General features: G+C 32.6%; 48 protein-coding genes and 5 tRNA genes (2 of these 53 only partly in view). 43 read left to right on the top strand and 10 right to left on the bottom strand.

Annotation, left to right across the window (positions count from 1 at the left end; genetic code table 11):
• Positions 1–756, bottom strand: the 5' portion of a protein-coding gene (gene kdsA, locus PQO00_RS04990) for a 3-deoxy-8-phosphooctulonate synthase (RefSeq protein WP_274183722.1). 63 nt of this gene lie to the left of the window's left edge; only the first 756 of its 819 coding nucleotides appear in the window; it begins with the start codon at positions 754–756; the stop codon falls past the left edge of the window.
• 275 nt (positions 757–1031) lie between these two features.
• On the opposite strand from kdsA, the gene typA reads away from it, so the two are divergent.
• The 7 genes from typA to PQO00_RS04955 all read left to right on the top strand — a co-directional run bounded on the left by typA (position 1032) and on the right by PQO00_RS04955 (position 8757).
• On the top strand, positions 1032–2831 hold the full coding sequence (gene typA, locus PQO00_RS04985; protein WP_274183721.1) for a translational GTPase TypA: 1800 nt from the start codon (positions 1032–1034) through the stop codon (positions 2829–2831).
• A gap of 1 nt (position 2832) precedes the next feature.
• Complete coding sequence (locus tag PQO00_RS04980) at positions 2833–3069, top strand: uroporphyrinogen decarboxylase (protein WP_274183720.1); 237 nt, start codon at positions 2833–2835, stop codon at positions 3067–3069.
• Between the two features lie 337 nt (positions 3070–3406).
• The gene (locus PQO00_RS04975) at positions 3407–4711 is read left to right on the top strand and encodes an O-antigen translocase (protein WP_274183719.1); all 1305 of its coding nucleotides are present in this window, start codon (positions 3407–3409) and stop codon (positions 4709–4711) included.
• Between the two features lie 59 nt (positions 4712–4770).
• Positions 4771–5748 (top strand): GNAT family N-acetyltransferase, encoded by a 978-nt coding sequence (locus PQO00_RS04970; RefSeq protein WP_274183718.1) that lies wholly within the window; start codon positions 4771–4773, stop codon positions 5746–5748.
• Positions 5745–6845, top strand: coding sequence for a DegT/DnrJ/EryC1/StrS aminotransferase family protein (locus PQO00_RS04965; protein WP_274183717.1), 1101 nt, complete (start codon positions 5745–5747; stop codon positions 6843–6845). The genes PQO00_RS04970 and PQO00_RS04965 overlap by 4 nt, the downstream gene beginning before the upstream one ends.
• Before the next feature lie 35 nt (positions 6846–6880).
• A complete protein-coding gene (locus PQO00_RS04960; protein WP_274183716.1) occupies positions 6881–8170 on the top strand; it encodes an O-antigen translocase in 1290 nt (429 codons plus the stop codon).
• Between the two features lie 95 nt (positions 8171–8265).
• Positions 8266–8757: an acyltransferase gene (locus PQO00_RS04955; protein WP_274183715.1), complete on the top strand. Its 492-nt coding sequence runs from the start codon at positions 8266–8268 to the stop codon at positions 8755–8757.
• A 5-nt stretch (positions 8758–8762) separates the two neighbouring features.
• On the opposite strand, the gene PQO00_RS04950 is transcribed toward PQO00_RS04955, so the two are convergent.
• Entirely contained in the window at positions 8763–9908 is a 1146-nt protein-coding gene (locus PQO00_RS04950; RefSeq protein ID WP_274183714.1) for a glycosyltransferase, read from the bottom strand.
• Between the two features lie 37 nt (positions 9909–9945).
• Here PQO00_RS04950 and PQO00_RS04945 point away from each other — a divergent pair, with 37 nt between their 5' ends.
• Positions 9946–10785: a glycosyltransferase family A protein gene (locus tag PQO00_RS04945; RefSeq protein WP_274183713.1), complete on the top strand. Its 840-nt coding sequence runs from the start codon at positions 9946–9948 to the stop codon at positions 10783–10785.
• A gap of 9 nt (positions 10786–10794) precedes the next feature.
• Positions 10795–11208, top strand: coding sequence for an FdtA/QdtA family cupin domain-containing protein (locus PQO00_RS04940; protein ID WP_274183712.1), 414 nt, complete (start codon positions 10795–10797; stop codon positions 11206–11208).
• Here the strand turns inward: PQO00_RS04940 and PQO00_RS04935 are convergent.
• The 3 genes from PQO00_RS04935 to PQO00_RS04925 all read right to left on the bottom strand — a co-directional run bounded on the left by PQO00_RS04935 (position 11194) and on the right by PQO00_RS04925 (position 14227).
• Positions 11194–12129, bottom strand: coding sequence for a glycosyltransferase family 2 protein (locus tag PQO00_RS04935; protein ID WP_274183711.1), 936 nt, complete (start codon positions 12127–12129; stop codon positions 11194–11196). The genes PQO00_RS04940 and PQO00_RS04935 overlap by 15 nt on opposite strands.
• 50 nt (positions 12130–12179) lie before the next feature.
• Positions 12180–13499, bottom strand: coding sequence for a hypothetical protein (locus tag PQO00_RS04930; RefSeq protein WP_274183710.1), 1320 nt, complete (start codon positions 13497–13499; stop codon positions 12180–12182).
• 578 nt (positions 13500–14077) lie between these two features.
• Positions 14078–14227 (bottom strand): hypothetical protein, encoded by a 150-nt coding sequence (locus tag PQO00_RS04925; RefSeq protein WP_274183709.1) that lies wholly within the window; start codon positions 14225–14227, stop codon positions 14078–14080.
• A 308-nt stretch (positions 14228–14535) separates the two neighbouring features.
• On the opposite strand from PQO00_RS04925, the gene PQO00_RS04920 reads away from it, so the two are divergent.
• Entirely contained in the window at positions 14536–15480 is a 945-nt protein-coding gene (locus tag PQO00_RS04920) for a hypothetical protein (RefSeq protein WP_274183708.1), read from the top strand.
• 37 nt (positions 15481–15517) lie between these two features.
• Here PQO00_RS04920 and PQO00_RS04915 read toward each other — a convergent pair whose 3' ends face one another.
• A complete protein-coding gene (locus tag PQO00_RS04915) occupies positions 15518–16201 on the bottom strand; it encodes a cell division ATP-binding protein FtsE (protein WP_274183707.1) in 684 nt (227 codons plus the stop codon).
• A 144-nt stretch (positions 16202–16345) separates the two neighbouring features.
• Here PQO00_RS04915 and PQO00_RS04910 point away from each other — a divergent pair, with 144 nt between their 5' ends.
• From PQO00_RS04910 to PQO00_RS04895, 4 genes are all read left to right on the top strand, one after another.
• Entirely contained in the window at positions 16346–17599 is a 1254-nt protein-coding gene (locus PQO00_RS04910) for a hypothetical protein (protein WP_274183706.1), read from the top strand.
• Complete coding sequence (locus PQO00_RS04905) at positions 17589–18707, top strand: glycosyltransferase family 2 protein (RefSeq protein ID WP_274183705.1); 1119 nt, start codon at positions 17589–17591, stop codon at positions 18705–18707. The genes PQO00_RS04910 and PQO00_RS04905 overlap by 11 nt, the downstream gene beginning before the upstream one ends.
• A 267-nt stretch (positions 18708–18974) precedes the next feature.
• The gene (locus PQO00_RS04900) at positions 18975–21998 is read left to right on the top strand and encodes a tetratricopeptide repeat protein (RefSeq protein ID WP_274183704.1); all 3024 of its coding nucleotides are present in this window, start codon (positions 18975–18977) and stop codon (positions 21996–21998) included.
• A gap of 109 nt (positions 21999–22107) precedes the next feature.
• Positions 22108–23841, top strand: a complete 1734-nt coding sequence (locus PQO00_RS04895; RefSeq protein WP_274183703.1) for a TonB-dependent receptor — start codon at positions 22108–22110, stop codon at positions 23839–23841.
• A gap of 564 nt (positions 23842–24405) precedes the next feature.
• Here PQO00_RS04895 and PQO00_RS04885 read toward each other — a convergent pair.
• Positions 24406–25122, bottom strand: a complete 717-nt coding sequence (locus PQO00_RS04885; protein WP_274183702.1) for a bifunctional 2-polyprenyl-6-hydroxyphenol methylase/3-demethylubiquinol 3-O-methyltransferase UbiG — start codon at positions 25120–25122, stop codon at positions 24406–24408.
• Positions 25123–25419: 297 nt separating this feature from the next.
• On the opposite strand from PQO00_RS04885, the gene PQO00_RS04880 reads away from it, so the two are divergent.
• Entirely contained in the window at positions 25420–25911 is a 492-nt protein-coding gene (locus PQO00_RS04880) for a YkgJ family cysteine cluster protein (protein WP_274183701.1), read from the top strand.
• A gap of 185 nt (positions 25912–26096) precedes the next feature.
• Positions 26097–26933 carry a sterol desaturase family protein gene (locus PQO00_RS04875; RefSeq protein ID WP_274183791.1) on the top strand — a complete coding sequence of 279 codons (837 nt, stop codon included), beginning with the start codon at positions 26097–26099 and terminating at the stop codon, positions 26931–26933.
• Between the two features lie 32 nt (positions 26934–26965).
• Here PQO00_RS04875 and PQO00_RS04870 read toward each other — a convergent pair whose 3' ends face one another.
• Positions 26966–28264, bottom strand: a complete 1299-nt coding sequence (locus tag PQO00_RS04870; RefSeq protein ID WP_274183700.1) for a DUF1343 domain-containing protein — start codon at positions 28262–28264, stop codon at positions 26966–26968.
• Positions 28265–28272: 8 nt separating this feature from the next.
• On the opposite strand from PQO00_RS04870, the gene PQO00_RS04865 reads away from it, so the two are divergent.
• The 4 genes from PQO00_RS04865 (at position 28273) to PQO00_RS04850 (ending at position 34103) form a co-directional block, all read left to right on the top strand.
• Positions 28273–29508, top strand: a complete 1236-nt coding sequence (locus PQO00_RS04865; protein WP_274183699.1) for an ABC transporter permease — start codon at positions 28273–28275, stop codon at positions 29506–29508.
• A gap of 123 nt (positions 29509–29631) precedes the next feature.
• A complete protein-coding gene (locus PQO00_RS04860; RefSeq protein ID WP_274183698.1) occupies positions 29632–30990 on the top strand; it encodes a pyridoxal-phosphate dependent enzyme in 1359 nt (452 codons plus the stop codon).
• Between the two features lie 249 nt (positions 30991–31239).
• Positions 31240–32370: an FIST signal transduction protein gene (locus PQO00_RS04855; protein ID WP_274183697.1), complete on the top strand. Its 1131-nt coding sequence runs from the start codon at positions 31240–31242 to the stop codon at positions 32368–32370.
• Positions 32364–34103, top strand: a complete 1740-nt coding sequence (locus PQO00_RS04850; protein WP_274183696.1) for a PAS domain-containing sensor histidine kinase — start codon at positions 32364–32366, stop codon at positions 34101–34103. The genes PQO00_RS04855 and PQO00_RS04850 overlap by 7 nt, the downstream gene beginning before the upstream one ends.
• A gap of 125 nt (positions 34104–34228) precedes the next feature.
• Here the strand turns inward: PQO00_RS04850 and PQO00_RS04845 are convergent, their stop codons facing one another.
• Together PQO00_RS04845 and PQO00_RS04840 are read right to left on the bottom strand one after the other, a co-directional pair.
• Complete coding sequence (locus tag PQO00_RS04845) at positions 34229–34684, bottom strand: DoxX family protein (RefSeq protein WP_274183695.1); 456 nt, start codon at positions 34682–34684, stop codon at positions 34229–34231.
• 451 nt (positions 34685–35135) lie between these two features.
• Positions 35136–35642, bottom strand: a complete 507-nt coding sequence (locus PQO00_RS04840) for a Crp/Fnr family transcriptional regulator (protein ID WP_274183790.1) — start codon at positions 35640–35642, stop codon at positions 35136–35138.
• A 200-nt stretch (positions 35643–35842) separates the two neighbouring features.
• Here PQO00_RS04840 and PQO00_RS04835 point away from each other — a divergent pair, with 200 nt between their 5' ends.
• The 23 genes from PQO00_RS04835 to rpoC form a co-directional block, all read left to right on the top strand.
• The gene (locus PQO00_RS04835) at positions 35843–37114 is read left to right on the top strand and encodes a DUF2851 family protein (RefSeq protein WP_274183694.1); all 1272 of its coding nucleotides are present in this window, start codon (positions 35843–35845) and stop codon (positions 37112–37114) included.
• A 277-nt stretch (positions 37115–37391) separates the two neighbouring features.
• Positions 37392–37619 carry a PspC domain-containing protein gene (locus PQO00_RS04830; RefSeq protein WP_274183693.1) on the top strand — a complete coding sequence of 76 codons (228 nt, stop codon included), beginning with the start codon at positions 37392–37394 and terminating at the stop codon, positions 37617–37619.
• Positions 37616–38635, top strand: a complete 1020-nt coding sequence (locus tag PQO00_RS04825) for a TrkA family potassium uptake protein (RefSeq protein WP_274183692.1) — start codon at positions 37616–37618, stop codon at positions 38633–38635. The genes PQO00_RS04830 and PQO00_RS04825 overlap by 4 nt, the downstream gene beginning before the upstream one ends.
• A gap of 108 nt (positions 38636–38743) precedes the next feature.
• Positions 38744–40438: a sodium:alanine symporter family protein gene (locus PQO00_RS04820; protein WP_274183691.1), complete on the top strand. Its 1695-nt coding sequence runs from the start codon at positions 38744–38746 to the stop codon at positions 40436–40438.
• A 20-nt stretch (positions 40439–40458) separates the two neighbouring features.
• Entirely contained in the window at positions 40459–41367 is a 909-nt protein-coding gene (locus tag PQO00_RS04815; RefSeq protein ID WP_274183690.1) for a ComEA family DNA-binding protein, read from the top strand.
• A 370-nt stretch (positions 41368–41737) separates the two neighbouring features.
• Positions 41738–42907, top strand: a complete 1170-nt coding sequence (locus PQO00_RS04810) for an acyl-CoA dehydrogenase family protein (protein ID WP_274183689.1) — start codon at positions 41738–41740, stop codon at positions 42905–42907.
• Between the two features lie 170 nt (positions 42908–43077).
• The gene (gene rpsU / locus PQO00_RS04805) at positions 43078–43272 is read left to right on the top strand and encodes a 30S ribosomal protein S21 (RefSeq protein WP_274183688.1); all 195 of its coding nucleotides are present in this window, start codon (positions 43078–43080) and stop codon (positions 43270–43272) included.
• A gap of 122 nt (positions 43273–43394) precedes the next feature.
• The gene (locus PQO00_RS04800) at positions 43395–44285 is read left to right on the top strand and encodes a tyrosine-type recombinase/integrase (RefSeq protein WP_274183687.1); all 891 of its coding nucleotides are present in this window, start codon (positions 43395–43397) and stop codon (positions 44283–44285) included.
• A 34-nt stretch (positions 44286–44319) separates the two neighbouring features.
• Entirely contained in the window at positions 44320–44622 is a 303-nt protein-coding gene (gene raiA / locus PQO00_RS04795; protein ID WP_135877079.1) for a ribosome-associated translation inhibitor RaiA, read from the top strand.
• 101 nt (positions 44623–44723) lie between these two features.
• A tRNA-Thr gene (locus PQO00_RS04790) sits at positions 44724–44797 on the top strand.
• Between the two features lie 226 nt (positions 44798–45023).
• A tRNA-Tyr gene (locus tag PQO00_RS04785) sits at positions 45024–45105 on the top strand.
• Positions 45106–45330: 225 nt separating this feature from the next.
• A tRNA-Gly gene (locus tag PQO00_RS04780) sits at positions 45331–45403 on the top strand.
• A gap of 90 nt (positions 45404–45493) precedes the next feature.
• A tRNA-Thr gene (locus PQO00_RS04775) sits at positions 45494–45565 on the top strand.
• A 70-nt stretch (positions 45566–45635) separates the two neighbouring features.
• Positions 45636–46823: an elongation factor Tu gene (gene tuf, locus PQO00_RS04770; protein ID WP_274183686.1), complete on the top strand. Its 1188-nt coding sequence runs from the start codon at positions 45636–45638 to the stop codon at positions 46821–46823.
• Between the two features lie 66 nt (positions 46824–46889).
• A tRNA-Trp gene (locus PQO00_RS04765) sits at positions 46890–46962 on the top strand.
• A 255-nt stretch (positions 46963–47217) separates the two neighbouring features.
• A complete protein-coding gene (secE, locus tag PQO00_RS04760; RefSeq protein ID WP_274183685.1) occupies positions 47218–47412 on the top strand; it encodes a preprotein translocase subunit SecE in 195 nt (64 codons plus the stop codon).
• A gap of 17 nt (positions 47413–47429) precedes the next feature.
• Positions 47430–47984: a transcription termination/antitermination protein NusG gene (gene nusG / locus PQO00_RS04755; RefSeq protein WP_274183684.1), complete on the top strand. Its 555-nt coding sequence runs from the start codon at positions 47430–47432 to the stop codon at positions 47982–47984.
• A 74-nt stretch (positions 47985–48058) separates the two neighbouring features.
• Positions 48059–48496: a 50S ribosomal protein L11 gene (rplK, locus tag PQO00_RS04750; RefSeq protein ID WP_274183683.1), complete on the top strand. Its 438-nt coding sequence runs from the start codon at positions 48059–48061 to the stop codon at positions 48494–48496.
• 21 nt (positions 48497–48517) lie between these two features.
• On the top strand, positions 48518–49207 hold the full coding sequence (rplA, locus tag PQO00_RS04745; RefSeq protein WP_274183682.1) for a 50S ribosomal protein L1: 690 nt from the start codon (positions 48518–48520) through the stop codon (positions 49205–49207).
• Positions 49208–49226: 19 nt separating this feature from the next.
• On the top strand, positions 49227–49748 hold the full coding sequence (gene rplJ, locus PQO00_RS04740) for a 50S ribosomal protein L10 (RefSeq protein WP_274183681.1): 522 nt from the start codon (positions 49227–49229) through the stop codon (positions 49746–49748).
• A 64-nt stretch (positions 49749–49812) separates the two neighbouring features.
• On the top strand, positions 49813–50190 hold the full coding sequence (gene rplL / locus PQO00_RS04735) for a 50S ribosomal protein L7/L12 (RefSeq protein WP_274183680.1): 378 nt from the start codon (positions 49813–49815) through the stop codon (positions 50188–50190).
• Between the two features lie 131 nt (positions 50191–50321).
• Positions 50322–54134 carry a DNA-directed RNA polymerase subunit beta gene (gene rpoB, locus PQO00_RS04730; RefSeq protein ID WP_274183679.1) on the top strand — a complete coding sequence of 1271 codons (3813 nt, stop codon included), beginning with the start codon at positions 50322–50324 and terminating at the stop codon, positions 54132–54134.
• A 76-nt stretch (positions 54135–54210) separates the two neighbouring features.
• A protein-coding gene (rpoC, locus tag PQO00_RS04725) for a DNA-directed RNA polymerase subunit beta' (RefSeq protein ID WP_274183678.1) crosses the window boundary here: on the top strand, positions 54211–57671 show its 5' portion. The gene runs 841 nt beyond the window's last position; 3461 of the gene's 4302 nt are visible here — the first part of the coding sequence; it begins with the start codon at positions 54211–54213; the stop codon falls past the right edge of the window.

The following is a 57671-nucleotide window of genomic DNA, read 5'->3' as shown; positions in this document are numbered from 1 at the left end:
TAAGTGTAACATGTTGGCGCCATCACTTTTTGCATTTGCAGGATCGAAATGGGTTTCAATAAATAAACCATCTACATTATTAACTATGCCAGCTCTGGCAATAGTTTCAATCATGTCTGGTCTACCACCTGTTACACCAGCATTTTGGTTAGGTTGTTGTAAAGAATGTGTAACATCTAAAACAGTTGGAGCATATTGACGCATAGTAGGAATACCGCGAAAATCAACGATCATATCTTGATAACCAAACATAGTGCCTCGGTCTGTTATCCACACTTTATCGCTACCTGCATCCTTAACTTTTTGTACGGCATGTTTCATAGCCTCCGGGCTCATAAATTGTCCCTTTTTTAAGTTGACAACTTTACCGGTTTTAGCGGCAGCCACTACCAAATCTGTTTGGCGTACTAAAAAGGCTGGGATTTGTAATACATCAACATATTGGGCTGCAAAGGCAGCGTCTGAAACTTCATGTATATCGGTAACGGTAGGGACATTAAATGTCTCGGAAACTTTCCGAAGTATTTTAAGCGCTTTTTCATCGCCTATCCCTGTAAAACTATCAATTCTGCTTCGGTTGGCTTTTTTAAAGCTACCTTTAAAAACATAGGGGATTTCTAGCTTATTAGTAATTGTAATTACTTTTTCGGCAATACGAAGTGCCATATCTTCGCCTTCGATAGCACATGGACCACAAAGCAAGAAAAAATTGTTTGAATTAGTATGTTTTATTTTAGGGATATCTAGAAGCGTCATATGCCTTTGTTTCAAAAAAAAATATGATGCAAAGATACTATTAATGCCGAATTAATGTGTACATCTTTTAAATTGAGGTAAAAATATTTTTAAGTGTATATATTAGAAATTGAGACAGTGCTTTTTCTTGTTTTTAACAAATTAAAAATAAGAAAGATACAGTGAATCATACTGTATTTTTGTATTTTACAAAGAAGGAACATCCAAAAAAAAATTATTAGATAATTTATCCGTTATTTATAATTACATTTGCACGCTTAAAATAAGGCACCATTATGGCTAATATTAAAAACATTGCAATTATTGCTCACGTAGATCATGGTAAAACGACCTTGGTTGATAAGATTATGTATCATTGTCAGTTGTTTCGCGAGAACGAAAACACAGGTGATTTAATTCTTGATAATAATGATTTGGAGCGTGAAAGAGGTATTACAATTACTTCTAAAAACGTTTCCGTAATTTATAAAGACACAAAGATTAATATTATTGATACACCTGGTCACGCCGATTTTGGAGGTGAAGTAGAGCGTGTATTAAATATGGCAGATGGTGTTTTACTATTAGTCGATGCTTTTGAGGGGCCCATGCCACAAACACGTTTTGTATTACAAAAAGCGATTGACCTAGGTTTAAAACCTTGTGTAGTTGTAAATAAAGTTGATAAAGAAAACTGTACGCCCGATGAGGTACATGAAAAAGTTTTTGACCTGATGTTTGAGTTGGGAGCAGAAGAGTGGCAGTTGGATTTTCCTACAGTTTATGGCTCTGCAAAGAACAATTGGATGAGCGATGATTGGCAAAATGAAACGGAAAATATAGAGCCATTATTGGATATGGTTATAAACCACATTCCTGAACCTAAAATTGAAGAAGGCACTACTCAAATGTTAATTACATCTTTAGATTTTTCTTCTTTCACAGGAAGAATTGCTATAGGACGTTTAACCCGTGGTGAATTAAAAGTTGGACAAAATATATCTTTGGTCAAGCGCGATGGAAGTATTGTTAAATCTAAAATAAAAGAACTACATACTTTTGAAGGTCTAGGACGTAAGAAGGTAGAAGAAGTACAAGCGGGAGATATTTGTGCTATTGTTGGATTAGAAGGTTTTGAGATTGGTGATACGGTTGCGGACTGGGAAGCACCTGAGGGCTTAAAAACCATTGCTATTGACGAGCCTACCATGAGTATGTTATTTACTATTAACGATTCGCCTTTCTTTGGTAAAGATGGGAAATATGTTACTTCTCGTCATATAAAAGATCGTTTAACAAAAGAGTTGGAAAAGAATTTGGCATTACGTGTTGAAGAAACTGATAGTGCAGATAAATTTATGGTATTTGGTCGTGGTGTATTGCACTTATCCGTTTTAATAGAAACGATGCGCCGCGAAGGTTACGAATTGCAAATTGGCCAACCACAAGTCATTATAAAAGAGATTGATGGTGTAAAATGCGAACCCGTAGAAGAGATGACTATTGATTTGCCAGAAGAGGTTTCTGGAAAAGCTATTGAAATGGTTACCTTAAGAAAAGGTGAAATGCTTAGCATGGAAGCAAAAGGAGATCGCATGGTCTGTGAATTTATAGTGCCTTCCAGAGGTATCATAGGTTTACGAAATCAATTATTAACTGCTACCGCAGGTGAAGCCATTATGGCACACCGTTTTAAAGAATACCAACCGTTAAAAGGAGGTATCCCTGAGCGTCAAAACGGTTCTTTGGTATCTATGGAAAAAGGACAAGCTATTCCTTATTCTATTGATAAACTACAAGATAGAGGTAAGTTTTTTATAGACCCGGGTGAAGATATTTATGAAGGGCAGGTTATTGGAGAAAATTCTCGTGGCGATGATATGACGGTAAACGTAACAAAAACCAAAAAGCTTAGTAATGTACGTTCATCTGGAGCAGATGATAAAGCTAAAATTGTACCCGCGATTAAGTTTTCGCTAGAAGAGGCCTTAGAATATATTCAAAAAGATGAATACGTTGAGGTGACACCAAATCATTTAAGGTTGCGTAAAGTCTATTTAACAGAAGTAGAGCGTAAACGAAATAAAATGGTGTAAGATGGCATTCTTTGGAATTTCTGGTGTAGAATGGATGGGATATGCTGCTATGGCGACTGTTTTAATTTCATTCTTAATGAAATCTGTTAATCAATTACGAATAGTAAACTCCTTGGGATGTTTACTATTTGTGTTTTATGGCATACTGTTAGATCCTACTTCCATGCCAATTATAATAACGAATATAGCTATATTTTGTATTAATTTATATTATTTATTGACGAAGAAAAAAACATAGCTTTATAGCTACATACTATTTCTTACATTTTCAAGCAACTAATACCAATTATGAATTAAAATACGCAATTCAAACACATTCATTAATTCGTTTTATCACTTTACTCCTCATTTCCATAGCTTAGGCTATGCAAATAACACGCAGCAGGCAAAAACAAATAAGCAATGTCGTTTTCTGTAGCTCATTTTAATTCATAATTGGTATAAGACAGAAAAGCTAAATGATTTCGTATATTTGATTCTTTCTATAAACATATAAGAATAATGTGTTTTTTAGCGTTTATAGCTCATGTACTCAATTTAAAGCAATTTTTATTTAGTAAAAAAACCTTAATTAATTGAAAAAATTAATTGATTATATAAATAGTAAGGTCTTAGTTAGGATTACTTCGTTACAAACAGCTTCAGTATTAACACGAATAATAGCAGGTATATTAACATCAAAGGCTATCGCTGTTTTTATTGGTCCTGTGGGTTTGGCGTTAATTGGAAATTTACAGAATTTTGTTAGTTCTTTCCAAACGGTTGCTATACTTGGTTTTTATAATGGCGCTGTAAAATATGTTTCAGAATTCAAAGACGATGTCATAGCCCTTAGTAAAGTCATATCAACCATATTTTACGCTGCTTTTGTATCTACTATTTTAGTGTCGTTTTTCTGTTATTTTAATGCAGAGTTAATAAATGACCTCATTTTTCCTATTTATAATGATTATACGTATGTTATTCAAATATTTGCTATAGTACTCCCTTTTTATGCTTTAAATATGTTTTCATTTTCTATAATGAATGGTTTTTCTAAGTATAAAATACTAATTGTCATTAATATAATCGGGCAAATACTAAGTGTTTCTATTGCTTTACTTTTAATTTACCAAAAAAAGCTCGATGGAGCTTTAGTGTCGGTAGTTATTGCTGAGGCTCTCATCTTTTTAATTACCTTAGTGGGTATTATTAATAGGCGTAGTTTAGCACCGCTTATAAGAGTCGATAGGATAAATTATAGGTTTTTTAAAGATATGGGTTCTTACTCGTTAATGGCTCTTTTTACCGCTGTTTTCATGCCTTTGGTTACTATTGCCATTAGATCGTACATTAGGGACAATGTTGGTTATAAAGATGCTGGTTTTTGGGAAGCTATGATAAGGATATCTAAGTATTGTTTAATGCTCGTTAGTTCTCTTATAGCCTTGTATATTTTACCTCGATTTTCAGAGATTAATGATGCCAAGGAATTTAAAAAGGAGGTTTTTAGTTTTTATAAAACCGTCGTACCTATTTTAGCTGTTGGTTTGTTTATTGTATATTTATTGAGATCCATCATAGTGCCTATCGTTTTTTCCAGCGAGTTTGAACCTGTTAAAGACTTGTTTTTATGGCAGCTTTTAGGTGATTTTATTAAGATTTTATCTATTGTTATTGCCTACCAGTTTTTAGCAAAAAAAATGTTTTGGCACTATATTTTAACAGAAGCTTTTTTAATAATAACTTTGTATACCACTAGTATTTATTTTATCGACTTATTTGATGGTGTAAAAGGAGCAGTGGTTGCCCATTTTGTGAGTTATGTTATGTACTACGGTATTATTTTGCTCATATTTGGGAGTTCGCTTTTTGGAGTGGATACGGAGAAGAACGTATAGATGTACAATTGTTTTTTATAACTTTTCAAATAAATTTATCAATTAAAAGCATAGCCTAAATGGGAAATTATAAGGTAGTTAAATATTCTTCTTTGTACTATGAGGAATGGAATGCTTTTGTGTTGAACGCAAAAAATGCCACTTTTTTATTTCATAGGGATTTTATGGAATACCATCAAGATAGATTTGAGGATTTTTCGTTAATGGTTTTTAAAAATGATCATCTAATAGCAGTTTTACCAGCTAATAAATTAGACAATCGATTATTTTCACATCAAGGTCTAACTTATGGGGGATTTGTAGTTGGGAAAAAGTTGAAATTTCAAGATTTTATAAAAAGTTTTAAGGTACTTCTGGAAACTTTGGATGATTATGGTTTTTTGACTCTGGAAATAAAAGTAATACCTTATATCTATACTGAGTTACCAAGTGATGATATAAATTGTTTAATGTTTATATTGGAAGCAAAATTAATTCAAACCAATATATTATCGGTTGTTGATTTAGGAAAACAAATTAAATTTACTAAAAGTAGAATTGAAGGTTGTAATAGAGGAAAAAAAAATAATTTAGAAATTAGAGAAGTAGATAGCTTAAAAGAGTTTTGGGATGATATTCTTATTCCGAACTTAAAATCAAAATATAAAACGGATCCAGTTCATAGTTTAACAGAAATCACTTTGCTTAAGAATAGGTTTCCAGAAAATATAAGACAATTTAATGTGTATCATGATGATGATATAGTTGCTGGTGTAACTATTTTTGAAACGAAGAAAGTTGCACATGCTCAGTATATATCAGCTAATAGTTATAAAAATACATTGGGAAGCTTAGATTTTTTGCATGAGTATTTAATCAAAAAGAAATTTAAAAATAAAGCATATTTTGACTTTGGTACTTCTAATGAAAATCAGGGAAGAAATATTAATAAAGGATTGTTGTTTTGGAAAGAAGGTTTTGGAGCTAAAGTCATAACACAAAATTTTTACAGAATTAACGTTAATGGTTATAATAAGTTAAATCATATCATGTTATGATAAAGTTTTTGGATTTAAGGTCAATTAATAAGAGGTTTGATGAAGTGTTTAGAAAAAAGTTTAACGATTTTTTGAATTCTGGCAAATATATTTTAGATGAACAGGTTTTAGCTTTTGAAAAGGAATATGCTGCTTATTGTGGAGTGAAATACTGTATTGGTGTTGGTAATGGGTTAGATGCAATTAAATTAATATTAAAGGCATATAAAATGCTTGGTGTTCTTAATGATGGTGACGAAATTATTGTTCCAGCTAATACATATATTGCTTCTGTTTTGGCAGTTAGCAATTTGGGCTTTAGACCAGTTTTGGTAGAACCTGATATGACTACATATAATATTAATTCAGAGGAAGTTGTTAAGGCCATTACTTCTAAAACAAAGGCAATTTTGGGAGTTCATTTATATGGGCGGTTATATAATATTGAACAATTGGAAAAAATATCTAAAAAATATAACTTACTGTTAGTAGAAGATGCTGCTCAAGCACATGGAGCCACTTTTTCTGATGGACGAAAATCCGGGAATGTTTCAGATGCTGCAGCATTTAGTTTTTATCCGACTAAAAACTTAGGTGCCTTGGGTGATGCGGGAGCGATAACTACCAATAATAAAGTATTGGCAGATGTTGTTTTTAAATTAAGAAATTACGGAAGAGTATCTACTTATAAAAATGACTTGAAGGGGTATAATTGCCGATTAGATGAATTGCAAGCCACTTTTTTAAGAATAAAATTGAAGTATTTAGATTCTGACAACAATAAAAGAAGGACTATAGCTCAATGCTATTTTGATAATATTGATTCAAGTAATGTTATATTGCCATTTCTTGAAGATATAAATCAACATGTTTTTCATCTTTTTGTTATTAGAAGTAAAAAAAGAGACCAACTTAAAGATTATTTACATAAAAAAGGGGTTGAAACTTTTATTCATTATCCAATCCCTATACATAAACAACCAGCTTATAAAGAATATAAAGATTGTAGGTTTTCTGTTACAGAACAGATTCATAAAGAAATATTGAGTTTACCTAATAACCCAATACTGACCCAAGAAGAAGTTAAAAGCATTATAAGCATTATAAATCAGTACTAAAATTTAGAGTATCGCAAGTTCAGGTTGATCAGATTTTGAAAGATTTAAAAAGTATATTGCAAAGTAATCTTCTTTTAAAGATAACATCTTTAAATGTTATTGTAATATCTATAAGATTAACAGTTTCTTTAGTTATTCAAAGAGTATTGTCAACAACTGTTGGTGAAATAGGAATTGCTCAAATTGGACAACTCAGAAATTTAATCCAAATCCTAATGAGCACCGCTTCGTTAGGTATATTTAACGGTGTTATAAAATATGTTTCTGAATTTCGAGACGATAACCAACGCCTTAAAGATTTATTTAAGACAACTTTTACATTCGTTTTTATAGGGTCTATTGTAACATCTTTAACCGTTTTTTTTTATGCTTCTTGGATCACTATCGAGTTGTTTGGAAGTTTGGAATTTGTAAATATTATAAAGCTTCTGGCTTTATTACCTTTGGTTATAGGGATTAATAGGGCTTTTCAAGGTATATTAAATGGACTTTCAGATTATAAAAAATATGCAAAAATTGATTTATTAAGTTATATTTTGTCTGCTACAATACTTTTAGTTTGCCTTTATTTTTATAAACTAGAAGGTGTTCTATTTTCAATTGTAATAACACCAATAATTCAATTAGTTATTATTCTCTATATTTTTGGATCAACTCTCAAGAAACTAATAAAAGTTAAAGACTTAGCATTTAAAATTCCTTTTGCAAAAGAATTATTGGCATTTGCTTTAATGTCTTTTGTATCAACAGCATTGCTAAATTATATTGAATTGGATATTAGAACAATGATAACTAAAAAAATACATATAAATGAAGCAGGTTATTGGACGGCTATGAGTTTTATTTCTAAAAATTATATGACATTTTCTTCTGGTCTGTTTTCGCTATATGTTGTGCCTAAATTCGCTAGAATATACAGTAAGCATGCTTTTATATATGAAGTTTTTTATATTTATAAAACCTTGCTTCCTCTTTTTGGAATAGGAATGTTGGTGGTTTATACTTTAAGAGAACAAATAATTGCAATTATTTATCCTAATTTTGCAGGGCTAGAACCATTATTTAAATGGCAATTATTAGGGGACTTTATTAGTTTGGCAACTTTAGTAGTTGCTCATCAGTTCTTAGCAAAAAAAATGGTTAAGAGTTTTATAATAACAGAATTAATATCATTAGGATTATTTTACTTTTTATCTAAAAACTTTATAGTTTTATATGGGGCAGAAGGAGTGGTAATTGCACATTTTATAAGAAGTATTATTATTTTGGTTATTGTTTGTTTTTTAGTTGCCAGAAGTTTTGATAACCAAAGTAAGATTTCTTAAATTTAAGTATTGGTATAGACAAAATGGTTAAGAGATTATTTGCTAAAATATTCTTGTATTGTAGAAAAGTGAAATATTCTTTTTATACAACTAATATGGCTGTAAGTGGAACTTATCTGTCTTATCAACCTGTGGTTTTAAGAGGTTGTGGGAATATTAGTTTTGGCGATAATGTGAGTATTGGTGTGATAAATTCTCCTTATTTTTATAATAGCTATGCTTATATTGAGGCAAGAACAAAAAAATCATACATTAAGTTTGGTAATAATATTCATATTAATAATGGTTTTTCTATAATTTCAGAAAAAAGCATTACTATTGAAGATAATACTTTGATAGGGTTTAATTGTCATATAATTGACAGTGCATTTCATAATTTGCAAATTGATAAAAGAAAGGAAATTGATTTGAATCCACAAGATGTCATCATAGAAAAAAATGTTTTTATAGGCAACAATGTTACTATTTTGAAAGGAATAACTATAGGAGAAAACTCTGTAATAGCAAGTGGTTCGGTCGTAACTAAATCATGTCCAAAAAATGTCATAATTGCTGGAGTACCAGCTAACATTATACGAGAGTTGTAAAGTTATTACAAACCGACTTTCCAGGTATTTAAATATTTTGTTGCAATTTTGGAATGGTTATGTTCTTTCTCTATAAAATTTCTGGCATTTTTAGAAATTTCAATAATCTTTTCAGGATTTAAAATCAGCCATTCAAGCTTTTCGGCTATTTTATCCGCATTGGGTAAAGCATTAATAGCAATGGAGTTTTCCTCTAAGTTATAATACTCTAACCATTCTTTTTCGGCACCTGTAAAAACCACTTTGCCTTTGGCCATAGCTTCAAGAGCATTATATCCTTGATCATAAGCATATACCTGATCTAGAAATATATGGGCGTTGTTATATGATTTTATATAATCATTATAGGGGGTGTTTTCAATACTAGTAATGTTTATTTTATTTGGATATTTTTTTTGAATGATAGCTAGAGCGTCTTCAAAAAAAACATTTCCTTTTTTTATATAATTCATACTATTAATGCCATGAAAAATATTAATCTTATTTAAACTATTAATTATAGTGTTATTTAATTGTTCAGTATTAACAGGGTTAGGTATTAAACCTAAATATTTTGGATGGTTTTTTAAAGGAATATGATAATCTAAATCAGAGCTAATGACTCCTTCGATATTTTCAAAAAGAAAAGTATGTAGCTTAAAAAAAGGTTTCGTTATATACTTTAAAATAGGTTTATAATGCTTTTTTAGTGTTGAATTATTGTGAAGTGGCGTTAATATTGAATATCTTAATTTTTTATCGAAAGCGTATTTAACACTTGTGTAATCAGTTCCACAAGATAGAAGAAATAGTTTCTTATTTTGGTTTATAAGTTTTTTTAAAAGCCATATTTCTAGTGTTGGGTTAGTTTTTATGCTATTTTCATTAATAAGTTGCACAATGTCAAACTCTTTAAGTTTATGTAAAATAGCATAAAAACGAAGGGCAATTTCTAGATGTATTAAATTTATTCCTGAAATTTTATTAATGGATTTTGTAATAAATAATAAAAGTTTATTGTTCAATATTTGTGAACCAATATTAATATCGACAGGGTAATTTTTAAAACCATCACCAGATCCTACTAAAACAACCTTATGGCCATTTTTTATCAAACCTTCTTTTAATGAATTATGTAACCTACTATATTCACCAATCAATAATATTTTCATTAATAATATATATATTTGTTATCAAAGATAGCTGTTAATGATTAAGATAGGGAAAAAAGAATATGATTTTGAAATATTACTATCCACAATGTATAGAACGTCATTGTCTTTTTTGGCTGAAATGTTTCCAGAAGATAATTTTTTAAATTACAATATTCTTATAGTAAATCAAACCTCTAATGATAAGCTCTTAAAATCTGGATACACTAATATAAGAATTATAAATTCTTTCGAAAAGGGGTTATCAAAAAGTAGGAATTTGGCTATTAAAAATGCTATAGGAGAAGTTTGCTTAATAGCAGATGATGATGTCAAATATCAAAAGAATTTTAAAGAAATAATTTTAGATACCTATACAAAGAGAAGTGAAGCCGATGTTGTTACATTTCAAATGATTGATGATGCAGGTAAGTTATTTAAAGCTTATCCTAATATAACCATACATAATAAAAAGACAATTAAAACGGTTAATTCTGTTACTTTAACATTTAGAACAGAGCGTTTAAAATTTCATAAGGTAGGGTTTAATCAACATTTTGGATTAGGAGCTATATTTCAGAATGCAGATGAATATGTTTTTTTAAGAAATGCTCTTAAAGCTAATTTGAATGTGTATTTCGAACCAAAAGTAATTTTGTCCCATAACTTATATAGTTCGGGAAAGGCTGTTGGAAGTGATAGGGTTATATACGCTTTAAGCGCTATATTTTATAAATACTCAGGTGTTTTAGCCTACCCAAGACTACTGAAACATTTACTTTTTATTTGTAAAAGAAAACGGATTGCTTTTAGAGAGATAATACCTAAATATCGTGTTGGCTTAAAAGGAATAAAAGAATATAAAAGGTTAGTGAAATTAGGCTCGGAAAAACGTTAAAATAAACCTATGAATAAAGAAGTCAATAATTTTTACATAATTGATATCCCAAAAATTATAGATAAAAAAGGACGTGGGAATTTGTCTGTAATAGAAAAACAATTCTTGCCTTTCAAATTTAATCGGGTATATTATTTATATGATGTTCCAAGTACATCTTATAGAGGAGGTCATGCTCATAAAGAGCAACAAGAATTCTTGATAGCGTTGAGTGGAAGTTTTGACGTTATTGTAGATAATGGAAAGACAAAGAAAAAGATAACACTTAACAAGCCAGATAGAGGATTGTTAATTAAAACAAGAGTTTGGAGAGAATTAGAAAATTTTTCTTCTGGAGCCATCTGTTTAGTATTTGCATCGGATACTTTTAAAGAAGAAGATTATATTAGAGATTACGAAGATTTTCTATTATTTGTAAGATGAAATATAAATATGGTTTTTAATTAATGCTAAATGAACTTTTTTTATTAAAATCACTAATTGATAAGGGGTGATTAAAAGCAATTTTTGTTTTAAATTAAGAAGTGATTTATCAATTTCTGGATATAATTTTTTAAAGGTTCTTTTATTTTTAACAAGCTTACATTGAATAGCAAGAGAATAGCGATTAAGATTTAAATACTTTTTTAAAGATTTATTGGTGTTTTCTTCTGTTTTAAAACTGTTAAACAAAGCTCGTTTGCTTTCTTGGTGATTTTCTTTAGATAAACTCCACATCACAGTTTTATCATAACAGGAAGTGATAGTTGGATTGAAAATAATCATCTTTTTCAGTCCAAACCTAATTAATAAGTCAAGGTCTTGACCTGAAGTAAATTCTGGGTTAAATACTCCGATATCATAAAAATCATTTTTGTTAAAGACAATTGCAGAAGTCCATCCTATTGGATGAATAGTGCTTGCTTCAAAATAATTATTAATAACATGTGGAGTATCTTTTTTTTCAGTATTGTAAATAGCTTTTATAATACATGTTTTAGATAATTTAAGTTCATAAGCATTGCAAAATAAACTTCCAAAAGGAAATTTTTTAATATTGTTAAAATGTTCCTGTAAATGGTTTGGCTTCCAAATATCATCAGCATCCAATAATGAGATATATTTGCTTTTTGCTTTTTCTATTCCTAGATTTCTTGCTCTGGAAACACCTAAGTTATTTTGAGTATAGATGGTAATTCTCCTATCAGAAATTTGTTTAACTTTCTCTAGGCTTTTATCCGTTGAGCCATCATCGATGATTATAACTTCAAAATTCTCGAAACTTTGATTTAAAACACTGTTTAAAGTGTTCCCAATAAATTTTTCTTTATTATATAGAGGTATAATGACTGAGAAAAAAGGCATAAAGTGTTCGGTTTTTATTTAATAATATCTATTGGGTATGTATAAAGAGGTTAGTTAATTTTATTTGAAATTTTTTCAGAAATAATTTTAGCAGCTATTAATTCTTTGTCAGAAATAAAGCCAGGTATTAAGTGATTAAAAATAAATTCGTATAGAAAAGCATCAATATTTTTATTCTTAGGTATAAAATCTAAAGCATTACTAAGTATTTGTTTTAAGTTACCTTGTTGATTGTATTTGGTACATATTTTAGGGTTGTCATAATAAGAATTCCCTAAAACTACAACTGACTTTTTCATTGCGATGGCTTCAATACCTACTGTAGAATTATTTACAATAATAATATCTGCAAGTTTTAAACTGTTTTTCAAAGAGGTAATTGTATCAAAGGAGATATTATGGTTTTTACTATATTCATATAATTCCTCTTCATATTTACCTTTATAAACTGGATGCTCTCGTAAAATAAGTCTTGAGTTTTCAGGAAGGTTTTTGTGAATTGTTTTAACAATGCTAAGATGGCTTTTAAAATAAGGGCTATGATATATCATATTAACATCCATTGGTACTTGTAAAATTAATAAACATATTTTAATATTTTTATCGGTTTTTATCATAAAATTAGTTTTTGAAGTTTTTGAAAAATTGAATGAAGGAAATGTATCAATAAATTTTAAATCAGGTGGGTATAGGTAACTTTTATTTAATAATACATGCAAGGTAAAGTCTAAGCCTCTGTAAATAGGAGACCTTTTATATTTTAGAGGTATGGGTCTGTCAATAAAATTATAAACATCGTTTTTTTGTCGTTTAGTAAGAGTTATACCATTTTTTAATTTAAACTTTCTAATAGAACAATTGGCATTAACACCTTCTGAATCAAAAATAGTGGTATTAAAAGGGCCTTGTTCAATAAAATAAGTTTTTATATGATGCTTTTTTGCCAAGGCTGTGCAAGCTTCTATACTAAGCTTAGAATCACCTGTTAAAATAATTATATCTGGAGATTTTTTTAGAATTGTTAATTCAAAAATATCAATATAAGCTAAAGCCTGTAGTAATAAATTTTGTACTGATGTGGACTTGTTTAAATTTGAATGATATTTAATAATCTTTTTGAAGTTTATACCTTTATAAGTTGTTTCATTCTTTATGATTTGAACATATCTTTTTTTATTTTTAATAGCAAAAAACCAAGATTTTATAGAAATCCAGGAACTGAATTTTAATCGAATAAAGGGATATAGAAATCCACTAAAGTGAAGACTATAAATATAAAGTTTTGTTGGACTATTAGAATTTAATACTTCACCTAATTTTAAAAAAAAGCGAGAAAATTTGTCTAAGGCGCTAATACATATAATTTTCATGTGGTGTATATGATATAGAGATTATTTTAATGAAGTGATTTAAACTTTTATTAATTAGCTGCAAAATACGCTTTTATACCTTATTGCTTCATAGGGATACTACGAAACTCTAAAACTTTTCTTATAAGGATAAAATCCCAATTTTTTCTCAAAAAGTCAAGATAACTTCTATATTATTGTTTTAATCATGAGATATATTATTTTTATAAATACCAAAAATATAGTCACTTGGATATAGTTATTAGATAATCACCTTCTATTTCAAACAATTTTTTAAGAACACTCTCTTTTTCTTCGTTTAATTCAATAAGATGATGTGAAAGACCTTTTAATGCAGTCATAAGTATATTGCCATCTAGATTTACTTGATGCTCGGTCTTATAATATTTATGAATAGAGGTATAATATTTTCAGATTCAATACATTCTGAGGGGGCTGCAATAATCATTCTTAAAAGCCCAGATCCATAAACTTTATTTTTATAAAGAGTTTAGTTTAAATCGTTGTCTATATTCTTTAGTAATAATATTTAAAGTTTTATTGATATATATTATTTGATGTTTGGGAATAGGGATTGATCAATTGGCAGATTTAATATTGTCATCATTAAAGGCACTTACTGTTCTTTTAATAGAGCTAAAGTTTAGTTTAGATATGATAAAATTAAGACCTCTTTGATGTATTTTGGTATAAGTCTCTATAAAGTCATCCCAAGTTATTATTCGCATTTTTAGTCTTTTTAACCTTTCCGCTGCACCACCTCAAAAACCGCATTTTCATCACACATAATTTTCTGTTAAAAAGGTGATTAACATTAAAAATCTACGGTTATTTACGTTTCCCAAAAATAAAGAATTAATTGAATAATGGTCTTTTTTTTCTTAGATTTAAGTTAATAGCGTTTATTTAGGTTACGGATTTACCACAGCAATATTTTTTTAAAAAACAGTATTTACCAATAAAATGGTGTTTTATTTATTTGTATGAATAAATTATTTTATAGTTTAATTCTTCCTAATTTTAAACTTTAAATATCATGAAAAAATTATTCTTATTAAGTATTTTAATAACTACATTTTCTTACTCACAAGTTACAGATGAAAACGGTACAATGGCAGATGGTTCAGGTAATACAGATTTATCTGGCAATATAGGTATTGGTATTACTCCTGCAGCCAACTCACCTTTTAAATTTGAAGTAAATGGTTCTATAAAAGGAAAGCAAGGTTGGTTTATAAATACATTGCCTAACGGACATGTGTTTCCAAATAATGATTGGGGAGAGGGAACAGCTCTAATTAGGGCTGGAGTTGATAGCACAGGAGGAGATCTTTTTGGTTTTTATGATGTTCCCCAATCCAACCTCAATTCAAAGCCTTTTGTTTGGTTTCATATTGAAGATAGAAACGACAAGGCTAGATTCAGATTACATGCATATGAAGGTGGGGCAACATCTTTTAAGATATTTGGAAAAGAACAAAATGATGTTTTTCAAATTTATGACCCAGGAGATCAGTATACATTTGCCAGTTTAGATAAGCCAGATAGTTATTTTGTTATTGGTGGAGTAAACGTATGGCCAGTAGAACATAAATTAATAGTGAAACAAGGTAGTGCCCTAATAGAAGGCAATATTTTAACAAACAGTAATATAGGAATTGGAACAACTTCTTTCATTGACGGTTCAGATACATACAGGCTATCTGTTGAAGGCAAAGTAAGAGCGCATGAGGTTAAAGTTTATACAACTTGGGCAGATTTTGTCTTTGCAAAAAATTACAACTTACCAACTTTAAAAGAAGTAGAAAGCTATATTAAGGAAAATGGCCATTTAAAAGACATACCAAGTGCCGAAGAGGTAAAAGAAAATGGTGTTAAATTAGGAGAAATGAATAAGCTATTATTACAAAAAATAGAGGAACTTACTTTATACGTGATAGATCTTAAAAAAGAAATAGAAGTATTAAAAACTAAAAAATGAGGTAACTAAAAAACTGCTTGATTAACTTCAGGCAGTTTTACCCTTTCCGCTGCACCACCTCATAAACCGCATTCTCATCACACTTTAAAGTCTTACTAGGATACTTAAGTAATAAAGCATAATCATGAGTGGCCATTAAAATGGTATTGCCATTTTTATTAATGTCTTGCAGTACTTCCATAACCTCTACACTGGTTTGTGGGTCTAAATTCCCTGTAGGCTCATCGGCAAGAATAAGCTCAGGGTTATTAAGCAAAGCCCTGGCTATGGCCACACGTTGCTGTTCACCACCAGAGAGTTCATGTGGAAATTTAAAACCCTTAGTTTTCATATCTACCTTAGCTAAAACTTCTTCAACCCGGGTATCCATTTTTGTTTTGTCTTTCCAACCCGTAGCCTTTAAAACAAACAATAAATTGTCATTAATAGTTCTATCGGTTAGTAATTTAAAGTCTTGAAAAACAACCCCTAATTTTCGTCTTAAAAAAGGGATGTCTTTTTCTTTAAGGTGCTTTAGATCATAATCTACAATATGACCTTCTCCTTCGGTTAAAGGTAAGTCACCATAAAGCGTTTTCATAAAACTACTTTTGCCCGTTCCAGTTTTTCCAATTAAGTATACAAAATCTCCTTTGTTAATTTCAACATTAACGTTTGAAAGTACTAGATTGTCTCCTTGGTAAATGGATGCATTTTTTAATTGTAGAATAGGAAATGACATAGAGCATTATTTTTTAAGAATTGAACAAAGAAAATGAAAAAATATTATAGATGAATATTATTTCGTTTTTTTTGATATTAAAACAGTATTTTTATTCATTCTTTCGTTAACATTAATTTTATGAGGTTCCCAAAAGGGTATTTAATGATAAATTCAACAATCTATGTGTTATTTGGCTTAGTTGTTGCTTTAAAAGGTCCTATTTATTTGCCAGATAGTTATGCGCATATGGATATGCTGATTAATAGGTCTCCAGTATATTCTCTTTTTTTAAAAGTCTTTACGAGTACATTTAAAGCACATTATGTGCTGCCTTTATTACTTGCCCAATATTCGTTTCTGGTTTTATCAATAAGGTTTTTGTTAAGAATTTTATACAAAAATTTGAGAATATCATTAGTTGCAATTTTAATTTTGCAATTAATATTTTTAGCAAATGGTGTATATTGGTACCCATCAGTAAACAGGGTTTTATCCGAATCCTTGACATTTCCCATGCTTTTGTTTTTCATTGGGTGTTTGTTTAATTCTTTAATGAAGAATGATTTTGGTTGGTTGTTAAGGGCAATAATATTACTGGGTATTTTGCAGTTTACTAGAGGACAGTTTGTTGCTTTTCTTCCAGTTTTGCTTCTCGCTTTAGTATATATGATCTACACAACAAAAAACTATAAAATAGGAGGTCTACTAATAATAGTGCTTGCTTTAGTTCCAGTTATAGTTAGCTGTTCGGAAAGAGTTTATTATAAATTAGTATTTGACCAAAATAAAAACTATGCAATGACTTATGTACATTGCATTTCTGCACCATTTTATATTGCTAAAAGTAGTGACATTGAAATTTTTGAGACAGAGGAGCAGAAATCGTTTTTTTCTAGAACATTTCAAATACTAGAATCTAAAGAAATAACTAGAGACTTTGCAATTTCAAACCGTAAAGATGATTATGATTTTTTTGATGAAAATTTCACAAAAATTTGTAACGCTTCAATACATGAATCTAATATGGAATATTATAGAAAACATGGATTTAGGACTGAATATGAACAACAATATAAAGTTGACGAAGTTACCACCAAAATGTTTTTTCCTTTATTAAAGGCGAATTTCAAACTATGGTTTAGAATGTTACTTAAGAGCATTGAAAAAGGTTTAGGAGGAAGGTCAGGGGCTTTTTTAACTTTCATGATATTATGTTTTAGCTTGGTTTTTGTATTTAAGGACAACAGGTTTGCTTTTTTATCGATTGCTGTAATATTAAAACTTGCAAATAGTTTAATTGTGGCTATAGCGGTACATTCAATAATTAGATATACATTTTATTTTGATTGGATAATTGGTATGACTATAGTTTTATTATTAGATCCTATTTTAAAAAAATACTTAAATGTCAATTGAGTTGTCCATCGTTATGCCATGTTTAAATGAGGCAGAAACAATTGAAAGCTGTATTAAAAAAGCTTTTAATTTTTTAACAAGAAATAATATATCGGGAGAAGTTATTATAGGTGATAATGGTAGTGTGGATGGTTCTCAAAAAATAGCAATGGGATTAGGGGCTGAGGTTATTGACGTAAGCGTAAAAGGTTATGGAAGTGCTACTCGCGCAGCAATTGGTAATGCCAATGGAAAATATATAATTACTGCAGATACAGATGACAGTCACGATTTAGAAAATCTGATGCCTTTTGTAGATTTATTGCGTTCTGGATATCAATTTGTAATAGGTAATCGTTTTAAAGGTGATAAATTGGATAATGCTATGCCTTTTTTACATCGATACATAGGTAATCCCGTATTGACATTTATAGGGAATTTATTTTTTAGAACTAATGTAGGAGATTTTCATTGTGGACTTAGAGGTTTTACCAAGGAAGCTTATGATAGAATGGAATTGAAAACTACAGGAATGGAGTTTGCCTCAGAAATTGTTGTAAAAGCTTCGATGTTAAATTTAAAAACTATTGAAGTACCAACTACAGTTTTTCCATCAGGAAGAACACGAAAAGCTCATTTACGAACTTTTCCTGATGGCTGGAGACACTTAAGGTTTCTACTATTATATAGCCCAAAATGGCTGTTTTTAATTCCAGGTTTGATATGTATGGCAATAGGCTTGTTTTTTACAATATATATAATGGGAAATTCTCATAATCATTATTTTGTGTGGTTGCCTTGTGCTACATCTTTGTTTTTAATTAGTTTTCAGTTTGTCTTGTTTTTTGCCTTGACAAAAATTTATGCAACAAATCATAATTTAATCCCAAGAGGAAAAAATTATAACAAATTGTTTAAATATTTTACTTTAGAAAAAGGTTTGTTTGTTGGTCTTCTTATGTTTGTCGTCGGTATAACTTTTATGTTTTTGTCTTTTAATTTTTGCCAAGAAACAAGCAATATTTTAAAAATAACAATCCCGTCTTCAATAATAATTGCGATGGGCATTCAATTAATGCTTTTTAGTTTTTTCTTTAGTATTTTAGGATTGGGAGATACTGAAACATAAAGCTAAGAGAGGAGGCTGAGCTTTTACATATTTTCAAGTAAGTTTAAACATTTAATAAGCCATTATATAATTATGGCACGATTATTACGTTATAAGTTTCATATTCAATAAAAAATAATTTCTTGATGTATGGCATCGAGATTTCCATTGAATTTGCCTTTTCCGTTTAAAACGGGAATCCAAAATAAAATATTTTGTTTTTCATCTTTAAATTAAAAACAAAATCCTTTATTTATCTTTGATCTTAAATTAAAAAACGAATCGTTAATGACTAAAAAAAACTTTGTTTCCCTCTTGGTGGCTATTAGTTTTAGTTTACATATTATAGCACAGCAATCTGCCACATATACCAGCAATTTAGTTGATTATCAAAAAGCCTTATCCCTTTATAACAATCAGCAGTACCTTGCAGCTCAATCTTTATTTGGAAATGTAAAAAAAACAGCTAAAGAAGAAATTTTACAGTCTGACTGTACATACTATATCGCTAATTGCGCCGTACGTCTAAATCAGCAAAACGCCGACCAGTTGGTAGAGGATTTTGTAGAAGATTACCCAACGAGTACCAAACGAAATACGGCTTATGTAGATGTAGCCGATTATTACTTTGAGAATTCTAAATATGCACATGCAAGGAAATGGTATGATAAGGTTGATGAAAATGCTTTAAGTAGAAAAGAGAAGGAGAAATACAATTTCAATAATGGTTATTCAGCGTTTAATGCCAAACAATATAAAGAAGCAAAAAAATATTTAACACGCGTAGAAAATTCTCAGGAATTTGGATCACAAGCGAAGTATTATATAGGCTTTATGGCTTATGAAGGTGATGACTATGATAGAGCCAACGAGTATTTTGATCAAGTAAGTGACCAAGAGCGTTACAAAGAAAAGCTATCTTATTATCAGGCAGATTTGAATTTTAAATTAGGAAATTTTGAAAAAGCTATTGAATTGGCCAAAAATAGGTTAGATGATAGTGATGCAGATGAAGTATCGGAATTATCAAAAATAATAGGAGAAAGCTATTTTAATTTAGAGAAGTATGCAGAAGCCATTCCTTATTTAACCGAATATAAGGGGAAAAGAGGTAAATGGAACAATACGGACTTTTACCAATTAGGCTATGCATATTATAAACAAAAAGATTATGAAAATGCCATTTCGGAGTTTAATAAAATAATTGGTGGAAACAACTCCATTGCTCAGAATGCTTATTATCATTTAGGGGAAAGTTATATCAACCTAGATAAAAAACAAGAAGCGTTGAATGCCTTTAGATATGCTTCCCAAATGGATTTTGATTTAAAAATTCAGGAAGATGCCTGGTTAAATTATGCTAAGATTAGTTACGAAATAGGAAACCCTTATCAACCAGCCCCTCAGGTTTTAGCGGGTTATTTAGATAAATATCCAGATACAAGTTATAAGGAAGAAATAGAGACACTCTTAATAGACTCCTATATCACATCAAAAAATTATAAAGAAGCCCTTAAATTATTAGAAGGGAAAAAGAGTTTCGAAAATAAAGTAGCCTACCAAAAAGTAGCATTTTATAGAGGTTTAGAGCTTTATAATGATAATAATTATTTAGAGGCAGAATCGCTTTTTGATCAATCTTTAAAAGAACCAAGAGACCCTAAATATACCGCTCGAGCAACATTTTGGAAAGCAGAAACCGACTATAATTTAACTAATTACGATGATGCCTTGATTGGCTTTAAACAATTTCAGCAAGAGCCATCATCTTCATCAACCCCAGAAATTGAAAATATAGATTATAATTTGGCCTATACCTATTTTAAGTTGAAAAATTATGACCAATCGACTCTGCATTTTAATCAATTTATTTCCAATAAAAAAGAGGACAAGGTAAGATTGAACGATGCTTACTTACGATTGGGAGATGGGCATTTCGTGTCTAGTGAATATAAAAGTGCCATTAATGCCTATAATAATGCTATTAAGATAAATGAAATCGAATCTGATTATCCGTTTTTTCAAAAAGCAATAAGTACTGGTTATAGTGGGCAAACTTCAAAAAAAATAAAAGAACTAGAACAGTTTATTTTAGAATACCCCAAATCAAAATTGCGAGATGATGCTATGTACGAACTCGGTAACTCATATGTGAAAGTGAATGAAACGGATAAAGCCATGGCAATTTACAACCGTTTAAATTCAGAATATAAAATGAGTTCGTTTGTCCCAAAGTCTTTGCTTCGCCAAGGGCTGGTTTATTATAACGGAAGTGAAAATGAACGTGCTTTAACTAAATTTAAAAAGGTAGCAGGTGATTATCCTGGGACCCCCGAGGCAGTGCAAGGTGTTGCAACTGCCAAATTAATTTATATAGATTTAGGGCGTGTTGATGATTATGCCACTTGGGTCCGAACTTTGGATTATGTGGAGGTCACGGATACAGACTTGGATAATGCCACATACGAAGCAGCCGAAAAACAATATTTGGATAATAATACGGACAAGGCGATTAAGCAGTTTAATGGCTATTTAAACGAGTTTCCTAACGGGCTACATGCATTACAGGCGCATTTTTATATAGCACAATTATATTACAAAAAGGATTTAACAGAAAATGCTGCACCCCATTATAAATATATCGTGGAAGCTTCCCGAAACGAATATACAGAAGAAGCACTATCCCGTTTGTCCCAGCACTTTTTAGAAGCTAAAAACTGGAATAAAGCCATACCATTATTGTTAAGACTTGAAGGAGAAGCAGATTTTCCACAAAACGTCATATTTGCCCAGTCTAATTTGATGAAAGCAAATTATCAATTGGAAAATTACGACAAAGCCGTTTCTTATGCAGAAAAAGTATTGGGAAGCTCAAAAATTGATAATAAAATAAAAAGTGACGCTCATATTATTATAGCACGTTCAGCTATAAAAACTGGGGAAGAAGATAAAGCTAAAACGGCTTATGCCAAAGTAGAAAAAGTAGCTACAGGGGAAACAGCTGCAGAGGCTTTATACTATAATGCTTATTTCAAGAACAAAGAAGGCCATTATGAATCATCTAACAAATCAGTTCAAAAATTAGCAAAGGATTTTTCAGGCTATAAATATTATAGTGCTAAAGGTTTGGTGCTGATGGCCAAGAACTTTTATGCTTTAAACGATGCGTTTCAAGCGACGTATATTCTGGAAAGCGTTATTAAAAACTTTGCCGAGTTTGACGATGTGGTTTCCAAAGCAAAAGATGAGTTAAGAAAAATAAAAATAGAAGAAGCCAAAACCAATTCATCTGTTCAACCAGAAGAGGATTGAAAAGTTTGCAGTAATCAGTGACAGTGTTCAGTTTTGTTTCTATTGAAACTCATTAAATATTAATAAAAAAATCGTAAATCATCAATCGTAAATCGTAAATTCAATTAGTATGCGAAAGCACATAAAAAATATATTAATTGCGGTAATATTTTTAAGTACCACAGTTTCATTTTCACAAGATAAAATAAACGATACCATCAATACGGGGGTTATAGATGTCGTAAAACCATATACACCAACAATATCTGATGCATTTAAGGTAAAAGAGGTGCCGTCTTTAGAAGATGAGACTACCGAAACCAAAAAGGAAATTAAGTACAATATTTTTTCATTTCCAGTGGCATCAACATTTACACCAGCAAAAGGAAAAGCTGCAGTTGTTGAAAAAAGAAAACCAACCAGGCTATTCGATAATTATGCCACTTTAGGGGTCGGCACTTATACGACTATTTTAGGAGAAGTATATTTAAATCATGCCATTAGTAGAACAGAAAGTGTAGGAGGTTATATAAGTCATCACTCGTCCCAAGGAGGCATTGAAGATTTATTTTTCGACGATAATTTTTCCAATTCTAAAATCAATGTGAATTATTCGAGTCGATTAAGATATTTGGCATGGAATGTAGAAGGTGGCTTTAAACACCAAACCTATAATTGGTATGGCGTACCAGAATCTCAAATTGTAGCAGCAAGTACAAATGGTATTGATGAAGAACATTCTTTTTTTAGTGCTCATTTTGGAGGTGATATTACTTTTGAAGACACCTATATTAATTCGGGAAGTTTCTTTTTTAGACGTTTTGGGGATAATCAGGGCTCAGGAGAAAATAGATTTACGGCTAAAGCGAAGATCGATGTACCCGTTAATGATATGGAGATCTCTACAGATATTAGATTTGATTATTTAGGAGGCACATTTGATAGGAGCTATACAACAAACACAGAGTTCAACTATGGGAACTTTCAAGTGGGCATTTCTCCGACTTATCAAATGAAGCAGGATGATTTAACAGTTGATTTGGGCTTTTCTGCTTTTTATTTAAATGACAAAGAATCTGGAGAAAATAAATTTTATGTTTACCCTAATGTGACGGCAACGTACAGATTGGTGAATGATGTACTGATTGCCTATGGGGGGATTGAAGGTGATTTAATTCAAAATTCATATTATGATTTTGCTACCGAAAACCCTTTTGTGTCTCCAACTTTGTTTATTATGCCAACCGATCAATTATACAATGCTTATATAGGTTTGAAAGGAAAGCTGTCCAGTAATATGAGTTATAATATTAGTGGGCATTATTTAGCCGATAGAAATAAAGCACTCTATAAGACCAATGTTATAAGAAACCTATCACCACAGCATGATTATGATTATGGAAATTCGTTTGGAATGGTGTACGATGATGTTGATACTTTTGGAGTTGCAGGAGAAATAAATGTAGATGTCAATAGAAACTTTAAATTGGGCTTAAAAGCAGAGTACTTTAGTTACTCAACAGATGATGAGGCAGAAGCTTGGAATTTGCCAGATGTTAAAGGATCATTGTTTTTAGACTATCAGATAAACGAACATTGGTTTGCTGGTGCTAATTTATTTTATGTTGGAGAACGAAAAGATCAGTTAGTATTAGAAGGCTCTTTGGTCCCAGATCCACCATCTACCACCATTTTAGACAGTTATTTTGATGCTAATGCACATTTAGGATATCATGTCAACGACCAATTATCTGTATTTGCAAAAGCCAATAATATTGCAAACAACGCATATCAGCGTTGGCAAAATTTCCCCGTGCAGAGTATTCAGTTTTTAGCAGGGGCTACCTATAAATTCGACTTTTAGTTCCCACGAAGGCGGGAATCTCATGATGATATTTTGAACTTGTTTCAGAATCCTTTGTCGTTCTAGTGAATGACAGTAAACCATTTTATTGTATTTATAAAGAAATTACTTTTCATATCATTTTTTACCTTTATTAATATTGATAAAAAATCGAATGATGAAAAATGACATTTGATAGTTCATAACATTGGCTTAGGTCAAGTTATGGAAGATTGCTTATTTGGTTTTAAAATTATCGGACATTCTAGGTTTGAAACTACTCATTAAAGGTCTTCAAGCTGTTTTTTGAATTCTAAATCTTCAATTAATTTTCCTTCAAATTTATTTAATTCAAGTTCAACATCTTTTTTGTTTAATACCAATTATAAATTAAAATGAGCTACAGAAAACGATATTGCTTATTTGTTTTAGCCAGCTGCGAGTTATTTGCATAGCCTAAGCTATGGAAATGATGAGAAAAGAGAAAAAACGAATTAATGAATGAGTTTGAATAGCGTATTTCAATTCATAATTGGTATTACTGTTTTAAATTTAATTTGTTTGTATTAATAATATGCTTTTAAATTATAAGATTCCTGCCTTCGCAGGACTTAACCTCGCCAAATAATCAAAATGAGCTCCTTCTATAACAAGTTCACATTCTAAACCAGTAGCATTGCAAGCCAGTTTTAAAGTTTCAAAATCTAAATAGAGCCATTTCATTGGGGTTTCTTTTTTACCCTTATAACTTAAAAAATAATCAAGTTCACCATAATAACCAGCATTAGTATCTACCCAAAAGCCACCATCTTCATCTTCGTACATATATTTAATATCGGAAGAATCAATTAAAATTTGTCCGTCAGGATTTAAAAGACTTTTTAAATGCGTTAAATATTTTGAAACCTGGGATAGTTCTTGAAATATCCCCGTACCGTTCATTAAAAGTAAAATAGTATCGAAGGATTTGGTTTCATCTAAAATATTTTTTTCTTCAGCATCTACAACACCACGTTTTTTTGCGACCTCAATGCCCCCTTTGGAAATATCAATAGCCTTTACCTTCAGGCCTTTTTTTTGTAAATATAAACTATGACTACCAGCACCACAACCAACATCCAAAACAAGACCTTTGGCTAGTTTTAAAGCTTTTTGTTCCAGGCTCGGCATGTCTTTAAAATCGCGGAATAAATAGGGAAGGGGTAAAATATCCTCACCAGAAATACTTGTTGAGGTAACAATGTCTTCCGTATAGTTGCCGTTTTGATAATCTAATAAAGCTTGTCCGAAAAGGTCTTTCATAGAAATTTTTTTCATTCCCGCGAAAGCGGGAATCTATTAGTCATACCAAATGGATTTTAAAATGAGGGTAAAATAATTTAGAATATAGCGAGCACAGATGAATAATAAAATCTAAGCTACGGTTCTATACCCAGTCAAGCAGAGCACATGGTTTTATTATGAAATATGTGCGCGATAGAAATGAATTATTAGCTTCATTTTAAAGTTTATTTGGTATCATATCGAAAACAATCAATAGCATTTTAAAATTTATATCATTCACTTCTTCCAGAATGACAAGTTTGTTATTTTTACACCATGCAAGACATTATTAGCAATCTTCCAAAGCTCGCCAAAGATAAGCATAACGAGAACAAAAAATTCTTTGTAAAGCTAAAAAAGAAGCCACCAAAGAATTTAGATTATATCATGCGGGAATTGCATGACGATGAGTTTGAGCGTACCGATTGTTTAGAATGTGCTAATTGTTGTAAAACGACAGGCCCCTTATTTACAGATAAAGATATCGAACGCATATCGAAGCACTTTAAACAAAAACCACAGCAGTTTATAAGTCAGTATTTGCGTATTGATGAAGATAACGATCATGTATTACAAACCGTACCCTGTACTTTTTTAGGGACCGATAACTATTGTTCCATCTATGAGGTAAGACCAAAGGCCTGTAGGGAATTCCCTCATACAGACAGAAAGAAGTTTCAGCAAATATCAAATCTAACACTAAAAAATGTAGCGATGTGTCCAGCAGCTTTTAACATAGTTGAGAATATGAAGAAAAGAATAAAATGAACTCGTTTAAACTTTTTGGATTGAAGCAAAAATTAGTCATTATGTAACCAGTTGAAGACTTTTTTGAGTTGCATAGCATCGCTACGGAATAAAAAAAAGACAAAAAATGGGTGCAAAAGGGCAATTTTTACCCAATTATAAAAGTTTGGATGAGTTCATTAAGTATATTTAGTAAAAATATTCTATTGGAAGCTATTTTAAATTATTTTGAGACAATACCTTCGTTACATAGAGGTATTATTATAGTTGGAGGATTGACCGTCTTTTGGATTATTGAAGGTATGGTGCCTTTATTTGGGGTTAGCTATAAAAAATGGCAACATGCGATACCTAATATATTCTTTACACTAACAACCATACTCGTAAACCTTCCTTTAGCCTTTATATTTTTAAAAGCATCAGATTGGGTAATGGCCAATAATTTTGGGATACTTAATTGGCTTCCGGAAATGCCCATAGGTCTATACGGTATTTTAGGAATCTTTTTAATAGATGGTATAGGCGCGTATTTACCACATTTAATAGAACATAAAGTGAAACCATTGTGGATGGTACATTTAGTACACCATTCAGATCATCATGTTGATACAACGACTGCCAATAGGCATCATCCCTTAGAAAGCTTAATTCGTTATGTTTTTACGCTTATGGGAATATTTATTATCGGTACGCCAATTGCTCTAGTTATGCTATATCAGTCGTTGTCCGTTGTGGCTACGCAATTTAATCATGCGAATATTAAGTTACCTAAGAAGGTAGACAATTTGCTGAGCTACATTATTGTCTCTCCAGATATGCATAAAGTACACCATCACCATAAGTTGCCCTATACAGATTCTAATTACGGAAATATCTTTTCTGTTTGGGATCGGCTTTTCGGGACGTATATGAAACTGGATACCGATAAAATTATTTATGGGGTTGATGTTTTTCCAGACGAAAAAGAGAATAGTAATATTAAGGATTTATTGAAACAACCGTTTCAGAAATATAGAAAACCAACCGCTTCCATAGAAGAATAAAAGCTCCTGAGTGCTCCAAAATATATAATGATTTAATCGTATATTAAATATTTGCTTCGGGTATTTTTAAATACCTCCAGATCATCTTGCCATGAAGCTTTTATTTCAGCTTCGCTTAAACCAGCTTCAATCTGCTGTTGCAGCTTGTCCGTTCCGGCATGCTTAGTGAAATTATTTGTATTGAAGAATAGGGATTTATCTGTAGCGTTTTGATACGCTTTAATGATCCATTTAATAGTCATTGTTCCATTAATATCTTCATTTTTTAAATCTTCTCCATAGCAAACCTCATTTTTGTGTTTAGGATATTTGGCGCCAAAATTAGAGATTGGTGTATAGCTATAAGTGAGCACCTCTTTATTTAGAAAAGGAGCGCCATATCGTTGAAATTGAAATTCGGTACCGCGACCGGCATTTATGTTAGTACCCTCAAAAAGACCAAGACTAGGGTACAGTTTTATAGCTTGATCGTTTGGTAAATTTGGCGAAGGCCTAATAGGCAAACTATAAAAAGTGTCGTGCGTGTAATTTTTTATAGGGATAATGGTTATTTCGCATTGAGAGCCATCTTTCAGCCACTTTTCTCCGTTAATCATGTGTGCATATTCGCCAATAGTCATGCCGTGCACTAACGGTATGGGATGCATTCCCAAGAAACTTTTATTTTTAATTTCTAAAGTAGGACCATCTATATAATGGCCGTTAGGGTTTGGCCTATCTAATATCAAAACGGGAATGTCCTGTTCAGAACAAGCTTCCATAATATAATGCAATGTAGAAATATAAGTATAAAACCGAACACCTACATCCTGAATGTCAAAAACAACAATATCTAAACCTTCAAGTTGGTCCTTAGTGGGTTTTTTGTTTTTTCCGTAAAGAGATACAAGTGGTAAGTTGGTTTTAGCATCCATACCATCTTTAATTAATTCGCCGGCATCTACACGACCTCGAAAACCATGTTCTGGAGAAAATACTTTCTTTATGTCGATTTTTAAGGATAATAAAGAATCTACTAAATGAGTTATGGTATCTTTTTCGACAATACGGTCCAAAGATCGTTCATTGGTTTTTGGATCAACACCAATAACTTGCCTCTTTTTTTTCTTAAAAATCACAGAAGTTTGATTCGCAACAATGCCAACACGTTTTCCTTTTAATAGTGATAAATAAGTGCCCGTTTGATTGGCACCAACAATAATGATACTATCATTTTTTGCAGTATGATGTACCCTATCTTTAAGGATTATTTTGCTTTTTGCTTTAGAAGCACAAGAAATCATTACAAAAACAAATAATAAAACTGTATTTTTGAAAACATTAAACCTCATTGAATAATTTGAATTACGAGTTTTTTATAGCTAAACGCATTATTGGTAGTAAAGCGTATAAAAGTAGTATATCGGCACCAATAATAAAAATTGGTATCGCTGCAATTGTTATTGGCATTGTGGTCATGATGATTGCGATTGCTACGGGAATAGGCTTACAGCAGAAGATACGTGATAAGGTAGTAGCATTTAACGGACACGTAGTTATTATGAATTATGATAGCAATAATTCGCAAGAAAGTGTCTTTCCCATTTCAAGGGAACAAGATTTTTACCCGGAATTTAAGCAAGTAGAAGGTATTAGTCATATTCAAGCAGTGGCTACTAAATTTGGTATTATACGTACCGAAACCGATTTTGAAGGTGCTATTTTAAAAGGTGTTGGAGCAGATTATGATTGGAAGTATTTTGAAGAGTTTTTAGTAGAAGGTAGGGTGCCGACCTTTACAGAGAAATGGAGCGAAGAAGTTTTAATTTCTCAATATTTAGCTAAAAGGTTAGATTTTAAAGTGAATGAACATTTTCAAATGGTATTTGCAAAGGACGATCCAGAAAAACTGCCAAATATTATAACCTTTAATATTGTCGGTATTTATAATTCAGGATTTCAAGATCTGGACAAGCAGTACATTATAGGTAATATTCGTCATATACAGCGTATTAATAGATGGCAGGAAGATCAAATTGGAAATTTTGAAGTGTTCATTGATGATTATGATGAAATTGATAAAAAAGGTATAGAAATATATAAAAGTATCCCCTCGGTACTTAATGCGGAAACCATTACCAATAAATATGCTTCGATCTTCGATTGGATTAAAATTTTTGATACCAATATTTATGGCATTATAGGTATCATGATACTCGTAGCAGGCATTAACATGATAACAGCCTTACTTGTTTTAATATTGGAACGCACTCAAATGATAGGAATATTAAAGGCTATAGGAAGTAACAATTGGAGTATCCGAAAACTATTTTTATATAATGCCACGTACTTGATTTTTCGTGGATTATTATGGGGAAATATCATTGGGTTGGGGCTTCTTTTTACCCAAAAATATTTTAAGATTATTACATTGCCTGAGGAAACATATTATGTTGCAGAAGCGCCTGTTTATGTAAGTCTTAGTTATGTTTTAGCGTTAAATATTGGTACGTTTGTACTCTGTTTGCTTATGCTTTTAATACCATCATATATTATTACAAAAATATCTCCGGTAAAAGCTATTAGGTTCGAATAAGAATTACTAATATTTTAAATTCCCTTTCAGAAACTATTTTATGCGTGGAGCAACGCTTTATAATTAGGGAACCATTACAATCGATAACATAATAAATAATAAACTTTTTAGTAAATTTATACTATGGAATACGCTGAAAATATATTGGGCACTATTGGAAACACGCCACTGGTAAAATTAAACAAACTGGTTGAAGGTTTACCGTGCTTAGTTTTAGCAAAATATGAGACATTCAATCCTGGTAATTCCGTAAAAGATAGAATGGCTGTAAAAATGATTGAAGATGCAGAAGCGGACGGACGACTAAAACCAGGAGGCACCATTATTGAAGGCACATCCGGAAATACAGGGATGGGATTGGCATTAGCAGCCATAGTAAAAGGTTACAAAATGATTTGTGTTATAAGCGATAAACAGAGCAAGGAAAAAATGGACATCTTGAGAGCAGTAGGAAGCAAAGTTGTCGTGTGCCCGACCAATGTAGAACCTGAAGATCCAAAATCATATTATTCAACATCAAAACGACTTGCCGAAGAAACACCAAATTCCTGGTATGTAAATCAATATGATAATCTAAGTAACACCGCAGCGCATTACGAAAGTACGGGACCAGAGATCTGGAAACAAACAGATGGTAAAGTAACGCATTTTGTGGTAGGAGTTGGAACAGGAGGTACCATATCTGGAGTTGGAAAATATTTAAAAGAGCAAAACCCGAATGTAAAAGTTTGGGGTATAGATACCTATGGTTCCGTTTTTAAAAAATATCATGAAACTGGAGTGTTTGATGAAAATGAGATCTATCCATATATAACAGAAGGCATAGGAGAAGACATTCTACCCAAAAATGTCGATTTCAGTGTTATAGATGGTTTTACCAAAGTTACAGATAAAGATGCTGCCATTTATACTCAAAAATTAGCAAAAGAAGAAGGGATGTTTCTTGGCAATTCTGCTGGCGCTGCTATAAAAGGGCTCCTTCAATTAAAAGACCATTTTAAGAAAGAAGACGTGGTGGTGATCTTATTTCACGATCATGGAAGCCGTTATGTTGGTAAAATGTTTAATGATGAGTGGATGCGTGATCGTGGGTTTATTGAAGATAAGCTAACCTGTGCCCAGGACATTATTAATAATCATTTGGACAAACCTTTAATAACGGTAAAGACAGAAGAATTAGTGTCTCATGCTATTGAACGTATGAAGACCTATAAAATTTCCCAAATACCAGTTGAAGATTCGTCGGGATTTGTTGGAGCTGTTGATGAAGCAGATCTGTTACGAAAATATATTGAAAACAAGGATATTTCTGATTTGCCCATTAAGGAAGTTATGCATAAGCCATTTCCAATAGTTAGTAAAAATACACCTATTGAAGCTATTTCTAAATTAATAGACAGGGATAATAATGCCGTATTGGTAAAGTTAAATGATAATACATATCAAATTATTACAAAATATGATATTATCAGCGCCCTTTAAGTGGTGTTATAGAAATAGATTATAAAATAAAATTCTGAATAAAATATTTAGAATTTTTTTACGCTTTATTCAGTATTAGTAAGGCTTTACGTACTTTTTGTTTTGTGTTTTATGTTTTTTCTGTAAACCCTTGTAGTTAAAAACTTTATTAAAAATTTTGTTTATACCAAATTTTGTCATAATTTCGATGAAATGCACTTTTTTAACGATTAAGTGTATCTATCCTGAATTATTAATTAAATATTAGGTATGAACGTTCAACAAATATCCCTACAACAGGATAATTGGCAAGAAGGTGTTTCTGTTTTAAATATCGAGGTCAATATCTGTCTACTTTTTGTATCTCCTGATTTTAACCCTAAAAAAGAGGTGTTGGATTTCTTAAATAATAAATATCCCGATGCCACTATAATTGGATGTTCAACTGCAGGAGAAATATCAAATGTTACGGTAAAAGATGGGACTATATCTTTAACAGCAATACAACTAGACAAAGTTACTTCCAAAAAATCATCCATAGAAGTTATTGATATGGATTGTAGCTATAAATCGGGACAGTACCTAGCAGAAGATCTTTATAATGAAGATCTACGGCATATACTTGTTTTAAGTGATGGGCTTAATGTTAATGGAGCCGATTTAGTATTGGGTTTAAAATCGGCAATTCCCGATGCTATTAGCATAACAGGAGGATTAGCCGCAGATGGCTCTAACTTTAATAAAACATTTGTTATTGATAATAATAAGATAGTAGATAAAACCATTATTGCTTTAGGTTTTTATGGAGAGCATTTAAAAGTGGGCTTTAGTTCAAAAGGAGGGTGGGACAGTTTTGGTATAGATCGTTTGGTAACTAAATCAGATAAAAATGTTCTTTACGAATTAGATGGATTACCAGCGTTGGAATTATATAAATCATTTTTAGGAAAAGAGGCAGATAACTTACCAAGTTCAGGGCTATTATTCCCTTTAAGTGTGCGAACAGATAAAGATTCCTTACCAATTGTTAGAACCATTTTAGCTGTAAATGAGGAAGATCAAAGTTTAACGTTTGCTGGTAATATTCCAGAAGGGTCTTATGCACGTTTAATGAAGGCAAATATTGATAGGTTAATAAATGGTGCTGCTGATTCTGCGGTCGATGCTAATAAGGAACAGGAAGAAAAATCCGAATTGGCCATTCTTATCAGTTGTGTGGGACGCCGTTTGGTTCTAAAGCAAATGGTTGAAGAAGAAGTAGAAGCAGTAAGAGAAATAATAGGAGATAAACCAAGTATTACGGGGTTTTATTCTTATGGGGAAATTGCTCCTTTTGGAGAGTTTTCACCTTGCGAATTACATAATCAAACAATGACTATAACAACACTTTCAGAATGTTAAATAAAGACTACCATAGATTACTAAAACGTCAGCTAAAAAAAACAGGATTGGACACTTCCAAGAATCCGGATTTTATCAGTTTTTTTAATATGGTTAACGATGCTTATAAAAGCTTTGATAAAGATTTAAAACACATTGAAAATATTCTTGAAGAAAGTTCTAAGGAATTGTTTGTGGCCAATAAGGGATTAATAAAAGAAAGAGATAATGTTAACAGAAAATTAGAACGTATTGTTGACAATATTGGAGGGGTGCTTTTTAAGACAGATCTTGATGGGAATTTTACTTTTTTAAATAATGCATGGACAGAATATTCTGGAATTCCTGTTAATTATGCTTTGGGAAAAAGTTTTAGAATCTTTTTACATGGAGAAAATATAGAGGGGTTTAAACGGTTTGATGATCTGTTTTCCAAAGAAAAAGAGCATGTTAAGTTCATATTTAAGAACAAAAGAGGTAGTGAGGTCATGTGGTTTGAGGTGAAATCTAAACTTATTAAAGACCATGATGGGGTTTCAATAGGTTTTATTGGAACGATTATAGACGTAACAAATCTAAAAGAGACAGAAATAGAACTACAGAAGGCGAGTAAATCAAAAGACGAATTTTTATCTACCATGTCCCATGAAATAAGAACACCTTTAAATGCCGTTACAGGATTAGCTAATATTTTATTAATGGAAGATCATCTGCCACATCAGTTGGAAAACCTAAAAGCATTAAAATATTCTGGAGAACATTTATTGGGACTAATAAACGATTTGTTGGATTTTGATAAAATAAAATCCGGTAAATTAAAACTTGTTGAAAAGGATTTTAGCTTAAATTATTTTTTGGAAAGTGTAAAGTCCCATTTTAGTTTAAGAACAGAAAAAAAAGGTTTAATCTTCAATGTTATTAAGGAAAATGATGTGCCGGATAATATTATTGGGGATAAATTAAAATTGACTCAAATAATTAAGAATTTATTGAGTAATTCCTTAAAGTTTACCGAAAATGGGTGTATCAACCTTAGCGTTAAAAATTTGGGCATTAAAGAAAATAAAGTAAAACTTGTTTTTAAAGTCATAGATACAGGTATAGGGATCTCTAAAAACAAACAAGAATCTATTTTCGAAAGTTTCATGCAGGCAAATTCTGAAACTTCCATAAAGTATGGAGGTACTGGCCTAGGATTGTCGATAAGCAAAAAATTATTAAACCTCCAGGGTAGTGATCTGGTCGTTGAAAGCGAACTGGGTAAAGGTTCGACATTTTTCTTTGAAATTACTTATAAAGTAAGTAACAGACTGAACATTTATGAACCAGATATGATTAAAATGCAACCAGACTATGAACCTATTAACATAAACGTGCTAGTTGCCGAAGATAATAAAATGAATGTGCTCATACTTAAACGTTTCTTCAATAAATGGGGAGTTAAATACACGGTTGCAGAAAATGGAGAACAAGTATTAAAACTATTTGAAAAATTTGACTACGACCTCATACTTATGGACTTACAAATGCCAAAGATAAATGGTTATCAGGCAGCCAAAATGATTAGAGAATGGGAGGACGAAAGTAAAGCAAGTATCCCAATAATTGCTTTAACAGCTTTTGCTCAGATCGATATCAAAAAGAAAACAGAACAATATAAAATGAATGGGTTTATGGGGAAACCTTTTAATCCTGAAGAATTGTACAAATTACTAAAATCTTATGGCGAGGCTTATAACATAAAAGCCATTTAATAAAAAAGAATGCCTCGAGGCTGGCAAGGCAGGGCCCGTTTCAAGAAATTCTTTATCAAAGGCTTTTTATTAGCAAAACAACCATTTTCATTTAAGCATAAATGTTGTTAATAACAAGTTTGGAATTATTGATATTTTATCGAGCTAATATACACCCAGACTATAAATAAGACCTGTAAAGGAACCCTGAACCATAAATACCTTAAACCACTTCCACTATAAGTGGCTTTTTGATAATCCAAATGATCAATTGCAGCCTTAATGTTTACTGGAAGAATGAGAATAAAGAATAAAATTAACAGCCAAGAAGTTAACGGCCTGAGCAGAGGGGCATGCAACCCTATGGCTCCGAGAATTTCTACAATTGCAGTAAAATAAACCGTTTCTTTTTTAAAAGGAATTAATTCAGGAACCATTAAAGTCATCCCTTCAGTAAATAAAAAATGCCCCAATGCAGTAAAAAGTAGCATAACAGACATGCCAATACGTGCAGAAAGGGCAAAATCATATTTTTCACTAATGATTTTTATTGTAAATAATGAAATTGCAGAAGCGATAATAAGAATAATAAGAGGTTTCATCTTTTTTTTTACAAACCTCTTAAAAGTTGGCATTCAAAACAATGAACCTGGGTTAAGAAATCTGCTGTGTACAGATATCTTTAAAAAGACACGAATAACACAAATTTTCACTAATTAACGTGAATCTTGCTTAAGAGTTAAGTAGTCACTTCGAGTACCACGCCATGATCGTGGTGTATCGAGAAGTTTTTTAGTAGAAAATTTACTTGCTTGCCTGTTGGAAGACTGGTTTTCGATACGGTTTTCTGCAAAAATCATTCAAACTGACACAAGTTTTCTTATCCAATATTTACGTTAATTTATCTTTAAATAGATGTATTTCAGGTTTTTACATAATAGGAATTTGTCTTTAATATTGAATCCAATCCGTACCATATAGCATTGGATTCGTGTAAATTTGTGTCATTCGTGTCTAAATTTTATTATTTAATATTTGTGTGCACACGATTGGTTAAGAAATACGTTTTCGAATTCTGCTCAATGCTTGAGGAGTTATTCCAATATATGAAGCTATATATTTTAAAGGTATTTCTTTAATTAGATTAGGGCGTTCAGCAAATAAATTTAAATATCTCTTTTCTGCCGTTTCGTTTAAAAAAGATTGCTCTCTTTTAGTTTTCATCAAAAAAAGGTTCTCTGCTGTTATTCGACCAATAACATTGCCTGCTTCAGTTTCTTTATAAATGTCCTGTAAATCGTTATAAGTTAATCTCCAAAGGGTAGTACCGGTAAGCGTTTCGATTTGGTAAGTGCTAGGTTTTCTTGTTAAAAAGGAATCATAGGCACTCATGAACCCGTTATCAAAACAAAAACCAAATGTGACATCATTTTCTTGTTTTGGGATATAGAACCGAAGACTTCCTTTTTCGACAAAAGAAAGATGGTTTTCTACGTCCCCAACCTTTAGAACAGTTGCTTTTTTACTATAGACACTTTTTTTTAGTTTAGAAGAAAATATGTGTCAATCTAAGTCGTTTAATTTTACGATTTGCTCAAAGTGTTCCCTTATTTTATTCATCAATTAATTTGGATTTTTAGTAACTCGCCATAAAATATGAGACGAAGTTAGCAGTTTTTTGATAAAGCAAGCAATATGGTTTTATGTGTAATTTCTTAATATAATTTGGAATTTACGTACGGTGACTTTACTTTAGTTGCATGCAAGAAGATTTTTTACATTATATCTGGAAACACAAAAAATTTCAAATAGATCATCTTAAAACAGTAACGGGGGAAGCCATTGTAATTAATACAGTTGGACAGCATAACTTAAACTCTGGACCAGATTTTTTTAATGCACAACTCACCGTTGGTGAACAGCTTTGGGCAGGAAATGTAGAGATTCATGTAAAATCATCCGATTGGTTTTTACACCACCACGAAAAAGATAAAGCATATGATAACGTTATTTTACATGTAGTTTGGGAACATGACACAGACGTTTATAGAAAAGATCGTACTGTAATAGCTACTTTGGAGTTAAAAGATTTTATTGGTAAAGATGTTTTAAGTAATTATAAAAATCTATTTACAAAACAAAACAAATGGATTAATTGTGAGCATGATTTTGCAAGTATTGATGATTTTGTTTTAAACAATTGGCTAGAACGTTTGTATTTAGAGCGCTTAGAACGAAAAACTAAAGTGATAGAGCAGCTTTTAAAAGCATCAAAAAATGATTGGGAAGCAGTATTGTTTAAAATGGTAGCTAAAAATTTTGGACTTAAAGTAAACGGCGATTCATTTTTTAGCTTGGCAAAATCTATTGATTTTTCAATACTTAGAAAATCCCGATATAATCGGGCGAGCTTAGAAGCACTATTATTTGGCCAAGCTGGCTTGCTGGATCATGATATTGAAGAGGTTTACTGTTTAAATTTGATTAAGGAATATCAATTTTTAAAACAGAAGTTTAAATTAGAAAATGGTCACGTATTGCCCTGCCACTTTTTTAGGTTACGGCCATCGAATTTTCCAACTATTAGATTGTCTCAATTGGCAAGTTTGTATCATGAACATCAAAATTTATTTTCAAAGATCATAGAAACGAATCATTTAGATGATTTTTATAAATTATTTAAAGTATCAACATCAAAGTTTTGGGAAACCCACTATACTTTTCAAAAAGAGTCAAAAACATCCAAGAAAACACTTACAAAATCATTTATGGATTTATTGCTAATCAATACCATTCTTCCTCTTAAATTCTGTTATGCAAAACAACAAGGAGAAATGGTTAATTCAGATATTATTAAAACTGCTACCTCAATTGTTTCAGAAAAGAATAGTATTATTGAGGCGTTTAATAGCTTAAAGAAGCTATCAAAATCGGCGTTGGATTCACAAGGGCTTATTCAGCTTAAAAAAGAATATTGCGACAAAAATAAATGTTTACAATGTGCAGTTGGCAATACCTTGATCACTAGGTGATTAATAATTTGCATCCTTGAAGTTTTCTTCGAAGTTTTAACTAATGAAGTGATTTAAACTTTTTTCAATTGGCTGCAAAATGCTCCTTTTCATCCTTTTTTCGTCTTTTTATTACTTCATAACGCTACTATGAAGTGCAAAAAAGACTTCAAAACGAATAAAAATTGACTATTTTTCGCTTCAATCAAAAAAGTTTAAATCACTTCAATTAGTTCTTCTCAAGAAAGAGGGCCTCTAAAATATATAATTTTGTAAAATTTTATATTTAAATTGCGGTATGAACACTATTTACAAACCATTATTGTTTTTTCAAAAACATGGCTATTATGTTTGTCAGCGTATAGCAGACAGATTAGGGATTAGAGCTAAGGTGGTAAGAACATCCTTCATGTACCTAACATTTGTAACCCTTGGTTTTGGCTTTGCGCTATATTTGTTTCTGGCTTTTTGGATAAGAATTAAAGATTTGGTTTATACCAAACGTTCATCTGTATTCGATTTATGAATCCACTTATAAGGTTTTTTAGAACTAAAATATATACGGCTGTATTTTTGCTTGTTGTTCTCATGTTAATGGGCGTGACGGGGTATAAAATGATATCTGGTTATTCATGGATTAATGCGTTTTACATGACCGTTATTACGATGACAACTGTTGGTTTTGGTGAAGTGGTTCCACTAGATGACCAATCGAAAATTTTCACTATATTTTTAATATTGGCAAGTGTGGTTATTGTGGGGTATGCACTCTCAATAATTACGGAGTATATTTTAAGCAAAAATGATGTTGAAGAATTAATACATAAAAAGATGCAAAAAAAGATAGATAGTTTTAAGAACCATATCGTTATCTGTGGTTATGGCAGAAATGGGAAGCAGGCAGCTAGAAAACTTTTGGCATATAAAAAGGAATTTGTAGTTATAGAAAAAGATAAGGAAATGGAAGAGCGTTTACAAATGGACGATGTTTCTTATGTTATAGGCAATGCCAATGAAGATGAAACACTTGTTCAAGCAGGGATAGGTAAAGCTTCGTGTTTAATATCTGCCCTGCCCAATGATGCCGATAACTTATTTGTTGTGCTCTCAACCAGGCAATTAAATAAATCTATAAATATTATAAGCCGAGCTTCGTTAGAAACATCCTATGAAAAATTAAAACTAGCAGGAGCAAATAATGTTATTTTACCCGATAAAATAGGTGGTGACCATATGGCATCTTTGGTGGTCATTCCGGGTTTGATGGAATTTATTGATAATTTATCAATTGTAGGTAAATCGAATATTAATATAGAAGAGGTTGCTGTAGAAAAGCTTCACAACACTAGAGAAGCCAGGACAATAAAAGATCTGGACCTTCGTAAAAAAACAGGCTGTACGGTTATAGGTTATAAAAATGAAAATGGCGAATATTTGGTGAACCCAGAAGCAGAAATGGAATTAGCACCAAATTCTAAGATCATTGTTCTAGGTAGGCCAGAACAGATAGATGCACTCAATTCTGAATACAATATAAATTAACGAATACTTGATTTTAACAATCATTCTTTTAAAAAACCATTTTTTTTTAGCATCTTGCCGATTTTTAATGCGAATTTTTCAATAAAATTAAACTAATACGACTTTCTTATGAAGAAATATCTTCTTTCATTATTTACTTTAATATTACCATTTTTAACTAGTGCTCAAGAGACTGCCGAAAAAGGACTGGATCAACGAATCGATGAAGGTTTCAAGCCAATTTCAGACTTTTTTAGTAACGTTATATTTTTTGAAATACTGGGTACACCTTTTGTTTTAATATTGTTGGTAGCCAGTGCAGCATTTTTTACTATTTACTTTGGTTTCCCTAACGTAAGATATTTTTGGAAAGCAATTAGTACAGTTAGAGGAAAATATGAAGATATTGAAAAACATGGTGCTAAGGAGCTCTATGGAGAAGGAGGTGTTGCACAAGGTGTTGATTTGGCACAGGTTGATGATATAGAGGATCACCTAGTAAGTGTAGAAAACGAATTGGCCATAGATGGAGATATTGTAGATACCATTAGAGATGAAAGTTCCGATGGAGAGGTGAGCCATTTTCAGGCATTAGCAACAGCAGTTTCCGGTACGGTGGGTAATGGAAACATTGCAGGGGTCGCGTTGGCTATTGCTCTTGGAGGGCCAGGGGCCACTTTTTGGATGATTATTTGTGGTTTGTTAGGGATGTCTACAAAATTTGTAGAGTGTACTTTAGGAGTTCAATATAGAGATGTGGGGGAAGATGGTACTGTGTATGGTGGTCCCATGTATTATCTCAAAAAAGGGCTTAGTGAAAAAGGATTTAAAATATTGGGCAAAATTGCAGCCGTATTTTTTGCGATTTTTTGTATTGGCGGTTCGTTTGGGGGCGGTAATGCAGCGCAGTCAAACCAAGCAACCATTGTTTTAAAAGATCTTTTGGGATTACAAAGTACTGGTGCTGGTTTTTGGATTGGAGTAATATTAGCTATTTTGGTAGGAATTATTATTATAGGAGGTATTAAACGAATTGCTTCCGTTACAGAGAAAGTAGTGCCCTTTATGGCTTTGCTTTATATATTGTGCTGTCTTTATATCATATTCAGTAATTTTTCTTTTCTTGATGATGCTATTGCATTAATATTTAAAGAAGCTTTCACACCTACAGCTATTGGAGTAGGAGGATTTATTGGAGTTCTTTTGGTAGGTTTTAAAAGAGCCGCTTTTTCTAATGAAGCAGGGGCTGGATCTGCATCCATTGCGCATTCTGCGGTTCGAACTAAATATTCTGCAAGTGAAGGTTTGGTAGCACTTCTAGAACCGTTTATTGATACGGTTGTTATATGTACTATGACCGCATTGGTAATAATCATTTTTAACTTTGGAGGCTTTTTTGAATATGGGGATATTACAGGTCAGGGTGTTGCAATAATAGACGGCGAATCTTACGAAGGTGCAGGTATTACAGCCAAGGCATTTGCCGAATATATTCCTTATTCTAATGTATTCTTAACCATTGCAGTGGTGCTGTTTGCTGTTTCGACAATGATTTCTTGGTCTTACTACGGTTTACAATCCTGGAAATTTTTATTTGGCCGTGGGAAGGCGGCAGATTTAACATATAAATTTTTGTTTTTAACATTTGTAATAATTGGAGCCGCTGCAAGTATGGGATCTATATGGGCATTCTCTGATGCTATGATTTTTGCTATGGTTTTTCCAAATATGATAGGGCTTTATTTCCTTTTCCCAGTGGTTAAAAAACAATTAAAGCGCTATCTCGATGCTATTAAGTTAAAAAGTGATGCATTAGAAGAATAGTAGTAAATAAAAATACTTATATGACATCCCATTTTAAGTTTTCAAAAGAACAGCGAAATGGGATTTTTTTATTAATAATACTTGTAGTAGGGCTACAGTGCGTTTGCTTTTTTGTGGATTTTTCTTCCGAAGATATTATAGTTAACAAAGTAGCACTTGCTAAGTTTAACAAAGAAATTGATTCCCTTAAATTAGTGCAGCTTGAAAAAAGGAAACCAAGAATATATCCTTTCAATCCAAATTATATAACAGATTATAAAGGGGCTTCATTGGGAATGTCTAATAAGGAAATTGACAGGCTATTAGCTTTTAGAAAACAGAATAATTGGATTAATTCAACAAAACAATTTCAGGAAGTCACTAAAGTGTCAGACTCACTTTTAGGTCAGATATCCCCATATTTTAAATTTCCGGAATGGGTGACTAAACAGAATAGAGTATCTAAAAGTTATCCAGTGAATGATTTTGGTGAACAGGCCAGATGGCGAGGTGGCAATTTTAGCAATAAACCAACAGCATTTGCTAAAAAGAAAGACCTAAACAAAGCAACAGCGCAACAACTGCAAGCAATAAATGGTATAGGAGTGGTTTTGTCAGAACGTATTATAAGGTTTAGAAATAAATTTATTGGAGGCTTTATTGATGATGTGCAGCTTCAAGATGTATACGGATTAACCCCACAAGTCATAGAAAGAATAGCAAACGATTTTACGGTAAAGACCCCAAGAAAAGTTCAGAAGATAAACATACATACAGCAACCATAGATAACTTGGTTACCGTTCAACATATAGATTATGATTTGGCACATCATATAATTGAACAACGTAAATTAAAAGAAGGATATAAATCTCTAGATGAATTAAAAAAAGTTAAAGACTTTCCAGTAAATAAAATCGATATAATTAAATTATATTTGTGCCTCGATTAAAAAATAGCTGCATTTGTGAAATAAGTATTAACTTGAAAATAAACTTAATAAACGAGAGTTCGATTTAAAACCTGTCTGCCGACCAGGCAGGCAAGGGAGTTTTTAACAATAAATTCACTAATAAAGCAATTTGTTGCCTTGAGCGCAGTCGAAAGGTCATTAAAACCAGTTATTAAAATAGGTTTCGACAGAGCCTGTGCTGAGTTTACCGGAGTACTCAACCTGAGAGCAGGGTTAAATTATTGATAGTCAGTTCAATAATTTTATGCTTACATAGAAACTCACGTTAATAAGGGAAAAAGTTAATTACGAATGGCACCTGCCTGTCGGCAGACAGGTCTAATGGATAAAGAACAATAAATTTTAATAAATGAATAGCATGTACTTCACAGAAGAGCATCATCTTTTTAGAAAAAGTCTTCAGGATTTTTTAAAGAAGGAAGTAGTTCCTAATATTGAAAAATGGGAAAAAACAGGAACTATAGACCGGTTTATTTGGAAAAAGTTTGGAGATATGGGCTTTTTTGGTATAAACTACCCTGAAGCTTATGGAGGAATGAATTTAGATTTATTCTATACAGTTATACTTCTTGAAGAACTTCAAAAAATAAATTCAGGCGGTTTTGCAGCAGCCATTTGGGCACATGCTTATTTGGCAATGACACATTTAAATGCAGAGGGAGATGAATTTATTAAGCAGAACTATTTAGCGCCAAGCATTTCTGGAGATAAAATAGGATGCCTATGTGTTACAGAACCTTTTGGAGGTAGTGACGTCGCAGGTATGCGAACAACCGCTGTAAAAGAAGGAGATCATTACGTTATTAACGGATCCAAAACATTTATTACCAATGGTGTATATAGCGATTATTTAGTAATAGCAGCAAAAACAAATCCAGAGTTAGGCAATAAGGGTATTAGTATATTTGTAGTAGATAGAGACACTAAGGGAGTCTCGGCAACCAAATTGGATAAATTGGGTTGGAGGGCATCAGACACTGGAGAAATAGCCTTTGATAATGTTAAGATACCGGTAACTAATTTAATGGGAGAAGAAAATAAAGGGTTTGCTTACATAGTGCAGCATTTTTCTTTAGAGCGTTTAATTATGGGAATCAATGCCCACGCACGTGCAGAGTATGCATTGGAGTATGCTTTACAGTATATGTCAGAACGTCAAGCGTTTGGTAAATCAATTGATTCGTTTCAAGCGTTGAGACATAATGTTTCAGACTTATATACCGATATGGAAATCTGTAAAGAATTTAATTATTCAGTTGCCTATAGATTAAATAAAGGTGATTATATAGTTAAAGAGGCCTCTATGTCTAAGTTAAGGTCAACAAAAATGGCCGATGAAGTTATTTATCAATGCCTTCAATTTTTAGGCGGCTATGGCTATATGGAAGATTATCCAATGGCAAGGCTTTTAAGAGATAGCAGACTAGGGCCAATAGGAGGGGGCACTTCTGAAATCCTTCGTGAGATTATCGCCAAAATAGTAATAGACAAAAAAGAGTATAAGCCTGCTACGAATTAGCGTATTGGTATTTTGGCGAAAATGACAAAAGGATTATCGCCAAAATAGTAATAGACAAAAAAGAGTATAAGCCTGCAACATAAAATAATTGATAATTAATAATTGATAATTAACAATTGTATTATATATTTGCATCCTGAAAATTTTAAAAGAGAGGAGGTTAAGACACTATGTTAATAATACCGATTAAAGAAGGAGAAAATATAGATAGAGCGTTAAAACGCTTTAAGAGAAAGTTTGATAAAACTGGAACTAAAAGACAATTACAAACACGTAAACAGTTTAACAAGCCTTCTGTATTACGTAGGGCGCAGATTCAAAAAGCTCAGTACATACAAGGATTAAGAGATGCAGAAGATGTTTAAAGATAAATTTAATCTGTACATACCATATTAAAATCCCACTTTTAGTGGGGTTTTTTTTGTGCTCAACTTAAATAAATTCAATAAAAACTTCGTACTTTTAACTTGACACAAGTAACATTAAAATGCCTCTAAAACCATTCATAGATTATTTATTACTTGAAAAGAACTATTCTGCATTAACAGTCAACGCATATCAAAAAGACTTAGAAGCATTTTCAGAATTTATTAAAACAGTGTATGATACAAAGATTATAAAGGATGTAAATTATTCACAGATTAGAAGTTGGATAGTCCATATGGTAGAAAAAGGATTATCAAATAGAAGCATCAATAGAAAAGTATCGGCATTAAATACATACTATAAGTTTCTTTTAAAAACCAGGGATATAAATCATAACCCTTTATCAAAGCATAAAGCCTTAAAAACGAGTAAAAAAGTTCAGGTACCATTTTCAGAATCAGAAATAACAACAGTTTTGGATGACTTAAATTTTGATGATGATTTCGAAAGCATTCGTAATAAGTTAATTATAGAGATTTTCTATTCGACAGGCATTAGAAGAATAGAGTTAGTGGAGCTATCTTTGGCGAGTGTAGATATTGATAATAAAATGTTAAAGGTATTAGGAAAGAGAAATAAAGAGCGTGTCGTTCCGTTATTGGATTCTGTAGTAAGAACAATAAATAAGTATTTAATTTCAAGAAATAAATTAGAAGGTATCACAGATGTCAATAGTTTGTTTTTAACAAAAAAAGGATTTAAAATTTATGAAACGCTTGTTTACAGAATAATAAATGAGTATTTTAGTGAGGCCTCTACAAAGGTGAAAAAGAGTCCGCATATTTTGCGTCATTCTTTTGCAACACATTTGTTAAACCAAGGAGCAGATTTAAATGCCGTTAAGGAGCTTTTAGGGCATTCGAGTTTAGCTGCCACTCAAGTTTATACACACAATAGTATAGCTGAATTAAAAAAAGTGCACATACAAGCACATCCTAGGAGTAAAAAATAGTATAGTAAAAGATTATTAACCAAAAAATAGAAGGATGAAAGTAAACACCCAATCAGTTAATTTTAATGCTGACCAAAAGTTAATAGATTTTATTCAAAAGCGCATGGATAAATTAGATATGTTTTATGATAAAGTTATAAAATCGGATGTCTATTTAAAAGTAGAAAATACAAGTGAAAAGGAAAACAAGATTTTTGAAGCAAGAGTAAGTGTTCCTGGCGATAGTTTTGTGGTGAAGAAACAATGTAAAAGTTTTGAAGAAGGCGCAGATGTCGCAGTATCATCTTTAGAAAGGCAATTAAAAAAGAGAAAAGAAAAATTAAGGTCACATTTATAGTAAAATTTATCAAAAAATGTTTTGATTAAAAAAATAAATCTATACATTTGCAGTCCGTTAGAAATAGCGGGCTTTTTTTATGCGAAAAAAGTATAAAAAATGCCGATGTAGCTCAGCTGGCTAGAGCAGCTGATTTGTAATCAGCAGGTCGTGGGTTCGAGTCCCTCCATCGGCTCTAAAAATGTGAATAGCGCAAAAGGAAGTTGATTAAATGGTTTTAAAGCTGTTTTTTTTGACTTGGGACGGGAAGTTTATCCTGAGCGTAGTCGAAGGGAGTCCCTCCATCGGCTCTTCAAATTCCTGCGCAGGCAGGAATCTCAAAGTAGCAAAATGATAGCGGTTTTGAGGAAGTTCATTAAAATAATTTTTAGAGTTCAAAATTTTGAGTTCTAGATTGGTACGGGGAGATACTCAAGCGGCCAACGAGGGCAGACTGTAAATCTGCTGACTACGTCTTCGCAGGTTCGAATCCTGCTCTCCCCACAAGTGATTTTAAACAAGCAGTTGTCAAAAACTTATTTTTGTAAAACTGTATTTTGAAATTATTTGGATTGGATTTCCAATCCAGAATCAACGACCAGCGGGAGTTAATTCTTTTTTTTGAATTGAAATATTGAAAACACCTTTTGAAGATTTCCAGGTCTTTATTGCTCTTTCCTTTAAATGAATGGAATTTGGGATTTTATATTTGGAATTTTTTGAAGAATTGCGAGAGTAGCTCAGTTGGTAGAGCGTCAGCCTTCCAAGCTGAATGTCGCCGGTTCGAACCCGGTCTCTCGCTCTATAATTCCTGCGAAGGCAGGATCTCTTCTTTCAATTAATGTAGCTCTATAGTTAAGTTGTTTGAAAGGATAGGGAATAAAAACTTTACGCCGGTGTAGCTCAGGGGTAGAGCGTTTCCTTGGTAAGGAAGAGGTCACGAGTTCAAATCTCGTCATTGGCTCTATAGTAGAGATTAAAAATTAGAACACACTAATATTATTATATAACTAAGATTAAATTATTTAAAAAACATGGCAAAGGCAACTTTCGATCGTTCAAAACCACATTTAAATATTGGTACTATTGGACACGTAGATCACGGTAAAACAACTTTAACTGCTGCTATTACTAAAGTATTAGCTGATGCAGGTTATTCAGAAGCAAGATCATTTGATCAAATTGATAATGCTCCAGAAGAAAAAGAAAGAGGTATTACAATTAATACATCTCACGTTGAGTATCAAACAAAAAATCGTCACTATGCACACGTTGACTGTCCAGGTCACGCGGATTACGTAAAGAACATGGTAACGGGTGCTGCTCAAATGGACGGAGCAATATTAGTTGTTGCAGCAACAGATGGTCCGATGCCACAAACACGTGAGCACATCTTGTTAGGACGTCAGGTAGGTATTCCTCGTATCGTTGTATTCATGAATAAAGTGGACATGGTTGACGATGAAGAATTACTTGAATTAGTAGATATGGAAATTAGAGACTTATTATCTTTCTATGAGTATGATGGAGATAATGGTCCTGTTATAGCTGGTTCTGCTTTAGGAGCACTAAATGGTGAGCAAAAGTGGGTTGATACAGTAATGGAATTAATGGAAGCTTGTGATTCTTGGATCGAAGAGCCAACAAGAGAAGTTGATAAGGATTTCTTAATGCCGATTGAAGATGTATTCTCAATTACTGGTCGTGGAACTGTTGCAACAGGTCGTATCGAAACTGGTATAGCTAACACTGGTGATCCAGTAGAGATCATTGGTATGGGTGCTGAGAAATTAACATCTACTATTACAGGTATCGAAATGTTCCGTCAAATATTAGATAGAGGTGAAGCAGGAGATAATGCTGGTATCTTATTAAGAGGTATTGAGAAATCTCAAATTTCAAGAGGTATGGTGATTTGTAAGCCAGGTTCTGTAACACCACATGCTAAATTTAAAGCTGAGGTTTACATCCTTAAAAAAGAAGAAGGTGGACGTCATACACCATTCCATAATAACTACCGTCCACAGTTCTACGTTCGTACAACTGATGTAACTGGAAACATAGCACTTCCTGATGGCGTAGAAATGGTAATGCCTGGAGATAACTTAACGATTACTGTTGAGTTGATTAACACTATTGCAATGAATGTTGGTCTGCGTTTCGCGATTCGTGAAGGTGGTAGAACAGTTGGTGCAGGTCAGGTAACTGAAATTTTAGACTAATACAGTTTTAGAATAAAAATAGTGAGTTAAGGTATTTCGTTTTTCGGAATACCTTGACTTATATTTACGGGTTTAGCTCAGTTGGTAGAGCACTGGTCTCCAAAACCAGGTGTCGGGAGTTCGAGTCTCTCAACCCGTGCGAAGCAAAGGATTGTGAGCGAGAAGTTTATGCTGAGCGAAGTCGAAGTAAGTCTCTCAACCCGTGCGAAGCAAAGGATTGTGAGCGAGAAGTTTATGCCGAGCGAGTTTATCCTGAGCGTAGACGAAGGGAAGTAAGTTTCTCAATCCGTGCAATAATAGAAATAATAATAAGTAAAAAGTTTCTAAATAAAGTTTACACTGAATGTAGCCTTTACTGGACGCAGACGAAGTAAAGTGCTCAAAAATATAATAAATGGCTGGAATTGTAAATTACGTAAAAGAATCATTTGGAGAACTTAAAAATAATGTGAGTTGGCCATCATGGGCTGAAGCACAAAGTTTAACAGTTTTAGTTGCTGTATTCTCAATTATATTTTCCTTAGCAATTTGGGGAGTAGATACGGTATTTAGTAAGGTTGTTAGTTATTACTTTGAGTTAATTAATTAATGATTAATGGTGATTGTATGTCAGAAGTAAGCGAAAAAAAGTGGTACGTTGTTAGAGCGGTAAGTGGTCAGGAAAACAAGATTAAAACTTATATCGAGAATGAAATAGCTCGATTGGGTCTTCAAGATTATGTTGATCAAGTACTGGTTCCTACTGAACGAGTGATCCAAATTAGAAATGGGAAAAAAATCCATAAGGAAAAAGTGTTTTTCCCTGGGTATATAATGATTCAAGCTAATTTAACGGGAGAAGTACCTCATATAATACGTTCGGTTACCAATGTCATTGGTTTTTTAGGCGAAACTAAAGGAGGAGATCCGGTGCCACTTAGACAATCTGAAGTAAACAGGATGTTAGGTAAGGTTGATGAGTTATCTGTTGAAGAAACTGCCAATGTTGCTATCCCGTTTACTAAAGGAGAAACAGTAAAAGTTATTGATGGACCATTTAATGGATTTGATGGTACTATCGAAAAGATAAATGAAGAAAAGCGCAAGCTCGAAGTAATGGTAAAGATTTTTGGAAGAAAAACACCATTAGAGTTGAGCTATATGCAAGTAGAAAAAGTATAATAGTGTTACATTAAAGATAGGTTGTTATTTTTTCGCTTCCAATTGAAAGATAACATCAAACTAAATTATTAAAAATGGCAAAAGAATTAGGTAAAGTAGTTAAATTACAAGTTCGGGGAGGTGCTGCGAATCCGTCGCCACCGGTTGGACCCGCTTTAGGAGCTGCAGGTGTTAACATCATGGAGTTCTGTAAGCAATTCAATGCTAGAACCCAAGATAAGCCTGGTAAAGTATTACCAGTGGTTATATCTGTTTACAAAGACAAATCGTTTGACTTTGTAATCAAAACACCTCCAGCAGCAGTTCAATTATTAGAGGCAGCTAAGGTGAAGAAAGGTTCTGGAGAGCCAAACCGAAAAAAAGTAGCTAAAGTTTCGTGGGATCAGGTTAAAACCATCGCAGAAGACAAAATGGTAGATTTAAATGCATTTACTATCCAATCTGCAATGAAAATGGTAGCTGGTACTGCAAGATCAATGGGTATAACCGTAACAGGGCAATTCCCTAATTAATCTATAAAAGACATTAATAAGATGGCAAGATTAACAAAAAAGCAAAAAGAAGCTGCAGCGAAAATAGAAAAAGGAAAAATTTATTCTGTTGAAGAAGCGTCAGCATTAATAAAAGAAATTACCAATACAAAGTTTGATGCGTCAGTAGATTTAGCTGTACGTTTAGGAGTAGATCCTAGAAAGGCAAACCAAATGGTAAGAGGTGTTGTATCTCTTCCTCATGGTACTGGTAAAGATGTAAAAGTATTGGCATTAGTTACTCCTGATAAAGAAGCGGAAGCTAAAGAGGCTGGAGCAGATTACGTTGGTTTAGACGAGTACCTTGATAAAATCAAGAGTGGTTGGACAGATGTTGACGTTATTATTACTATGCCAAGTGTTATGGGTAAATTAGGACCTTTAGGACGTGTCTTAGGACCACGTGGTTTAATGCCTAATCCAAAAACTGGTACAGTAACTATGGATGTTGCTAAAGCTGTAACAGAAGTAAAAGCTGGTAAAATTGATTTTAAAGTTGATAAAACTGGTATTGTACACGCTGCGATAGGAAAAGCATCATTTAGTGCTGATAAAATTGCAGGGAATGCAAATGAATTATTACAAACATTAATGAAACTTAAGCCAACTTCGGCAAAAGGAGTTTATGTAAAGAGCATTTTTATGTCTTCTACAATGAGTCCTAGTGTTGCTGTTGATCCTAAGATAGGTTAATTAGTTAAAAACTTTTATTATGACAAGACAAGAAAAATCACAAGTAATCGAAGAGTTGACTGTACAATTAGCCGATAATGCTAACATTTATTTAGCAGATATTTCAGGATTAAATGCAGGAAACACTTCAGATTTACGTCGCGCTTGTTTTAAAGCAGGCGTAAAGTTAGCAGTAGTAAAAAACACATTACTTGAAAAAGCAATGGAAGCTTCAGATAGAGAATTTGGAGAACTTTCTACGGTTTTAAAAGGTAATACTTCAGTAATGTATTCTGAAACTGGAAATGCTCCAGCTAAAGTTATTAAAAACTTTAGAAAAAAATCAGAAAAGCCCTTATTAAAAGGAGCATTTATTGAAGAAGCAGTTTATATTGGTGATGACCAATTGGACATGTTAGTAGATATCAAGTCTAAAGAAGAGTTGATAGGAGAGATTGTTGGATTATTACAGTCGCCTGCTAAAAATGTTATTTCTGCACTTAAATCGGGTGGAGGAACTATTGCTGGTATCATTAAAACACTATCTGAAAAAGAAGGATAGAATTAAAAAGTACGCACTTATTACAATTATATTATTATTAAAAAATTATTAAAACGATAGAAAAATGGCAGATTTAAAAGATTTCGCAGAACAATTAGTTAACTTAACAGTAAAAGAAGTAAATGAGTTAGCTACTATATTAAAAGATGAGTATGGTATCGAACCTGCTGCTGCAGCTGTTGCTGTTGCTGCTGGAGGTGCTGCTGCTGGTGGAGACGCTGCAGAAGAGCAAACTGAATTTGATGTTATTTTAAAAGCAGCTGGTGGTTCTAAATTAGCTGTAGTTAAATTGGTTAAGGAATTAACTGGTTTAGGATTAAAAGAAGCTAAAGGTTTAGTTGACGATGCACCAAGCGCAATTAAAGAAGGCATATCTAAAGATGAAGCAGAAAGTTTAAAAGCATCATTAGAAGAAGCAGGAGCTGAGGTTGAGCTTAAATAAGCTTACCATTTCAAAAACATTAAGGTTTAGGTCTGTCACGCTTTTAAAGGCGTGACAAGACCTAGACCATTTTGCGTATATAATTATTACTACGCTAACAACTATTTTTTTAATCATAATTCCGTCCATTGATGTTATCAACACAAGCTGAAAGATTAAATTTCTCGTCTATTGTAAATAGAACGGAATATCCAGATTTCTTGGATATTCAGATTAAATCCTTCCAGGATTTTTTCCAATTAGAAACAAAATCTGAAGAAAGAGGTGATGAAGGTCTTTATAACACCTTCATGGAAAACTTCCCTATTACAGACTCACGTAATCAATTCGTTTTAGAATTTTTAGATTACTTCGTAGATCCACCAAGATATGCTATTGATGAGTGTATTGAAAGAGGGCTAACATACAGCGTTCCGCTAAAAGCAAGGTTAAAGTTATATTGTACAGACCCTGAACATGAGGATTTCGAGACCATTGTTCAAGATGTGTACTTAGGAACGATACCTTACATGACACCTAGTGGTACATTTTGTATTAATGGTGCAGAACGTGTAGTAGTTTCTCAATTACACCGTTCACCAGGCGTATTCTTTGGTCAATCTTTCCATGCAAATGGCACAAAATTATATTCAGCTAGAGTGATACCTTTTAAAGGTTCTTGGATTGAATTTGCAACAGATATTAATCAGGTAATGTATGCTTACATTGACAGAAAGAAAAAGTTACCTGTTACAACGCTGTTTAGAGCTATTGGTTTTGAACGTGATAAAGATATCTTAGAGATTTTTGATCTTGCCGAAGAGGTTAAAGTATCTAAATCTGGATTAAAAAAGTATTTAGGAAGAAAATTAGCAGCACGTGTGTTAAACACTTGGCACGAGGATTTTGTTGATGAAGATACAGGAGAAGTAGTATCTATTGAGCGTAACGAAATTGTGCTTGACCGTGATACTATTTTAGATAAAGAAAATGTTGAAGAAATTATTGGAGCAGATGTAAAGACGATTCTTTTACATAAAGAAAGTGCAGAACAAGGCGATTACGCTATTATTCACAATACGCTTCAAAAAGATCCTACAAACTCAGAAAAAGAGGCTGTAGAGCATATCTATAGACAATTACGTAATGCAGAGCCGCCAGATGAGGAAACAGCACGTGGTATTATAGACAAATTATTCTTCAGTGACCAACGTTACTCTTTAGGAGAAGTAGGGCGTTACAGAATGAATAAAAAATTACAGTTGGATATTGGAATGGATAAGCAAGTACTTACCAAAGAAGATATCATTACTATCATAAAATATTTAATCGAGCTTATCAACTCAAAAGCAGAGATTGATGATATTGATCACTTATCTAACCGTCGTGTACGTACAGTCGGTGAGCAATTATCTCAACAATTTGGTGTTGGTTTAGCACGTATGGCACGTACCATTCGTGAGCGTATGAACGTTCGTGATAATGAAGTGTTCACGCCTATAGATTTGATTAACGCTAAGACTTTATCGTCTGTAATTAATTCATTCTTTGGTACAAACCAATTATCTCAGTTTATGGATCAAACAAATCCATTAGCTGAAATAACGCACAAACGTCGTTTATCTGCATTAGGACCAGGAGGTTTATCTCGTGAGAGAGCAGGTTTCGAGGTACGTGATGTACATTATACACACTATGGGCGTTTATGTCCTATTGAAACACCTGAAGGGCCAAATATTGGTTTAATTTCTTCACTTTCAGTATATGCTAAAGTGAACTCTATGGGATTCATTGAAACACCTTATAGAAAAGTAACAGATGGCGTTGTTGATATAAAAAATGAACCAATATATTTAAGTGCAGAGGAAGAAGAAGAGAAATTAATTGCACAGGCAACAGTTAAAGTTGATGAAAACGGTAAAATATTACACGATAAAGTCATTGCCCGTATGGAGGGTGATTTTCCGGTAATAGAGCCAACAGCTGTAAATTATACAGATGTGGCACCCAACCAGATATCATCAATTTCAGCATCTTTAATTCCATTCTTAGAGCATGATGATGCAAATAGAGCCTTGATGGGATCTAACATGATGCGTCAAGCAGTACCGTTATTATTACCTCAAGCACCAATTGTTGGTACAGGGTTAGAACGCCAAGTCGCTTCAGATTCTCGTGTATTGGTTAATGCAGAAGGTCATGGAGAAGTGCTTTATGTTGATGCAAATGAAATTAAAATAAAATACGATCGTACCGATGACGAAGCTAAAGTAAGTTTTGATAGTGATATTAAAACCTACCAGTTAGTAAAATTCAGAAAGACGAACCAAGGAACCTCTATTAACCTAAAACCAATTGTAACTAAAGGAGATAAAGTTACAAAAGGTCAGGTTTTATGTGAAGGTTATGCCACTCAAAAAGGGGAATTGGCATTAGGTAGAAATATGAAAGTAGCCTTTATGCCTTGGAAAGGGTATAACTTTGAGGATGCGATTGTAATTTCAGAAAAAGTAGTACGTGAAGACATCTTTACATCGATTCATATAGATGAGTATTCTTTAGAAGTTAGAGATACCAAGTTAGGTAACGAAGAGCTAACCAACGATATTCCTAACGTTTCAGAAGAAGCCACTAAAGATTTGGATGAAAACGGAATGATTCGAGTAGGAGCAGAAGTGAAACCTGGCGATATTCTTATAGGTAAAATTACGCCTAAAGGGGAATCGGATCCAACTCCAGAAGAAAAATTATTACGTGCCATCTTTGGTGATAAAGCAGGTGATGTAAAAGATGCTTCTTTAAAAGCTTCACCATCATTAAATGGTGTTGTGATTGAAAAGAAACTTTTTGCCAGAGCAGTAAAAGATAAGCGTAAGAGAGCTCAAGATAAAGATGATATCTTACAATTAGAAGGTATTTACGATGCTAAATTTGATGCCTTAAAAGATACTTTAATTGAAAAGCTTTTCGCTATTGTAAATGGTAAAACAGCTCAAGGTATTTTTAACGATTTAGGAGAAGAAGTATTACCAAAAGGTAAAAAATTCACACTAAAAATGTTAAATGCTGTAGATGATTACGCGCACTTAGTATCAGGTAAATGGACAACAGATGAACATACTAATCAACTGGTTGCGGATTTAATCCACAACTATAAGATTAAAGAAAACGATTTACAAGGGGCCTTAAGACGTGAGAAGTTTACAATCTCTGTAGGAGACGAATTACCAGCAGGTATTATCAAGCTAGCTAAAGTTTATATCGCTAAAAAACGTAAGCTTAAAGTAGGTGATAAAATGGCAGGACGTCACGGTAACAAAGGTATTGTAGCAAGAATCGTTCGTCAAGAGGATATGCCTTTCTTAGAAGACGGAACCCCAGTTGATATTGTATTAAATCCACTTGGAGTACCATCTCGTATGAATATCGGTCAGATATACGAAACTGTATTAGGTTGGGCTGGTCAAAAATTAGACCGCAAGTATGCCACACCAATTTTTGACGGTGCCAGTATTGACCAAATCAATGAATTTACAGATGAAGCTGGAATTCCTAGATACGGACATACCTATTTATATGACGGTGGGACTGGGCAACGTTTCGATCAACCAGCAACAGTTGGTGTGATTTACATGTTGAAACTAGGACATATGGTTGATGATAAAATGCACGCACGTTCTATAGGACCTTACTCATTAATTACGCAACAGCCATTAGGGGGTAAAGCACAATTTGGTGGTCAGCGTTTTGGAGAGATGGAAGTTTGGGCACTTGAAGCTTATGGTGCATCAAGTACGCTACGTGAAATCTTAACGGTAAAATCCGATGATGTAATTGGTAGAGCCAAAACTTACGAAAGTATTGTTAAAGGAGAACCAATGCCAGATCCAGGACTACCTGAATCCTTCAATGTACTTATGCACGAATTGAAAGGATTAGGATTAGATATTAGATTAGAAGAATAAAAAAGTATGCAGTCGCAGTGTTCAGTTTCCAGTATGTGGACTGAATACTGAGACTGAGACTGAATACTAGAAGAACATGGCAAGAAAACAAGATAAGAATACAGTAAAGAGGTTTAATAAAATCTCAATTGGTTTAGCATCACCAGAATCTATTTTAGCAGAATCTAGAGGTGAAGTTTTAAAACCAGAAACTATCAATTATCGAACTCACAAACCAGAACGAGATGGTTTGTTCTGTGAGCGTATTTTTGGTCCTGTAAAGGATTACGAATGTGCTTGTGGTAAATATAAAAGAATTCGCTACAAAGGAATCGTATGTGACCGTTGTGGAGTAGAAGTAACAGAAAAGAAAGTACGTCGTGATCGCGTAGGACACATTAATTTAGTTGTTCCTGTGGCCCATATCTGGTATTTCCGTTCGTTACCAAATAAAATAGGTTACTTATTAGGTTTACCATCTAAGAAATTAGATATGATTATTTACTACGAACGTTATGTAGTCATTCAACCTGGTAATGCCAAAAATGAGGAAGGCGAACCATTACAAAAAATGGATTTCCTAACAGAAGAAGAATATTTGAATATTCTAGAAGAACTACCTCAAGATAATCAATATTTAGACGATACAGATCCTAATAAGTTTCTTGCGAAAATGGGAGCTGAATGTCTTATTGAACTGCTAGCTAGAATTGATTTAGAAACGTTATCATACGAATTACGTCATAAAGCAAATACAGAAACGTCTAAACAGCGTAAAACTGAAGCTTTAAAACGTTTACAAGTAGTAGAATCTTTACGCGAATCTAATCTAAATAGAGAAAATCGTCCAGAATGGATGATTATGAAAGTGATTCCAATTATTCCACCAGAATTACGTCCGCTAGTACCACTAGACGGAGGTCGTTTTGCAACGTCTGATTTAAATGATTTGTACCGTCGTGTTATTATTCGTAATAACCGTCTAAAAAGACTGGTTGAAATTAAAGCACCAGAAGTTATTTTACGTAACGAAAAACGTATGCTTCAGGAGTCTGTAGATTCATTATTTGATAATACACGTAAATCTTCAGCTGTTAAGACAGATTCTAACAGACCGTTAAAATCATTGTCAGATTCATTAAAAGGTAAACAAGGACGTTTCCGTCAAAACTTACTTGGGAAACGTGTTGATTATTCTGCACGTTCTGTAATTGTTGTTGGACCGGAATTAAAATTATTTGAATGTGGACTGCCAAAAAATATGGCAGCAGAGCTTTACAAGCCTTTTGTAATTAGAAAATTAATTGAAAGAGGTATTGTAAAGACTGTAAAATCAGCTAAGAAAATTATAGATAAAAGAGAGCCTGTGGTTTGGGATATTTTGGAGAACGTTCTTAAAGGACATCCAGTATTACTTAACCGTGCGCCTACTTTACATAGATTGGGTATTCAAGCTTTTCAACCAAAATTAATTGAAGGAAAAGCAATTCAATTACACCCATTAGTATGTACGGCATTTAACGCCGATTTCGATGGTGATCAAATGGCGGTACATTTACCTTTAGGACCGGAAGCGATTTTAGAATGTCAATTATTAATGTTGGCATCTCATAATATCCTGAATCCAGCGAATGGATCTCCAGTAACCGTACCTTCTCAGGATATGGTACTTGGTTTATACTATATGACCAAGTTACGTAAGTCAACGCCCGAATTACCAATTAAAGGAGAAGGTTTAACATTCTATTCTTCAGAAGAAGTTGTTATTGCTTTTAACGAGAAAAAAGTAGATTTAAATGCAGGCATTAAGGTACGAACTATTGATATTAATGAAGAGGGTAAATTGGCGCCAGCAATTGTAGAAACTACGGTTGGTCGTGTATTGTTCAACCAACATGTACCGCAAGCAGCAGGTTATATTAATGAAGTACTTACTAAGAAATCATTAAGAGATATTATTGGAAAAATTCTTAAAGTGACATCAGTTCCGGAAACGGCCGATTTCTTAGATGCCATTAGAACTTTAGGATTTAAGTTTGCTTTCCAAGGAGGATTATCATTTAGTTTAGGTGATATTATCATTCCGCCAGAAAAGCAAGGTATGATCGATCATGCCAATGGTTTAGTGGATGGTATCATGGGTAACTACAATATGGGACTTATAACTAATAACGAACGCTACAACCAAGTTATTGATATTTGGACATCTACAAATGCTGAATTGACAGAGTTGTCAATGAAGCGTATTCGTGAAGACCAACAAGGATTTAACTCGGTGTTTATGATGCTTGACTCAGGAGCTCGTGGATCTAAAGAACAGATTCGCCAGCTTACAGGTATGCGTGGGTTAATGGCAAAACCTAAAAAATCTAATGCAGGTGGCGGGGAGATTATTGAAAATCCAATCCTTTCTAACTTTAAAGAAGGACTTTCAATTTTAGAATACTTTATCTCTACGCACGGTGCGCGTAAAGGTCTTGCGGATACGGCTCTTAAAACCGCAGATGCAGGTTATTTAACGCGTCGTTTGGTTGATGTATCTCAAGATGTTATTATAAATACAGAAGATTGTGGTACATTAAGAGGTGTAGAAGTTGAGCCATTAAAGAAAAACGATGAAGTTGTAGAAACCCTTGAAGAGAGAATCGTTGGTCGTGTTGCTTTAAATGATGTTTATAACCCTATAACAGAAGAGTTGTTGGTAGCATCAGGTCAACTAATAGAAGATGATATTGCTAAATCCATAGAAGCATCTCCTATTGAAAGTATAGAAGTACGTTCTGCCTTAACGTGTGAAGCTTTACAAGGCATTTGTGCTAAATGTTATGGACGTAATTTAGCGACAGGTAAAATGGTACAAAGAGGTGAAGCGGTTGGTGTTGTTGCGGCACAGTCAATTGGAGAGCCAGGAACACAGCTAACACTTCGTACATTCCACGTAGGAGGTATTGCTGGTAATATTTCTGAAGACAATAAATTAGCTGTCAAATTTGATGGTGTTGCCGAAATCGAAGATTTAAAAACAGTTAAGGGGCAAGATGGCGAAGGAAATGAAGTTGATATTGTTATTTCCAGAACATCAGAACTTAAACTTACAGATAAGAAAACAGGCATTGTTTTAAGTACGAACAATATTCCTTATGGTTCTAACATATATGTTAAAAATGGTGATAATTTAAGTAAAGGCGATGTTGTTTGCTCTTGGGATCCATATAACGGTGTTATTATTTCTGAATTTGCTGGTAAAGTAAAATATGAAAATATAGAACAAGGTGTTACCTATCAAGTTGAGATTGATGAACAAACAGGCTTTCAGGAAAAAGTAATTTCTGAATCCAGAAATAAGAAACTTATCCCAACGCTTCATATTGCAGATGCAAAAGGAGAAACAATACGTTCTTATAATCTACCAGTTGGAGCTCACTTAATGATAGACGATGGCGATAAGATTAAAGTTGGAAAAGTTTTAGTTAAAATACCTCGTAAATCTGCTAAAGCAGGTGATATTACAGGAGGTTTACCTCGTGTAACCGAATTGTTCGAGGCACGTAACCCTTC

Source organism: Flavivirga sp. 57AJ16 (assembly GCF_028736925.1).
In the GTDB taxonomy this organism is placed as follows: Bacteria; Bacteroidota; Bacteroidia; order Flavobacteriales; family Flavobacteriaceae; genus Flavivirga.
This window is presented reverse-complemented; position numbering and strand designations above follow the sequence as displayed.

What these genes read in the sequence shown, in the direction of transcription:
- typA (WP_274183721.1), top strand. Translation starts at nt 1,032, where the DNA reads ATGGCTAATATTAAAAACATTGCAATTATTGCTCACGTAGATCATGGT.
- PQO00_RS04980 (WP_274183720.1), top strand. Translation starts at nt 2,833, where the DNA reads ATGGCATTCTTTGGAATTTCTGGTGTAGAATGGATGGGATATGCTGCT.
- PQO00_RS04970 (WP_274183718.1), top strand. Translation starts at nt 4,771, where the DNA reads ATGGGAAATTATAAGGTAGTTAAATATTCTTCTTTGTACTATGAGGAA.
- PQO00_RS04965 (WP_274183717.1), top strand. Translation starts at nt 5,745, where the DNA reads ATGATAAAGTTTTTGGATTTAAGGTCAATTAATAAGAGGTTTGATGAA.
- PQO00_RS04955 (WP_274183715.1), top strand. Translation starts at nt 8,266, where the DNA reads ATGGCTGTAAGTGGAACTTATCTGTCTTATCAACCTGTGGTTTTAAGA.
- PQO00_RS04950 (WP_274183714.1), bottom strand. Translation starts at nt 9,908, where the DNA reads ATGAAAATATTATTGATTGGTGAATATAGTAGGTTACATAATTCATTA.
- PQO00_RS04945 (WP_274183713.1), top strand. Translation starts at nt 9,946, where the DNA reads ATGATTAAGATAGGGAAAAAAGAATATGATTTTGAAATATTACTATCC.
- PQO00_RS04940 (WP_274183712.1), top strand. Translation starts at nt 10,795, where the DNA reads ATGAATAAAGAAGTCAATAATTTTTACATAATTGATATCCCAAAAATT.
- PQO00_RS04935 (WP_274183711.1), bottom strand. Translation starts at nt 12,129, where the DNA reads ATGCCTTTTTTCTCAGTCATTATACCTCTATATAATAAAGAAAAATTT.
- PQO00_RS04930 (WP_274183710.1), bottom strand. Translation starts at nt 13,499, where the DNA reads ATGAAAATTATATGTATTAGCGCCTTAGACAAATTTTCTCGCTTTTTT.
- PQO00_RS04925 (WP_274183709.1), bottom strand. Translation starts at nt 14,227, where the DNA reads ATGCGAATAATAACTTGGGATGACTTTATAGAGACTTATACCAAAATA.
- PQO00_RS04920 (WP_274183708.1), top strand. Translation starts at nt 14,536, where the DNA reads ATGAAAAAATTATTCTTATTAAGTATTTTAATAACTACATTTTCTTAC.
- PQO00_RS04915 (WP_274183707.1), bottom strand. Translation starts at nt 16,201, where the DNA reads ATGTCATTTCCTATTCTACAATTAAAAAATGCATCCATTTACCAAGGA.
- PQO00_RS04910 (WP_274183706.1), top strand. Translation starts at nt 16,346, where the DNA reads ATGATAAATTCAACAATCTATGTGTTATTTGGCTTAGTTGTTGCTTTA.
- PQO00_RS04905 (WP_274183705.1), top strand. Translation starts at nt 17,589, where the DNA reads ATGTCAATTGAGTTGTCCATCGTTATGCCATGTTTAAATGAGGCAGAA.
- PQO00_RS04900 (WP_274183704.1), top strand. Translation starts at nt 18,975, where the DNA reads ATGACTAAAAAAAACTTTGTTTCCCTCTTGGTGGCTATTAGTTTTAGT.
- PQO00_RS04895 (WP_274183703.1), top strand. Translation starts at nt 22,108, where the DNA reads ATGCGAAAGCACATAAAAAATATATTAATTGCGGTAATATTTTTAAGT.
- PQO00_RS04885 (WP_274183702.1), bottom strand. Translation starts at nt 25,122, where the DNA reads ATGAAAGACCTTTTCGGACAAGCTTTATTAGATTATCAAAACGGCAAC.
- PQO00_RS04880 (WP_274183701.1), top strand. Translation starts at nt 25,420, where the DNA reads ATGCAAGACATTATTAGCAATCTTCCAAAGCTCGCCAAAGATAAGCAT.
- PQO00_RS04870 (WP_274183700.1), bottom strand. Translation starts at nt 28,264, where the DNA reads ATGAGGTTTAATGTTTTCAAAAATACAGTTTTATTATTTGTTTTTGTA.
- PQO00_RS04860 (WP_274183698.1), top strand. Translation starts at nt 29,632, where the DNA reads ATGGAATACGCTGAAAATATATTGGGCACTATTGGAAACACGCCACTG.
- PQO00_RS04855 (WP_274183697.1), top strand. Translation starts at nt 31,240, where the DNA reads ATGAACGTTCAACAAATATCCCTACAACAGGATAATTGGCAAGAAGGT.
- PQO00_RS04850 (WP_274183696.1), top strand. Translation starts at nt 32,364, where the DNA reads ATGTTAAATAAAGACTACCATAGATTACTAAAACGTCAGCTAAAAAAA.
- PQO00_RS04845 (WP_274183695.1), bottom strand. Translation starts at nt 34,684, where the DNA reads ATGAAACCTCTTATTATTCTTATTATCGCTTCTGCAATTTCATTATTT.
- PQO00_RS04835 (WP_274183694.1), top strand. Translation starts at nt 35,843, where the DNA reads ATGCAAGAAGATTTTTTACATTATATCTGGAAACACAAAAAATTTCAA.
- PQO00_RS04830 (WP_274183693.1), top strand. Translation starts at nt 37,392, where the DNA reads ATGAACACTATTTACAAACCATTATTGTTTTTTCAAAAACATGGCTAT.
- PQO00_RS04825 (WP_274183692.1), top strand. Translation starts at nt 37,616, where the DNA reads ATGAATCCACTTATAAGGTTTTTTAGAACTAAAATATATACGGCTGTA.
- PQO00_RS04820 (WP_274183691.1), top strand. Translation starts at nt 38,744, where the DNA reads ATGAAGAAATATCTTCTTTCATTATTTACTTTAATATTACCATTTTTA.
- PQO00_RS04815 (WP_274183690.1), top strand. Translation starts at nt 40,459, where the DNA reads ATGACATCCCATTTTAAGTTTTCAAAAGAACAGCGAAATGGGATTTTT.
- PQO00_RS04810 (WP_274183689.1), top strand. Translation starts at nt 41,738, where the DNA reads ATGAATAGCATGTACTTCACAGAAGAGCATCATCTTTTTAGAAAAAGT.
- rpsU (WP_274183688.1), top strand. Translation starts at nt 43,078, where the DNA reads ATGTTAATAATACCGATTAAAGAAGGAGAAAATATAGATAGAGCGTTA.
- PQO00_RS04800 (WP_274183687.1), top strand. Translation starts at nt 43,395, where the DNA reads ATGCCTCTAAAACCATTCATAGATTATTTATTACTTGAAAAGAACTAT.
- raiA (WP_135877079.1), top strand. Translation starts at nt 44,320, where the DNA reads ATGAAAGTAAACACCCAATCAGTTAATTTTAATGCTGACCAAAAGTTA.
- tuf (WP_274183686.1), top strand. Translation starts at nt 45,636, where the DNA reads ATGGCAAAGGCAACTTTCGATCGTTCAAAACCACATTTAAATATTGGT.
- secE (WP_274183685.1), top strand. Translation starts at nt 47,218, where the DNA reads ATGGCTGGAATTGTAAATTACGTAAAAGAATCATTTGGAGAACTTAAA.
- nusG (WP_274183684.1), top strand. Translation starts at nt 47,430, where the DNA reads ATGTCAGAAGTAAGCGAAAAAAAGTGGTACGTTGTTAGAGCGGTAAGT.
- rplK (WP_274183683.1), top strand. Translation starts at nt 48,059, where the DNA reads ATGGCAAAAGAATTAGGTAAAGTAGTTAAATTACAAGTTCGGGGAGGT.
- rplA (WP_274183682.1), top strand. Translation starts at nt 48,518, where the DNA reads ATGGCAAGATTAACAAAAAAGCAAAAAGAAGCTGCAGCGAAAATAGAA.
- rplJ (WP_274183681.1), top strand. Translation starts at nt 49,227, where the DNA reads ATGACAAGACAAGAAAAATCACAAGTAATCGAAGAGTTGACTGTACAA.
- rplL (WP_274183680.1), top strand. Translation starts at nt 49,813, where the DNA reads ATGGCAGATTTAAAAGATTTCGCAGAACAATTAGTTAACTTAACAGTA.
- rpoB (WP_274183679.1), top strand. Translation starts at nt 50,322, where the DNA reads ATGTTATCAACACAAGCTGAAAGATTAAATTTCTCGTCTATTGTAAAT.